67 protein-coding genes and 2 riboswitches (1 of these 69 only partly in view) are annotated in these 55,847 nt (G+C 46.7%); of the genes, 20 read left to right on the top strand and 47 right to left on the bottom strand.

Annotated features, from left to right (window positions below; genetic code table 11):
- Positions 1-84, bottom strand: a riboswitch (FMN riboswitch) (it extends 64 nt beyond the left edge of the window).
- Between the two features lie 57 nt (positions 85-141).
- The gene (locus tag CHH53_RS09910) at positions 142-1,200 is read right to left on the bottom strand and encodes a M20/M25/M40 family metallo-hydrolase (RefSeq protein ID WP_095215958.1); all 1,059 of its coding nucleotides are present in this window, start codon (positions 1,198-1,200) and stop codon (positions 142-144) included.
- 111 nt (positions 1,201-1,311) lie between these two features.
- On the opposite strand from CHH53_RS09910, the gene CHH53_RS09905 reads away from it, so the two are divergent.
- A complete protein-coding gene (locus CHH53_RS09905) occupies positions 1,312-1,869 on the top strand; it encodes a thioredoxin family protein (RefSeq protein WP_095215957.1) in 558 nt (185 codons plus the stop codon).
- Between the two features lie 45 nt (positions 1,870-1,914).
- On the opposite strand, the gene CHH53_RS09900 is transcribed toward CHH53_RS09905, so the two are convergent.
- Positions 1,915-2,718, bottom strand: a complete 804-nt coding sequence (locus tag CHH53_RS09900) for a phosphotransferase family protein (protein WP_095215956.1) — start codon at positions 2,716-2,718, stop codon at positions 1,915-1,917.
- A 67-nt stretch (positions 2,719-2,785) separates the two neighbouring features.
- On the opposite strand from CHH53_RS09900, the gene CHH53_RS09895 reads away from it, so the two are divergent.
- Entirely contained in the window at positions 2,786-3,787 is a 1,002-nt protein-coding gene (locus CHH53_RS09895) for a potassium channel family protein (RefSeq protein WP_095215955.1), read from the top strand.
- A gap of 44 nt (positions 3,788-3,831) precedes the next feature.
- Here the strand turns inward: CHH53_RS09895 and CHH53_RS09890 are convergent, their stop codons facing one another.
- Positions 3,832-5,178 (bottom strand): glucose-6-phosphate isomerase, encoded by a 1,347-nt coding sequence (locus CHH53_RS09890; protein WP_095215954.1) that lies wholly within the window; start codon positions 5,176-5,178, stop codon positions 3,832-3,834.
- A 145-nt stretch (positions 5,179-5,323) separates the two neighbouring features.
- Between CHH53_RS09890 and CHH53_RS09885 the strand changes: the two genes are divergently transcribed.
- Positions 5,324-5,557: a DUF378 domain-containing protein gene (locus tag CHH53_RS09885; protein WP_095215953.1), complete on the top strand. Its 234-nt coding sequence runs from the start codon at positions 5,324-5,326 to the stop codon at positions 5,555-5,557.
- 44 nt (positions 5,558-5,601) lie between these two features.
- On the opposite strand, the gene yugI is transcribed toward CHH53_RS09885, so the two are convergent.
- Positions 5,602-5,967, bottom strand: a complete 366-nt coding sequence (gene yugI, locus CHH53_RS09880; RefSeq protein WP_095215952.1) for a S1 domain-containing post-transcriptional regulator GSP13 — start codon at positions 5,965-5,967, stop codon at positions 5,602-5,604.
- Between the two features lie 265 nt (positions 5,968-6,232).
- Between yugI and CHH53_RS09875 the strand changes: the two genes are divergently transcribed.
- The 3 genes from CHH53_RS09875 to kapB all read left to right on the top strand — a co-directional run bounded on the left by CHH53_RS09875 (position 6,233) and on the right by kapB (position 8,673).
- On the top strand, positions 6,233-7,045 hold the full coding sequence (locus CHH53_RS09875; protein ID WP_095215951.1) for an alpha/beta fold hydrolase: 813 nt from the start codon (positions 6,233-6,235) through the stop codon (positions 7,043-7,045).
- A 69-nt stretch (positions 7,046-7,114) separates the two neighbouring features.
- Positions 7,115-8,293: a MalY/PatB family protein gene (locus CHH53_RS09870; protein WP_095215950.1), complete on the top strand. Its 1,179-nt coding sequence runs from the start codon at positions 7,115-7,117 to the stop codon at positions 8,291-8,293.
- Positions 8,290-8,673, top strand: coding sequence for a kinase-associated lipoprotein KapB (gene kapB, locus CHH53_RS09865; protein ID WP_095215949.1), 384 nt, complete (start codon positions 8,290-8,292; stop codon positions 8,671-8,673). The genes CHH53_RS09870 and kapB overlap by 4 nt, the downstream gene beginning before the upstream one ends.
- A gap of 69 nt (positions 8,674-8,742) precedes the next feature.
- On the opposite strand, the gene CHH53_RS09860 is transcribed toward kapB, so the two are convergent.
- Complete coding sequence (locus CHH53_RS09860; RefSeq protein WP_095215948.1) at positions 8,743-9,003, bottom strand: phosphocarrier protein HPr; 261 nt, start codon at positions 9,001-9,003, stop codon at positions 8,743-8,745.
- Between the two features lie 194 nt (positions 9,004-9,197).
- On the opposite strand from CHH53_RS09860, the gene deoD reads away from it, so the two are divergent.
- The 3 genes from deoD (at position 9,198) to CHH53_RS09845 (ending at position 11,155) form a co-directional block, all read left to right on the top strand.
- Positions 9,198-9,908, top strand: coding sequence for a purine-nucleoside phosphorylase (gene deoD, locus CHH53_RS09855; RefSeq protein WP_095215947.1), 711 nt, complete (start codon positions 9,198-9,200; stop codon positions 9,906-9,908).
- A gap of 108 nt (positions 9,909-10,016) precedes the next feature.
- Positions 10,017-10,607 carry a biotin transporter BioY gene (locus CHH53_RS09850; protein WP_095215946.1) on the top strand — a complete coding sequence of 197 codons (591 nt, stop codon included), beginning with the start codon at positions 10,017-10,019 and terminating at the stop codon, positions 10,605-10,607.
- Between the two features lie 74 nt (positions 10,608-10,681).
- Positions 10,682-11,155 carry a divergent PAP2 family protein gene (locus CHH53_RS09845; protein ID WP_095215945.1) on the top strand — a complete coding sequence of 158 codons (474 nt, stop codon included), beginning with the start codon at positions 10,682-10,684 and terminating at the stop codon, positions 11,153-11,155.
- Here the strand turns inward: CHH53_RS09845 and CHH53_RS09840 are convergent.
- Positions 11,111-11,350, bottom strand: a complete 240-nt coding sequence (locus CHH53_RS09840) for a hypothetical protein (protein WP_095215944.1) — start codon at positions 11,348-11,350, stop codon at positions 11,111-11,113. The genes CHH53_RS09845 and CHH53_RS09840 overlap by 45 nt on opposite strands.
- Before the next feature lie 46 nt (positions 11,351-11,396).
- Positions 11,397-12,614, bottom strand: a complete 1,218-nt coding sequence (locus CHH53_RS09835; RefSeq protein ID WP_095215943.1) for an NAD(P)/FAD-dependent oxidoreductase — start codon at positions 12,612-12,614, stop codon at positions 11,397-11,399.
- A 300-nt stretch (positions 12,615-12,914) separates the two neighbouring features.
- Here CHH53_RS09835 and CHH53_RS09830 point away from each other — a divergent pair, with 300 nt between their 5' ends.
- From CHH53_RS09830 to CHH53_RS09820, 3 genes are all read left to right on the top strand, one after another.
- Positions 12,915-13,898, top strand: coding sequence for an NAD(P)/FAD-dependent oxidoreductase (locus tag CHH53_RS09830; RefSeq protein WP_095215942.1), 984 nt, complete (start codon positions 12,915-12,917; stop codon positions 13,896-13,898).
- Between the two features lie 101 nt (positions 13,899-13,999).
- Positions 14,000-14,797, top strand: a complete 798-nt coding sequence (locus CHH53_RS09825) for an MBL fold metallo-hydrolase (protein ID WP_095215941.1) — start codon at positions 14,000-14,002, stop codon at positions 14,795-14,797.
- Between the two features lie 124 nt (positions 14,798-14,921).
- The gene (locus CHH53_RS09820) at positions 14,922-15,374 is read left to right on the top strand and encodes an ASCH domain-containing protein (RefSeq protein WP_095215940.1); all 453 of its coding nucleotides are present in this window, start codon (positions 14,922-14,924) and stop codon (positions 15,372-15,374) included.
- 73 nt (positions 15,375-15,447) lie between these two features.
- On the opposite strand, the gene CHH53_RS09815 is transcribed toward CHH53_RS09820, so the two are convergent.
- A complete protein-coding gene (locus CHH53_RS09815; RefSeq protein ID WP_095215939.1) occupies positions 15,448-16,923 on the bottom strand; it encodes a sugar porter family MFS transporter in 1,476 nt (491 codons plus the stop codon).
- Positions 16,924-17,505: 582 nt separating this feature from the next.
- Between CHH53_RS09815 and CHH53_RS09810 the strand changes: the two genes are divergently transcribed.
- Positions 17,506-18,108, top strand: a complete 603-nt coding sequence (locus CHH53_RS09810; RefSeq protein WP_095215938.1) for an esterase/lipase family protein — start codon at positions 17,506-17,508, stop codon at positions 18,106-18,108.
- Positions 18,109-18,169: 61 nt separating this feature from the next.
- Here CHH53_RS09810 and CHH53_RS09805 read toward each other — a convergent pair whose 3' ends face one another.
- The 4 genes from CHH53_RS09805 to CHH53_RS09790 all read right to left on the bottom strand — a co-directional run bounded on the left by CHH53_RS09805 (position 18,170) and on the right by CHH53_RS09790 (position 20,126).
- Positions 18,170-18,529, bottom strand: coding sequence for a HesB/IscA family protein (locus tag CHH53_RS09805; RefSeq protein WP_095215937.1), 360 nt, complete (start codon positions 18,527-18,529; stop codon positions 18,170-18,172).
- 58 nt (positions 18,530-18,587) lie between these two features.
- Positions 18,588-19,451: a diaminopimelate epimerase gene (gene dapF / locus CHH53_RS09800; protein WP_095215936.1), complete on the bottom strand. Its 864-nt coding sequence runs from the start codon at positions 19,449-19,451 to the stop codon at positions 18,588-18,590.
- A gap of 60 nt (positions 19,452-19,511) precedes the next feature.
- Positions 19,512-19,748: a YuzB family protein gene (locus CHH53_RS09795; RefSeq protein ID WP_095215935.1), complete on the bottom strand. Its 237-nt coding sequence runs from the start codon at positions 19,746-19,748 to the stop codon at positions 19,512-19,514.
- A 72-nt stretch (positions 19,749-19,820) separates the two neighbouring features.
- Positions 19,821-20,126, bottom strand: a complete 306-nt coding sequence (locus tag CHH53_RS09790) for a YuzD family protein (RefSeq protein ID WP_095215934.1) — start codon at positions 20,124-20,126, stop codon at positions 19,821-19,823.
- A gap of 156 nt (positions 20,127-20,282) precedes the next feature.
- Between CHH53_RS09790 and CHH53_RS09785 the strand changes: the two genes are divergently transcribed.
- Positions 20,283-20,507: a NifU family protein gene (locus tag CHH53_RS09785; protein ID WP_038564952.1), complete on the top strand. Its 225-nt coding sequence runs from the start codon at positions 20,283-20,285 to the stop codon at positions 20,505-20,507.
- A gap of 90 nt (positions 20,508-20,597) precedes the next feature.
- Here CHH53_RS09785 and thrB read toward each other — a convergent pair whose 3' ends face one another.
- The 4 genes from thrB to CHH53_RS09765 form a co-directional block, all read right to left on the bottom strand.
- On the bottom strand, positions 20,598-21,500 hold the full coding sequence (gene thrB, locus CHH53_RS09780; protein WP_095215933.1) for a homoserine kinase: 903 nt from the start codon (positions 21,498-21,500) through the stop codon (positions 20,598-20,600).
- Entirely contained in the window at positions 21,501-22,556 is a 1,056-nt protein-coding gene (gene thrC, locus CHH53_RS09775; RefSeq protein ID WP_095215932.1) for a threonine synthase, read from the bottom strand. It lies immediately after the preceding gene.
- Between the two features lie 5 nt (positions 22,557-22,561).
- Positions 22,562-23,857 carry a homoserine dehydrogenase gene (locus CHH53_RS09770; protein WP_095215931.1) on the bottom strand — a complete coding sequence of 432 codons (1,296 nt, stop codon included), beginning with the start codon at positions 23,855-23,857 and terminating at the stop codon, positions 22,562-22,564.
- A gap of 88 nt (positions 23,858-23,945) precedes the next feature.
- Positions 23,946-24,905, bottom strand: a complete 960-nt coding sequence (locus tag CHH53_RS09765) for a protein kinase family protein (protein ID WP_095215930.1) — start codon at positions 24,903-24,905, stop codon at positions 23,946-23,948.
- Between the two features lie 126 nt (positions 24,906-25,031).
- Between CHH53_RS09765 and CHH53_RS09760 the strand changes: the two genes are divergently transcribed.
- Positions 25,032-25,529 (top strand): phosphatidylglycerophosphatase A family protein, encoded by a 498-nt coding sequence (locus CHH53_RS09760; protein WP_095215929.1) that lies wholly within the window; start codon positions 25,032-25,034, stop codon positions 25,527-25,529.
- Between the two features lie 129 nt (positions 25,530-25,658).
- Here CHH53_RS09760 and CHH53_RS09755 read toward each other — a convergent pair whose 3' ends face one another.
- Genes CHH53_RS09755 through CHH53_RS09745 form a run of 3 tightly spaced genes read right to left on the bottom strand, consistent with a single transcriptional unit; the run spans position 25,659 to position 27,169 of the window.
- Positions 25,659-26,426 carry a TIGR01457 family HAD-type hydrolase gene (locus CHH53_RS09755; protein WP_095215928.1) on the bottom strand — a complete coding sequence of 256 codons (768 nt, stop codon included), beginning with the start codon at positions 26,424-26,426 and terminating at the stop codon, positions 25,659-25,661.
- Positions 26,413-26,865, bottom strand: a complete 453-nt coding sequence (locus tag CHH53_RS09750; protein WP_095215927.1) for a DUF86 domain-containing protein — start codon at positions 26,863-26,865, stop codon at positions 26,413-26,415. Before CHH53_RS09750 ends, CHH53_RS09755 begins: the two co-directional genes overlap by 14 nt.
- Before the next feature lie 22 nt (positions 26,866-26,887).
- Entirely contained in the window at positions 26,888-27,169 is a 282-nt protein-coding gene (locus tag CHH53_RS09745) for a YutD family protein (protein ID WP_095215993.1), read from the bottom strand.
- Between the two features lie 147 nt (positions 27,170-27,316).
- On the opposite strand from CHH53_RS09745, the gene CHH53_RS09740 reads away from it, so the two are divergent.
- On the top strand, positions 27,317-28,300 hold the full coding sequence (locus CHH53_RS09740) for a M23 family metallopeptidase (RefSeq protein ID WP_095215926.1): 984 nt from the start codon (positions 27,317-27,319) through the stop codon (positions 28,298-28,300).
- A 3-nt stretch (positions 28,301-28,303) separates the two neighbouring features.
- Here the strand turns inward: CHH53_RS09740 and yunB are convergent, their stop codons facing one another.
- From yunB to CHH53_RS09600, 28 genes are all read right to left on the bottom strand, one after another.
- Positions 28,304-29,089, bottom strand: coding sequence for a sporulation protein YunB (gene yunB, locus CHH53_RS09735; RefSeq protein WP_095215925.1), 786 nt, complete (start codon positions 29,087-29,089; stop codon positions 28,304-28,306).
- A 53-nt stretch (positions 29,090-29,142) separates the two neighbouring features.
- Positions 29,143-30,234 carry an HD-GYP domain-containing protein gene (locus CHH53_RS09730; protein ID WP_095215924.1) on the bottom strand — a complete coding sequence of 364 codons (1,092 nt, stop codon included), beginning with the start codon at positions 30,232-30,234 and terminating at the stop codon, positions 29,143-29,145.
- Positions 30,235-30,333: 99 nt separating this feature from the next.
- Positions 30,334-30,636, bottom strand: coding sequence for a YunC family protein (locus CHH53_RS09725; RefSeq protein ID WP_095215992.1), 303 nt, complete (start codon positions 30,634-30,636; stop codon positions 30,334-30,336).
- Positions 30,637-30,686: 50 nt separating this feature from the next.
- A complete protein-coding gene (locus tag CHH53_RS09720; RefSeq protein WP_095215923.1) occupies positions 30,687-32,078 on the bottom strand; it encodes a bifunctional metallophosphatase/5'-nucleotidase in 1,392 nt (463 codons plus the stop codon).
- A gap of 17 nt (positions 32,079-32,095) precedes the next feature.
- Positions 32,096-32,908, bottom strand: a complete 813-nt coding sequence (locus tag CHH53_RS09715; protein WP_095215922.1) for a sulfite exporter TauE/SafE family protein — start codon at positions 32,906-32,908, stop codon at positions 32,096-32,098.
- A gap of 77 nt (positions 32,909-32,985) precedes the next feature.
- Positions 32,986-33,774 (bottom strand): SDR family NAD(P)-dependent oxidoreductase, encoded by a 789-nt coding sequence (locus CHH53_RS09710; RefSeq protein ID WP_095215921.1) that lies wholly within the window; start codon positions 33,772-33,774, stop codon positions 32,986-32,988.
- Positions 33,775-33,867: 93 nt separating this feature from the next.
- Positions 33,868-34,836 carry a 2-hydroxyacid dehydrogenase gene (locus CHH53_RS09705; protein WP_095215920.1) on the bottom strand — a complete coding sequence of 323 codons (969 nt, stop codon included), beginning with the start codon at positions 34,834-34,836 and terminating at the stop codon, positions 33,868-33,870.
- A gap of 116 nt (positions 34,837-34,952) precedes the next feature.
- On the bottom strand, positions 34,953-35,819 hold the full coding sequence (locus tag CHH53_RS09700; protein WP_095215919.1) for a MurR/RpiR family transcriptional regulator: 867 nt from the start codon (positions 35,817-35,819) through the stop codon (positions 34,953-34,955).
- Between the two features lie 164 nt (positions 35,820-35,983).
- Complete coding sequence (locus CHH53_RS09695) at positions 35,984-37,309, bottom strand: MFS transporter (protein WP_095215918.1); 1,326 nt, start codon at positions 37,307-37,309, stop codon at positions 35,984-35,986.
- Between the two features lie 75 nt (positions 37,310-37,384).
- Positions 37,385-38,905, bottom strand: coding sequence for a xylulokinase (locus CHH53_RS09690; RefSeq protein WP_095215917.1), 1,521 nt, complete (start codon positions 38,903-38,905; stop codon positions 37,385-37,387).
- A 15-nt stretch (positions 38,906-38,920) separates the two neighbouring features.
- Positions 38,921-39,745, bottom strand: coding sequence for a class I fructose-bisphosphate aldolase (locus CHH53_RS09685; protein ID WP_095215916.1), 825 nt, complete (start codon positions 39,743-39,745; stop codon positions 38,921-38,923).
- A 28-nt stretch (positions 39,746-39,773) separates the two neighbouring features.
- Positions 39,774-40,811, bottom strand: coding sequence for a zinc-dependent dehydrogenase (locus CHH53_RS09680; protein ID WP_095215915.1), 1,038 nt, complete (start codon positions 40,809-40,811; stop codon positions 39,774-39,776).
- Positions 40,812-41,260: 449 nt separating this feature from the next.
- On the bottom strand, positions 41,261-42,037 hold the full coding sequence (locus CHH53_RS09675; RefSeq protein ID WP_095215991.1) for a DUF817 domain-containing protein: 777 nt from the start codon (positions 42,035-42,037) through the stop codon (positions 41,261-41,263).
- A 132-nt stretch (positions 42,038-42,169) separates the two neighbouring features.
- Entirely contained in the window at positions 42,170-42,382 is a 213-nt protein-coding gene (locus CHH53_RS09670; protein ID WP_095215914.1) for a helix-turn-helix domain-containing protein, read from the bottom strand.
- 10 nt (positions 42,383-42,392) lie between these two features.
- Positions 42,393-42,872 carry a DUF2975 domain-containing protein gene (locus tag CHH53_RS09665; protein WP_095215913.1) on the bottom strand — a complete coding sequence of 160 codons (480 nt, stop codon included), beginning with the start codon at positions 42,870-42,872 and terminating at the stop codon, positions 42,393-42,395.
- A gap of 243 nt (positions 42,873-43,115) precedes the next feature.
- On the bottom strand, positions 43,116-44,513 hold the full coding sequence (gene sufB / locus CHH53_RS09660; protein WP_095215912.1) for a Fe-S cluster assembly protein SufB: 1,398 nt from the start codon (positions 44,511-44,513) through the stop codon (positions 43,116-43,118).
- A gap of 54 nt (positions 44,514-44,567) precedes the next feature.
- Complete coding sequence (sufU, locus tag CHH53_RS09655) at positions 44,568-45,002, bottom strand: Fe-S cluster assembly sulfur transfer protein SufU (protein ID WP_095215911.1); 435 nt, start codon at positions 45,000-45,002, stop codon at positions 44,568-44,570.
- The gene (locus tag CHH53_RS09650) at positions 44,992-46,218 is read right to left on the bottom strand and encodes a cysteine desulfurase (protein ID WP_095215910.1); all 1,227 of its coding nucleotides are present in this window, start codon (positions 46,216-46,218) and stop codon (positions 44,992-44,994) included. The genes sufU and CHH53_RS09650 overlap by 11 nt, the downstream gene beginning before the upstream one ends.
- Complete coding sequence (gene sufD, locus CHH53_RS09645; RefSeq protein ID WP_095215909.1) at positions 46,218-47,522, bottom strand: Fe-S cluster assembly protein SufD; 1,305 nt, start codon at positions 47,520-47,522, stop codon at positions 46,218-46,220. Before sufD ends, CHH53_RS09650 begins: the two co-directional genes overlap by 1 nt.
- A 17-nt stretch (positions 47,523-47,539) precedes the next feature.
- On the bottom strand, positions 47,540-48,319 hold the full coding sequence (sufC, locus tag CHH53_RS09640; protein WP_095215908.1) for a Fe-S cluster assembly ATPase SufC: 780 nt from the start codon (positions 48,317-48,319) through the stop codon (positions 47,540-47,542).
- Positions 48,320-48,549: 230 nt separating this feature from the next.
- On the bottom strand, positions 48,550-49,374 hold the full coding sequence (locus CHH53_RS09635; RefSeq protein ID WP_198946043.1) for a MetQ/NlpA family ABC transporter substrate-binding protein: 825 nt from the start codon (positions 49,372-49,374) through the stop codon (positions 48,550-48,552).
- A gap of 15 nt (positions 49,375-49,389) precedes the next feature.
- Positions 49,390-50,058, bottom strand: coding sequence for a methionine ABC transporter permease (locus CHH53_RS09630; RefSeq protein ID WP_198946042.1), 669 nt, complete (start codon positions 50,056-50,058; stop codon positions 49,390-49,392).
- Entirely contained in the window at positions 50,051-51,073 is a 1,023-nt protein-coding gene (locus CHH53_RS09625) for a methionine ABC transporter ATP-binding protein (RefSeq protein WP_095215907.1), read from the bottom strand. The genes CHH53_RS09630 and CHH53_RS09625 overlap by 8 nt, the downstream gene beginning before the upstream one ends.
- Positions 51,074-51,176: 103 nt before the next feature.
- Positions 51,177-51,278, bottom strand: a riboswitch (SAM riboswitch).
- Positions 51,279-51,337: 59 nt separating this feature from the next.
- Positions 51,338-51,667: a hypothetical protein gene (locus CHH53_RS09620; protein ID WP_095215906.1), complete on the bottom strand. Its 330-nt coding sequence runs from the start codon at positions 51,665-51,667 to the stop codon at positions 51,338-51,340.
- Positions 51,668-51,750: 83 nt separating this feature from the next.
- Entirely contained in the window at positions 51,751-52,041 is a 291-nt protein-coding gene (locus CHH53_RS09615) for a thioredoxin family protein (RefSeq protein WP_304442497.1), read from the bottom strand.
- A gap of 27 nt (positions 52,042-52,068) precedes the next feature.
- The gene (locus tag CHH53_RS09610) at positions 52,069-52,419 is read right to left on the bottom strand and encodes a ribonuclease M5 (RefSeq protein WP_095215904.1); all 351 of its coding nucleotides are present in this window, start codon (positions 52,417-52,419) and stop codon (positions 52,069-52,071) included.
- A gap of 132 nt (positions 52,420-52,551) precedes the next feature.
- Entirely contained in the window at positions 52,552-52,941 is a 390-nt protein-coding gene (gcvH, locus tag CHH53_RS09605) for a glycine cleavage system protein GcvH (RefSeq protein WP_095215903.1), read from the bottom strand.
- Positions 52,942-53,024: 83 nt separating this feature from the next.
- Positions 53,025-53,384 (bottom strand): arsenate reductase family protein, encoded by a 360-nt coding sequence (locus CHH53_RS09600; protein WP_095215902.1) that lies wholly within the window; start codon positions 53,382-53,384, stop codon positions 53,025-53,027.
- A 108-nt stretch (positions 53,385-53,492) separates the two neighbouring features.
- Between CHH53_RS09600 and CHH53_RS09595 the strand changes: the two genes are divergently transcribed.
- The 4 genes from CHH53_RS09595 to CHH53_RS09580 all read left to right on the top strand — a co-directional run bounded on the left by CHH53_RS09595 (position 53,493) and on the right by CHH53_RS09580 (position 55,736).
- Complete coding sequence (locus CHH53_RS09595; protein WP_095215901.1) at positions 53,493-53,732, top strand: hypothetical protein; 240 nt, start codon at positions 53,493-53,495, stop codon at positions 53,730-53,732.
- A gap of 16 nt (positions 53,733-53,748) precedes the next feature.
- Complete coding sequence (locus tag CHH53_RS09590; protein ID WP_095215900.1) at positions 53,749-54,072, top strand: spore coat protein; 324 nt, start codon at positions 53,749-53,751, stop codon at positions 54,070-54,072.
- Between the two features lie 117 nt (positions 54,073-54,189).
- Positions 54,190-54,612, top strand: coding sequence for a MarR family winged helix-turn-helix transcriptional regulator (locus CHH53_RS09585; protein ID WP_095215899.1), 423 nt, complete (start codon positions 54,190-54,192; stop codon positions 54,610-54,612).
- Between the two features lie 53 nt (positions 54,613-54,665).
- Complete coding sequence (locus CHH53_RS09580; protein WP_233135014.1) at positions 54,666-55,736, top strand: YhgE/Pip domain-containing protein; 1,071 nt, start codon at positions 54,666-54,668, stop codon at positions 55,734-55,736.
- Positions 55,737-55,847 lie beyond the last annotated feature (111 nt).

The following is a 55,847-nucleotide window of genomic DNA, read 5'->3' as shown; positions in this document are numbered from 1 at the left end:
CAATCGTCCTGCGGGTCACGGACTTCAGCAGCTCCCGCTGCTGTCACCGTCGGTCGGGAATTGCACCCTGCCCCGAAGATAGAATCGATTTAGTTTGTCATTATATTATACCTGCTTTCCATACATTTGCAACCCTTATGCTCACAGGTCCAATGGATTCAGGCTTTCTTCACCAGATAGGTTTGTCAGGAATTTTACCAAGAGATCGATTTCCTGCTGGATGACCTGCAGGCTGACTGTTTCTACCGGGGAATGCATATAGCGAAGCGGCAAGGAGACAAGCGCCGTCGATACACCCCTGCCCGAATAACGCATCTTATCTGCGTCCGTGCCAGTGATGCGCGGCGTCAATTCGTATTGCAGCTGAATGCCGAGCTCTTTCGCTGCTTGCTCCAGCAGGAGATTCGCCTTGCGATTGATCGGAGCTCCCTTGGCCAATACAGGACCTCCATCCAAGCTGACTTCGACTACCTTCCGACGGTTCACTCCTGGATGGTCGGTAGCGAACGTCACATCACAGGCAATCGCCAAATCCGGCTGAATACCGGCTGCAGCGAAGTATGCACCCCCCATATTCGTTTCTTCATTCACGGTACTGGCTGCATATACACCGACATCCAGCTTCTCTTCCTTAAGCCGGCGGATGACTTCCCCGACAATGAAAGAACCAGTACGGTTATCCAGTCCCCGTCCTGTCAAATAACGATCCATCAATACAGACGGCTGACGCTGATACACGATCAAATCCCCGACCTGCACATATTGCTCGATTTCCTGCTTGGATTTGGCACCGCAATCTATATATAGATCCGGCAGCTCGAAATCGCCCTTCATTCCTCCAAGATGCATCGCATTCACGCCGACGACACCCGGTATCGTCTTACCATATCCAAGCACCTGTACAGTCATACCAAGTGCTGCTTTTGCATTAAAACGTCCCATTTCGTCAATACGGAGGAAGCCATTTTCATCGATTCCCGTTACCACCATCGCGATTTCATCACAATGCCCGGCAAGCAGCACTTTGAATTTCGCTTCCGGATTGATGACTGCGATAGCATTGCCTGACGCATCTGTTCGCATTTCATCCGCAAATGGTGCATATTCTTTGATCCATTTTTTCTGTATTTCCATCTCAAAGCTGGACGGTGAAGCTGTCCGCAGCAGCTCCATCAAAAAATCCTGATTATCTAGTTGCATATCCATTCCGCCTTTTTATGTAGTCTTATTACACTGTAGCATAAACAGAAGCTTATTTGTTTAGTTTGGACGATTGGTCGGGTAAACTAAACATCAGAAAGGATGAAACAAATGACGACATTGAATGAATGGTTTGATAAAGGGATCCATATCGATGCATATCTGGACTCCATGCAAACACATAAAGAAAATACAATGCATATTTACGATCACTATGAGCTTCCAGCTGATACGGAATTCTTCAGCACACTCCGTTCCCAAAAGCTTCGTGCCATCGTGCTGACAGAAGATTGGTGCGGAGATGCCATGCTGAATCTGCCGATCTTTTATCATATCGCTCAGGCAGGCGCAATCGATGTCCGCATCCTCCGACGCGATGAAAACCTCGAACTGATGGACCGATACTTGACGAATGGCAAAAGCCGTTCCATTCCGATCATCATCTTCATCAATCAAAATGGTGATGAAGTGGCAAAATGGGGTCCGCGTGCTCCCGAGCTCCAAGTATATATCGATGAATCATTCAACAGCCTGCCTGATAAGGATGCTCCTGAATATGAGGAAAAACGTGATCAAATGCTCACCTTCATCACAAAATCCTATCGGGACAATCATGATTTCTGGCAGTGCGTATATGCAAGCATGAAAAGAGGACTTGAGGAAGCATAAAAACATCCAATCTGGATGTTTTTTGCTTTTTACCAAAGGTATATGCTATTTGATCAACCTGCGCTCCATCTCTTCCAACAATGACTTGCTTGGTCCATTTTGAAGCAGACGATAATAAAAACCCAGCTGGCATAATTGACTTGCCCGCAAAGAAATGCCTTCTTTATCACCCTCATAATGAAGAAGCACTTGCTCCATGAACGTATCACCCACCTGGGAAATCCCAGCAAAATCAATAGCTGGGTCGCCGATATGCGCATCCGTGAAATCTATGATGCCGATTTTCCCGCTCGTTTGCTCCCATAAAATATGTGCCGCTCTTAAGTCTCCATGTACCGCTGCTCTTCGTTCGGTCTGCAGGACCGAAAATAATCTCTCCGTATAATTAGTGAGACGAGCCGGCATGCTCGGATAAAAACGTCTTATTTTTTCAAGCAGCAGTCCATAATAGGCTTTATCCCGTTCCGGTAATCCATGGCCGGAAGCATCGATATGATGAAGCTTGGTGAGAAAAGTACCCAATTGGATGGCAGCCTTTTTCAAGTCTGCAGGCGGAAGATCCCTCGAAATCGGACAGCCGGGAATATATCGATAAAGCATCACCTCTTTACCATCCGGAGCTGTACGGATTTGAAATGCGGGCAGCCTGATGTCAGCCTGTAGCTGTAATTCCGATAATAGCTTCTGCTCCGCCAATTTTAATACCCTTTTCCCTTTCGGTATCCGCAGCACCCAGCTATCATTCAGCACATGCACTTCATGATCCCAGCCTGTATCAATGACTTCCCATTCGTTGATCGGCTCCTGGATGAATGCTTCCAGCCATGCCAACGCAGTCAGATCCTTCATCTGCCTCCCCCTTTCCGTTTAAATCAGCTGAATATACATATACTAACAAAAAAAGAGGAGGGATAGGTTGGTCACCCAGTTTTTGCGACGCTTCTATTTTCGTCTGCCGATTTTCATTCGTCTCTTCTCCACCGTGCTTACCGTCATGCTGGTTTTTGGGATCTGTATGCATTATATCGAACCGAAGCAATTCCCCACTTATTTTGACGGCATTTGGTGGGCTTTCGTGACAGCATCCACTGTCGGCTACGGTGATATCATTCCGGAAACGTTACATGGTAAGATCCTTGCAATTATCCTTATCCTCTCAGGAGCAGGTCTGTTCACTTTTTATTTGGCCACCATCGCGGCAGGCACCGTAAAATATACCCAGGATCTCTCCAAAGGGCTGACCGAATTCAAAGGATCCAATCATATCATCATTGTTGGCTGGAATGAACGGGCCCGGACACTGCTTCGGCGGCTGACCGAAAAACATCCGGAACAGCCAGTCGTCTTGATCGATCAGACATTGACCCAGCTGCCCTACAGGGAGCATCCGCTGCACTTCATCCGCGGCGATGCTTCAGAGGATAAGACGCTTCAAAAAGCAAAGATCCAGCAAGCGACCACCGCCATCATCACAGCAAACTCGGGTAAAAACGAAAAACAAATCGATTACATGACAATCTTGACCACCATCGCTCTGCGCGGGAATAATCCTCATCTTCATATCGTGGCAGAAGTGCTGACTCATAATCAAAAAGAGAATCTCCGCCGTGCCGGAGCGGATGTCGTGATCAGGACGAACGATTTCGTCAGTACCTTGTTTTTCCATGAAGTGTATCATAAAGAAAAGAGAAGTCATCTGGAGCTGCTGATGCATTTCCTGAAAGAACAGGAAATCCGTGTCATCCCTTTGCCAAGTGAATTAGTCGGTAAAAGTTACTTTGAAGCAAGCCGTCATTTCGCCCGCAAAGACAAGACAACCATCGGATATATGCGAGGGGAAAACATGGATATGAGCCCGGATTTCCAAGAGCCGATGCACAGGGAAGACTGCATCATCACCCTGCAGCATATCGAATGAAAAATCCCTTCTGCCATGATGGCAAGAAGGGATTCATACGTTGTTTATAATCTTTTCTCCAAGGCTGCTTTTTCTTCCTCGTAGCCAGGCTTGCCAAGAAGCGCGAACATATTTTTCTTATATGCTTCCACTCCCGGCTGATCAAACGGATTCACACCAAGCAAGTATCCGCTGATCGCACAAGCCTTTTCGAAGAAGTACACAAGATAGCCGAAGCTGAATGGATCAAGCGCCGGGACTTCCACGACCAGGTTCGGGACATTTCCGTCCGTATGCGCAAGCAATGTTCCCTGGAACGCTTTGTGATTCACTTGATCGACTGTCTGTCCTGCAAGATAGTTCAGTCCATCCAGATCCTCTTCCTCGGCTTCGATCGTCACATCGGATACAGGCTGTTTGACATGCACGACTGTTTCGAACAGGTCGCGGCGTCCTTCCTGGACATATTGACCAAGGGAATGCAAATCTGTCGAGAAGTTGGCGGATGCCGGGAACAATCCTTTCAGGTCCTTCCCTTCACTCTCTCCGAACAACTGCTTCCACCATTCACTGAAATACTGCAGGGATGGCTCATAGTTCACGAGAAGCTCGATATTTTTACCTTTGTTATACAAAACATTCCGGACTGCTGCGTATTGATATGCTGGGTTTTCCTTCAGATCGGCTACAGCCAGTTCTTCCTGCGCCTTTTGCGCACCAGCCATGATGCTGTCGATGTCGACGCCAGCTGCCGCTATCGGCAATAATCCCACTGCTGTCAGGACAGAGAAACGGCCGCCCACATCATCAGGAATGACGAACGATTCGTAGCCTTCTTTGGAAGAGAGTGTTTTCAATGCCCCTCTTGCTTTATCCGTCGTCGCATAAATCCGTTTGCGTGCTTCTTCTGCCCCGTACTTTTCTTCCAGGTACTTTTTGAATATACGGAAGGCAATTGCCGGTTCCGTCGTCGTACCACTCTTGGAAATAACATTCACACTGACATCCTTGCCTTTGATTGCATCCATCAGCTGATTCAAATACGGCGCACTGATGCTATTGCCGACAAAGAAGACTTGGGGTGCTTTGCGGTCTTCCTTGGATAGCACGTTGAAAAAGCTGTGTGTCAAGGCTTCGATCGCCGCACGGGCACCAAGATAGGAACCGCCGATTCCGACAACGAGCAGGACATCCGAATCAGATTGAATCTTCTCTGCTGCCTGCTTGATACGGGCAAATTCATCTTTGTCGTAATCCGTCGGCAAATCTAGCCAGCCCAGGAAATCATTACCCGCACCTGTTTTATTATGTAATTGTTCATGCGCAGCCTGGACGAGCGGTGCCAGGTAATCCAGCTCCTGCTCCCCGATATATGGCATCGCTTTCTTAAAATCGAATCCGATGTGTGTCATATTCATCCTCCTTGAAACTGCTTACTACTGCAACTTTACCGAAACTGGACAAGTAAAGCAAGAATTGTTGCAGGAATAAAATCATCCAACAAACGCATGCTAAGAAAGATTTATCATCCCGCTTCATGAAATGGAGGTTATGCAGTTGAATTTAGTACAGCGTATCGCTCTTGTCCTAGTCATCATCGGTGCGATCAACTGGGGACTAGTCGGTTTATTCAACTACGACTTGGTTGCAGGTATCTTCGGAAACGGCAGTCAAGCCGCTGCTTTGCCGCGGATCATCTACAGCCTTGTCGGCTTGGCCGGTCTAGTGTCGATTTCCGCTCTTTTCCTGGAGCGTAAAGAAGTCGAAGAAGCGACAACAACCAAGGCATAAACGGATAAATCAAAAAAGACCCCCTGATGCAGGGGGTTTTTCCATTATTTGCGGTTGCCTTCTGTTTGCTTGATCCAGTCCTGCAGTTTATCTTTCAATGTGTTGAAGCCTGCCGGTGCATCTTCGGACACAGCTTGTTTCGGACTGTTTTGCGTTTTGGCAGGAGCCTCTTCCGTCGCACGGATAGAAAGAGAATACTTGCCGTTTTCTTCGTTGATATCAAGGATTTTGACTTTTACTTCATCGCCTACGGATAGGTGTTCATTGATATCTTTGACGAAACCATGCGTCACTTCGGAAATGTGAACCAAGCCTTGCACTTGCTCATCCAAAGCGACGAACGCGCCATAAGGCTGGATTCCTGTTACTTTTCCTGTCAATACTTGTCCTGTTTCAAACTTCTCTGCCATACTAAACAACTCCTGATTTTTTCTACTTTTATTCGCAATAAACAATTCTAACACAGTAAGTTGGATTCGGCAAAAAATTATAAAATAATGATTTTTTCTCCAGAATAGGTTTGCATCCTAAGTATTTTGGCAATACATGATACTGTAAGACTTTCTCGTATTCCCCCTGTAGGCAAAGCGATACACATCGCTTTGCCCTTTTTTTGCATATAAAGGGGAAAACGGCCGAAACTAAAGCTAATTGCAGGCAAAGGGGCAACGCCGGATGTCTTACTCGAACCACACCTTCCATCATGATGAAATAGCTATTGATTACCGTCTTTATCCATCCCGCAACGATCATACCTCGAGTACGATCCTTCTGCTGCATGGTTTCTTGGCTTCGGGATACTGTTTCCATCGCATGATCCCAAAGCTGCGCAAGCGATACCATGTGCTGACAATGGATTTCCCGCCTTTCGGCAATAGCGGCAAAAGTGCCAAAACGGCATTTTCTTATGAATACTATACTCGTCTTGCCGTCTCTCTTCTGGATCATTTGCATATCAAAAAACTGGATGTCGCCGGTCATTCCATGGGCGGTCAAATCGCGATGCGGCTTGCATTTGCATATCCTCACCGCATTAATAAATTATTCCTGTTTGCCCCCTCAAGCTATATGCTGCCAACCGATGCATTCAGCAGCCTGCTGGCCTCATCCAGTATGTTTCCTGCCATGATGCGGCTTATATTCGAAGCAAGCAGTGTCGTTGGATTCCTGCGCCATCTCGTTGCCGATCCCGATAAGGTCACACTGCGCATGGTAGTGGCATACAGCATTCCATTCATGGCAAAAGAGCTTTATCCTGCCCTGGCTGCCTTCATCCGGACAAGGGGAGGCGATCTGCCAAATGACAGCTTGCAGCAGATACAAGCAGAGACAATGATTTTCTGGGGGAATCGGGATCCATTGCTTCCGCCCTCCATCGGCTATCGCCTGGTTGCCGAGCTTCCCAATGCCACGCTTCATGTCCTTCCCGATGCTGGTCATCTCCTTCCGGAGGAGACACCTGAAACATTGGTCTCGTATATGGGATGAACAAGCCTTTCGCTTTTCGAAGCAATTATTTATATAATGGGAGAAAGAAATAATGGAAGGAATGGGACCATGCATAATTTCGAAATAGTTCATGACCGTCGGAATACCCGATCTGTAAAATGGGACAACCTGAAGGCTTTATATGGAGGGGAAGATGTGCTGCCGATGTGGGTTGCGGATATGGATTTCCAATCGCCGCAAGCTGTGGTGGATGCCTTGAAAAACAGGGCTGAACATGGCATATATGGCTATACAATCACGGATGCGAGCATCTCCAGAATCGTTTCCAGCTGGATCGAAAAACGACATGGCTGGCGCATAAAACCAAGCTGGCTCCTGTATAGCCCCGGAGTTGTGACCAGTCTGCATATGGCAATTCAGACATTCACCGAACCTGGAGATCAAGTCGTCATCCAAACACCTGTTTATGCTCCTTTCTATAATGTTGTCAAAGTACATGATCGCAAACTTGTGGAAAATCCATTAATCGCCGAGGGCAATACATACCGAATGGATTTCGAACAGTTGGAAGCCTGTTTCCGGGCAGGAGCAAAGGCGATGATCCTATGCAATCCGCATAATCCAGTCGGTCGTGTCTGGACAAAAGAGGAGCTGGGGCAGCTGGCAGAGCTATGCGGGACCTATGATGTGCTGCTGCTGTCGGATGAGATCCATGCTGATCTGATCCATGAAGGATATCGGCACATTCCGATCGCCTCTTTATCCGAAGACATGGCTAAACGGACGATCACCTTCCTATCGCCATCGAAAACATTCAATTTAGCAGGATTGCAAGTATCCTATGCAATCATTGAACAGGAAGAAAAGCGCAAGCAGCTGCAAGGGACATTCTCCAAGCAAGGGTTCCATATGCTGAATACGATGGCGGTTGCTGCAATGGAAGCTGCTTATACAGACGGTGAACAATGGCTGGATGGTCTGCTTGATATATTGGCAGTCAATAAAAAGCTGGCGGAAGAAGCATTGGCGGATAATCCGCTGATCCAGCTTGCACCGCTGGAAGGCACATATCTGATGTGGCTTGATTGCCGCAATATGAATCTGGAACAAAAAGAATTGATGGATTTCTTTGCTAAAAAGGCCAAGCTGGGATTCAATGACGGCGTTCAATTCGGCGAAGCCGGAACTGGTTTTGTCCGGATGAATATCGCTTGTCCGCCAGCAACGATGCGCGACGCCCTCACGCGGCTGAAGAATAGCCTGCAGGAATTCGAGGCAGCAAGATGAGCACAGTGGAAATCGGCAGTGTTGTGAAAGCACGATACAAAACCGGCGTCTATGTCGGTAAGATCAAGGAAGAACGCGGCAAGTTCTATTTAGTGGAAGTACTGGCTGTCCTGAAACATCCGCAGCAAGGCGACCTGCACAATCCGAAGGAAACGGAGGGTGTCTTCTTCCATGAAAGACGGGCGCTTGCCCACCATGAAAAAGCGAATATACCGAAGACGGCAGTGTCGGCATTCACGGATGACATCCCAGACTATCCCGCCTCTTTGCAGGCAGCATTGAAGGAGCTGAAGGACGATTTGAATGATCAGCCCGATTCCGCCTATCGTGAGCTTGTACTCTCAAATATAGACTCGCTGGAACAAGATTACTTCAAATGAACGAAAAAGGCAGGAGCTCAGCTCCTGCCTTTTATCAATTTCCTCAAGCTCCCTGGACCCAGAGATTTTTCAGCTCAAATGGTTTTCCAAAACTTCCTCGATAGCCTCCAGCGCAGCTTCCTCATCATTGCCATCTGCGGTGATGACCACTTGTGCCCCTTGAGGGACACCCAGCGACATCACCCCCATGATCGATTTCAAATTAACCTTCTTCTCTTTGTATGAAAGTTCAATTTCAGAATTGAACTGGCCGGCTTTATTGACGAGTAAGGTTGCCGGGCGCGCATGGATGCCCGTTTCGCTTGTGATTGTGAAAGTCTTTTCTTGCATGTTGATTCCCTCCAAAGCTTATGTACATCTAAGTTAAATGTGAATGTTATAACATCATTCATTATAGGAGATAAGAAAGCGGTTTTAAATGGATACGCCACTTTTTTAAGTTTAAAAACCGCTCCATGGCATAAGTTTGAGTTTATCTCATTTTTGTGGTAATTTTGACACATCTAGCAAAAAGGAGTGCTGTCATGAGTGTACATATTAATGCCGAAGCCGGCCAGATTGCGGACAAAATCCTGCTTCCTGGTGATCCGCTGCGCGCAAAATACATCGCTGAAACATTTTTGGAAGATGCAAAGCTTTATAACGAAGTAAGAGGAATGTATGGCTATACTGGTACATACAAAGGAGAAAGAATCTCCGTTCAAGGTACGGGTATGGGCGTCCCTTCCATCAGCATCTATGTAAATGAATTGATTCAGAGCTACGGTGTGAAAAAACTGATCCGTGTCGGTACTGCCGGCGCTATCCAAAAAGACGTAAATGTTCGTGATGTCATCCTAGCATCCACCTCCAGCTCCGATTCCCAAATCAACCGTCAGGAATTCGGCACAGTCGATTTTGCACCTACAGCTGACTTTGATTTGCTGCTGAAAGCATATCAGGCTGGACAAGCAAAAGGCTTGAATATCCGTGTCGGTAACGTCTTTACAAGCGATCGCTTTTACCGGGACAATACGTTGGAATTCTACGGGAAATTGGCAGATTATAACGTTTTGGCTGTTGAAATGGAGACAACCGCACTTTATACACTTGCAGCGAAGCATGATTGTCAGGCTCTGTCCGTCCTTACCGTCAGCGATCACATCCTGACAGGTGAAGAAACAACGGCCGAAGAGCGTCAGACTACATTCAGCGACATGATGGAAATCGCATTGGATGCAGCAATCCAGGCATAGAAGAAGGGCTTCTATGCCTTTTCTTCACCCAAATTGTAAACCCTAATAAAAATTAGGTTGACAATTAAACACTCCTCGTTTACTATTTCTGCAAGGAGTTGATGATTCATGAATCGTACTGGAAAATTGACGGCAAGTGCAATGTTTGTCGGCTTGATGACCGTCGGTGCAAATATTTCGGTCTGGCTGCCTTTTCTTGCTGTGCCGATCGGCGGACAAACAGTGCCGTTGTCCATGCAGCCATTCTTCGCATTATTGGCTGGTTTGCTGTTAGGCTATAAATGGGGATCCTACAGCATGATTTGTTATGTATTGCTTGGTTTGACTGGGCTGCCGATTTTCGCGGATCTCTCGGGCGGTTTTGCTGTCTTTGCCGGGCCTACTGGCGGTTTCTTGCTGTCTTTCATTCCTATTGCTTTCATTGCTGGATTCATCATGGAAAAAGCTAACTTTCGATTTCGTGTTTTTGTTGCGGTGATCGCTGGCGTGCTGGTGAATTATCTTATCGGGGTCACCTATATGTATGGCGCCATGCAGCTTTGGATGGGCGTGGATATAAGTTATTCGGCAGCCTGGATCAGCATGATTCCATTCCTGATCAAGGATTTCAGCCTCTCCATACTTGCAGCACTGTTTTACCCGAGATTGGCCCATGCTTTCGGGAAAGGTAAAGTAACATATAATACTTCGTTTAAATGACATTTCTCAGGGAAATTTAGTTATAATGATTACATTATATATTATAGCTTTTCCCCGAAAGGATGTCGCAGCACATGTCATTGTTCCACAATCTGCCCTTATGGAGTGCATTGATTGCCATTGTATTCGCACAAGTAATCAAAGTGCCGATCCGTGCGATTGCAGATAAGCGCCTTCAGCCTGATTTAGCATTCAGTACGGGAGGAATGCCGAGCAGCCATTCGGCCGCAGTTGCTGCCCTTACCACTTCGATTGGTTTTGAAAGCGGACTTGACTCCCCCTTATTCGCTGCTTCCTTCGTTTTTAGCATCATCATCATGTTTGATGCATCCGGAGTCAGAAGGCAAGCAGGCGAGCAAGCCATCCTGCTGAATTTGCTCCTGAAGGATTTCCAGCGCTTTGTCGAGGAAGCAAAAAACTGGGGCAGTAAACAAGAATTCGAAAAGAATCGTGAAATCAGGGAGATGCTCGGCCACCAGCCGATTGAAGTCTTTTTCGGGGCCTTAACCGGCATCGCCATTTCCCTTGTCATCTATTTGCTGTTTTGATGGCAGATGCAGCTGCTTGAGTCCTGAATCGTGAACAGGAAGCTGCCTTTGTTCATATTTCATGACATCTTCCACCGTCAAATTGGTCAGCTGGCTCCATGTCACATACATAGCTGCAAGCCAGAGGGTACCAAGCAGCATTCTTTTGCACCAACGCAGGATCATATCCTTCACCTCTGGTAACAGCATCGACAACTGGATGTCTACCTATACCAAAAAGCAGCCGCTTGGCTGCTTTTTTTCAGCTGAAAATATTGAATTTCCCTTTTTTCAAGACCAATCCCACACCGCCCAGCTGATAGAGATAACGATTATCCGACGCCTTCTTCATTACATCAGCCGGTTTTCCGAAAAGTTTCCTGCCCATCACGATTCCCATGGCATCCCCGCCTCCCAGGGAAGCAAGCGTACCTTTGATATCCGGAACGAACTTCTGCGTATTGCTTTCCTTGCGAATGAGTGCTTTTAGATTCTGTGCGCAGTTATATCCCATTTGAGTAGCCAATTGCGCTGTCGGAGGATAAGGTTTGCCTGTTTCTTCATTCATGACGGCAGCACAGTCGCCAACGATGAAAATATCGTCATGATTCGGATCACGTAGGTCCTCTGTCACCATCACCTTGCCGCGGTTCACTTCAAAACCGGATTCCTCAAGGATGGAATTGCCTTTGACACCGGCTGCCCATACAGTCGTATTGGTTTTCACGGTATGTCTTTCGCCTGCTTTTTCATAGACGATGCTGTCGGGTTTCACTTCCTTGAGGAAGGCATTCGTCTGAAATTCGATGCCTCGGGATTCCAAGGAATTCAGGGCATACTCGACCAGCTGCGGGTCGAATCCCATCATGACGGATGCCCCGGCTTCGATAACGATGACTCTCACTTTGTCCCGGTCGATATCATATTCCCTGCACAGTTCGGGAACACGTTCCGCCAGCTCTCCGGCAAACTCGATGCCCGTGAAGCCGCCCCCGCCGATGACGATATTCAAACGCTCTTCTTTCTTTTCTTTTTCATTATTATATACAGCGAAATTATGCTCGATATGCTCCCGGATCAGACGGGAGGAATTGATGCTCCGGATGATGTACGCATGATCAAGAAGTCCCTCGATGCCGAAGTTCGCTGGCTCAAAGCCGAGTCCGACGACAAGATAATCATAGGAGAGCTCGCCATTCTCCATCACCAGCTTCTTTTCATCCGGTTTGATTTTCGTCACGGTATCCTGGACGAAATTGACTTTTTTCGCATCGATCACATCCTTGATCGCAATGCGCGTCTGGTCATGATGCCTTGTACCGGCTGCATTCTCATGGAGCCAAGTCGTTTGATAATGATAGTCATGCTTGTTGACGAGTGTGATACTCGCCTCGTCCGCTCCAATCAGTTTCTGAAGTTTCACAGTCGTGATCAAGCCGCCGTAGCCTGCTCCTGCGATCACAATTTTCGGTTTGTTCATCTTCGATCACATCCATTAACATAGTTTGGGTTTACAAAGCTTGCAACAACCTGACTGAACATTAATTTTTTGTTTGTGATACTATTCACTTTATAAAACAGATGAAAACATAAAACTGTCACAAAACCTTCATCAATATTATGGTAAACGTTTTCTTTCCTTTTATCAACCAAAAAAAGGGAAGGAGATCCTGTCACTGCGCAGACTGCCAAACAGATAAAAATCCTTCTTCTTACTCATATTTCGGCAACTATGATAAAATACCAGTTGTTACGTTTAAAAATACTAGGAGGAACCGGTATGTCAGATCAAGTATATGATGTGACCATCATCGGTGCAGGTCCAGTCGGACTTTTCACCGCATTCTATGGTGGGATGCGTCAGCAAAGTGTCAAAATCATCGAAAGCCTTCCCCAAGTCGGCGGACAGCTTTCTGCCCTATACCCGGAAAAATACATCTATGATATAGCAGGCTTCCCACAGATTCGTGCACAGGAATTGGTGGACAACCTTATGGAACAGCTGAAACGCTTCGATCCGACGATCGCACTCGGTGAGTCAGTCGAGAGGGTCGAGCGTTTGGAAGATGATACATTCCGCATCGAAACGGACAAGGGTGTACATTTCTCCAAGACCATCATCATCACCGCAGGAAATGGCGCCTTCCAGCCGCGCCGCTTGACGGTTGAACGATGTGATGAGTTCGAGGGTGTCAACTTGAACTATTATGTGGATAATATGCAGAAATACGCCGGCAAACGTGTATTGCTGGCAGGGGGCGGCGATTCCGCTGTCGACTGGGCCCTGATGCTCGAACCGATTGCAAAAGAGGTGATCCTCGTCCATCGCCGTAATGAATTCCGGGCTCATGAGCACAGCGTGGAACGACTTATGCAGTCCAATGTAAGAATCATGACCCCTTATACGCCAGTCGAGATGCTGGGTACCGACCGTATCGAGCAAGTCGTCCTGCAAAAAGTGAAAAGCGAAGAAAAAGAAACGATCGATGTCGACGAAGTGCTCGTAAACTATGGCTTTGTCTCTTCCCTTGGCCCGATCAAGCAATGGGATCTGGAAATAGAGAAAAACAGCATCGTCGTCAATACAAAACAAGAAACGAATATCCCTGGTATCTATGCAGCAGGAGATATTTGCACATATCCCGGCAAGGTCAACCTGATCGCCTCTGGTTTCGGCGAAGGTCCGACAGCCATCAATAATGCCAAAACATATATCGATCCAGATGCTCGTGTGCAACCGAAGCATTCCACAAGCATGTTTTAATCACCGCACCGGTTTCCTATAAGGAAACCGGTGTTTTTTTATGGCTTCTTGTATAAGGAAGCCCTTCTTTCACAGACTAGTAGCGATAAAGGAGGAACTGTATGGAAAACGAATTCGAACATCGCTTGATCCCGCTTGCCTCGATCAAGAGCGGAAAGGAAACGACGGTCTCCCCGACTGTCCATGGTTATCTTGACAGGATCGTCAATATCTTCTTCATCGAAAATCCAGATACAAAAGAATGGGTGCTTGTCGATGCCGGTGTACCCGATACGGCAGGCAATATCAAGCAGGCAGCTGCCGAGCTGTTTGGAGAAGGAGCAACACCAGCCTGTATCATCCTTACGCATGGTCACTTCGATCATGTCGGCAGTATAGTGGAGCTGGTGAAAGAATGGAATGTACCTGTATATGCACATGAATTGGAATTGCCTTATCTGACCGGCCAGCTGGATTATCCGGAAGGCAATACAAATGCTGGCGGCGGCCTGATCACCAAAATGTCCAAAACCTTCCCGAATGCGGGCATCGATTTGAGCCGGCACGTCCGGCTCATCCCGCTTGATCACCAAGTACCTCATCTGCCTGGATGGCAATGGATTCATACACCCGGACATACACCAGGTCACATCAGCTTATTTCAGCCGGAAGACAAAGTGTTGATTGCCGGCGACGCATTCACGACTGTCCAGCAGGAATCACTGCACAAGGTACTGACACAGCATAAGGAATTCAACGGTCCTCCCCGCTACTTCACCATGGATGAGCAGGAAGCTTACCGCTCGATCCGGAAACTGAAGGATCTGCACCCAAAAGCAGCCGGGACTGGCCATGGCATGCCTGCTTTCTTGGAAGAATTGGAGGAAGGACTTAAAAAGCTGACGGAAGCGAATGAATAAAATTCGATAAACACATGACGAATCCCATTCACAAGAATGGGATAATTTTTTTCTATAACAAAGGGGATAGGCTCAATGATATAATGATTTGGAATTGTCTAATTCTGGATAGGGAGAGAGAGAGATGAATGAAGCAGCACAGTCTTATTGGGACCAATTCTGGCAGTCCCGCAACAAACCAAAACCAGACAAAGTCAGTGCTTGGCAATTCGGTGCCGATCCCGATCACTTGGCTCAGCTGGTAATGGATGGTATCAAAACAGCTACATGTTCCGGACTGATTTTTTATGAACTCGAAAACGAGCCTTTGCCCTCCGTTGATGATTACAGCATCATCTTAAGCAGCAAGGATGAACCACTGGCTATCATCAGGACCTCTGATGTAAAAATAATGCCGATGAATGAGGTCCCGGAGGAGTTTGCCATTGCCGAAGGGGAAGGCGACAGAACATATCAATACTGGAAAGATGTCCATGTGGAATTCTTTACGGAAGAGCTTGGAAAATTAGGACTCGAATTTGCAGAAGATATGAAGCTGGTATGTGAGCGCTTTGAATTGGTGGATATAAAAGAATGATGAAAAGACGCTTGGAAAAGTTCCAAGCGTCTTTTCATTCGAGGATATTGGCTGTTTCCAGACTGGATTCATTTTATGCTCTTCCAGTGAATTCCGTTTTCTCTTTCAAATTAGGCACCGTCTTTCGAATCGTCTCTTGACGGAAATCTTGTTCCAAATCCTCCAATGAACGATTCTTTGTTTCTGGGAGGCATTTATGGATAAAGATAATCGCAGCGATACCCAGGACGACAAAGATGAGGAATGTGCTGGATAATCCGATTGCACTAAGCAGCACCGGGAATGTCAAACTTACAGTGAAGTTCGTCATCCAGTGGAAGAATACAGCGATTCCCATCCCCATTCCGCGAATGCGTGACGGGAAGATCTCGGACAGCATCAGCCATGTGACAGGAGACACCGCGCCTTGCTGGAAGGCCAGGAATGTTACAGTGAGCCCCAGCACCAAATACGGCAGTGCAGGAGTCCCCTCAAAGAAAGTCGTCACGATGGTAATCAAAAGCAGTGCGCTTGTCGTTCCGATGAAACCTGTTATCAGCATCGGCCTGCGGCGTACTCTGCCTAACAACCATATACCGAAGATGGCAGCTGCAACGGAAATGACACCATTGGCAATATTACCTATCAATGCTGCATCCCGGCCAAATCCTGCATCACTTAAAATCTGCGTACCATAATACATGATGGAGTTGACACCAGTTATTTGCTGGATGACCCCGATACCTAAACCGATAAGGACGATTCTTCTGATCCATGGAATGGCCAGGTCCTTAAAGGATGCTTTATCTATACTCCGCTCTTTTGCCACGGTTTTCTTGATTTGTTCCATTTCTTGCTTTGCCCGATTTTTGCGGCGGATCTTTAAGAGAATCTGAAATGCTGTTTTCAGCATACCCTGCTGAGCCAGCCATCTTGGACTCTCCGGCATGACGAGCATACCGAACCATAGTACAATCGCAGGCAATGTCGCAACCGCCAACATATAGCGCCAAATATGGGCGGTATCACCGAATAGGTTCCCAAGCAATGCGTTTGAAGAATAAGCAAGCAGCTGACCAGTGACGATCATCAAATCATTGATCGTCACCATTTTCCCGCGCGATTCAGATGGAGAAACCTCCGCAAGGTATGCAGGAACCGTTACCGATGCACCCCCGACAGCGAGTCCGAGCAATACGCGGAAGACAATCATCGTCTCCGTATTCGGCGCGAAAGAACAGCCTAAAGTTGCCACAAAGAATAAGACAGCTAAGTATAAAATGACACGGCGGCGTCCGACCTTATCCGCAAGCTTCCCTCCGGATACTGCACCGACTGCAGCTCCAAGAAGCAAGGAACTTGCCACCATCCCCTCTGTCAACGGCGTCAGATTCAACTGGTCTTCCTGTCCCATGAAAGGCAGGGCCCCATTGATGACACCCGTATCATATCCGAATAGTAAACCTCCGAAGGTAGAGATGAAAGCAATCAGTCTCAGCCTCCGCTTCGAACTTCGACCATCATCATCGATTTGAGGGACACGCCCTCTGCCATTAGCTTGTTTGTCCATCTTCTTCTCTCCTCCATTTTTCGCATGTAGTTTGTTGTACAAACAATGCTTTCACCCTCGGCTGTTTGTATGGGTGAATAGGAGATATATACCCGTTTTTTATTAAAATAATCATCTTTTTTTGTATAACATTTTCATCACCCGCGCAACAGTCTTACTGAAGAGCGTTTTTAGCTTGTTATACCTTTTTGGTCATAAAGACCGTTTCTATCTCTGCACCATCAGGTCTTAGGACTGTTTTCCTGTCAATGACAGAAACGGAGGCGCGGCTTATCTGTATTCCTCAAATGCATCGAGCGTGACGCGATGCATTGTTGACGCATTTTAAGATTTTACTGATGATATCATTCCATTCCCTCCTAAAAACTCCCTATCAACTATAATTACATACTAAGCCCCTCTCGCATCTTTCAACTGGGAAATACCATTAGTCCCCAACTAGATAGAAGGTTGATATATTGCCTCATCATTCATTTTCTGCATGCAAGAAAACGACAATTTCATGGACAAGTTTCCCAATACAGGTTTTTCTGAAATCATATTACAATCTAATAGAACAATAGATACTAGGAGGAAGCCTGAATGAAAAAGAAATTTCTTGCACTATTGATCATCATGTTTACAATCGCCTTCACATTGGGCGGCCAATTCCAGCCCTCGAAAGCATATGCTGCAACAGGGAACACACCTATTGTCTTCGTCCACGGTTTAACTGGATCGGACTCCAACTTCTATTTCATCGAAAGATATTTGGAGAGAAACGGCTACTCGAGCGATGAGCTATATGCAATTGATTTGCCAAGCAAACAGGGACATCAGGAATTGAATTCCACTGCCATCCAAAGATTCGTTGATGATGTACTGGAGGAAACAGGCAGTGACAAAGTAAATATCGTTGCCCATAGCATGGGCGGCGCAAACAGCCTTTATTATATCCTGAATAAAGGCGGCAAGGATAAAGTGGATAAGCTGATCACCTTAGGCGGCGCCAATCGACTTACAACGAGTGTCGCTCCAGAAGGCATCGATACCACATCCATCTACTCGACAAGTGATCGCATTGTAAGCTCCTATCTATCCACTCTATATGGCGCGAATAATATACGCATATACGGTGTGTCCCATATCGGACTGTTAAATAGTTACCAAGTAAACAACCATATCTTAGAAGCTCTCCAAGAATAGGACATAATGAAAAGACCTTCCCCGTCATCCGTGGATGATAAGGAAGGTCTACTATTTTATATCAGCAATTCTCCGGCGTACCAGCATTCGTCGCTGTCTTGAACGACGAACCGCAGCCGCAGCTGACGATGGCATTCGGGTTATCGATGGTGAACCCGCCGCCCATCATGTTCTGTTTGAAATCGATCGTGGTTCCGTCGATTACCGGGATATCCATGGAGCGGATGATGACCGGGATATCGTTGACCACTTCGAATGTGTCCAATTCTTCGTTCTTCTCGTATTCGAAACCGAGGCTGTAGGAAAGACCGCTGCAGCCGCCGCCTTTGACACCAAAGCGGAGAAAGACAGTCTCTGCGTCTTCTTCCTTCAGCATGTCCTTGATCTGAAGGCTGGCACTGTCTGTAATATTCAACACCATTCAGGTTACCTCCCCTTTTCTATCTTATCTTTCAGTATACGCTCCTAAATGAAGATGCTCAAGCACCGCGCTCCCAATGGAATGTCCCAGATACTGTCTTTTCGGCTGCACCGCGCATCCAGACAGATCCGTCTTCTTCCCAGCGGATGAACAGATCTCCGCCGCTCAGATGGACGGTCACTTCTTCCCCGAAAGATGCTTTGCCATTCAATATGGCGGCCACGACTGCTGCACAAGCACCCGTTCCGCATGCCTGTGTCACACCCGACCCGCGTTCCCAGACGCGGAAATGCATTTCTGTATCCGAAAGCATCTCGATGAACTCCACATTGACTCCTTCCGGGAACCGCGGGTCATTCGTAATGATGGGACCATGCGTATAAAGCGGCGCATCATCGATAGCATCGACGAAGAATACCGCGTGCGGATTCCCCATGCTCACTGCTGTTACCGAAAGCTGTTCTTCGCCTGCCTGGAAGTCTTCGGCTACTACCTTCTGTGCAGGTGCACCTTGCATCGGAATCAGTTCGCGCTGCAAGATCGGGGCGCCCATATCCACCGTCACTTCATGCACATGCGCTCTGGTTCCATGGACTTTCGCTTCTACCTGGCCTGCTTTTGTCTGAATCGTGAATGTATCGCTTTCCACCAGGTTATTCTCATAAGCATATTTCGCAACACAGCGCAAACCGTTGCCGCAATTCATGGCTTCAGATCCATCAAGGTTGAAAATGCGCATGCCGACATCGCATGTTTCACTAGGATGGATGAGGATCAAGCCGTCGGATCCGATGCCGGTATCCCTGTCTGCTGCAGCTATCGCAAGCGGCGCCAGGCTTTCTTCCTCCAGCTGGAATTGGAATAGATCCACGAAAATATAACTGTTTTTCAAGCCATGCATTTTTACAAAAGGTATATCCATTCTCTCTTCTCCTCTACTATGAAAAAAGCCATGGCCTGCCCAAAGCAGACGCACGGCCGATTAAAATAACGGGTTTTCTTCGATGAACTTGTAAACATTCTCCACAAGCTCATCCGCTGTCTCAGCTGTGACCGGCTCCCCGTTCACCAGCGCAAATAAATGCTGCGCACAAATGCCGCAAAAGCTTGTACAGCCGTATTCTATCACATCAAGACCCGGGTCGCTGTCGAGCTTATCGAAGGCTTCCTGCGAGCCAGAGGCCAGATTGTTCACACAAAATTCAATGATCGGATTCATCCCGCTCACTCCTATTCTAGGATGTAACACTATCAAGTGATAATCCTACCACAATGCAGGATGTGAGCACAACTAGGCTGACTTCTCGACTGCCTTGCAGACCGCTTTGAGCGAAATGATCCCCTCTCCGGCAATCTCGTCATCCACCAGTACAACTGGATAGAATAAATCCTCTTCGATCACCTTTGCCGCGAATTGTTTGTGTTTTTCATCCGCCGGCGGTTCATGGATGTCGATATAATCGAATTGAAACTGCTTGTTCCCGAACTTCCTTGCCAAGGCTGCCTGCAGCCATTCATACGTATCCTTTGAGCTTGGTGCATTGACGCAGCTGGCACAAATGATATCGGCGCCGTACACGGTGATCCTGGTTGTCATCCTCCCCCACCCTTTCGTAAGCTGTTACCTTCAGTTTACCGTAACTAACAGGATGTTGGAACATGTTTTTAATTGATAAAATTTCTCAGTTAGCCATCGTGGATTTTTTGACGGAAAGGATTTATAATGTATATATAATCGTAAGGGGGAAAATGGATGATGGAAAACCAAGTACAAGAAGTTCTGAATAAATTACGTCCATTCTTGCTTCGTGATGGCGGCGACGTCGAACTTGTCGATGTTGATGAAGGTATCGTGCGTCTTCGTCTCATGGGAGCATGCGGTAACTGCCCAAGCTCTACGATCACATTGAAAGCCGGAATCGAACGTGCCTTGATGGCTGAGGTTCCTGGTGTGCGTGAGATCGAGCAAGTATTTTAATACAATGCATAAAACAGCGGGTATGATCGATCCCCGCTGTTTTCTATTTTCAATCTGAAAACCCACAGAAATCGCTTCTGTGGGTTTTTCTCACGCTTCGATGGCCAGCTCTTCTGCACAGCTGCCTTTTGCAGCGCAGGAAAGCAGCAGCCATTCAAAGTCCGGATATTTGTTCTGATAATCCGCGTGAATGGCATCTGCTCCTGCTTCATCCAGGACAGCAATCATCGTCGGGCCGGCTCCGCTCAAGTAGACACCATATGCCGCCTCCTGCAAGGAATCAGCTATTTCCCCATAATGCGGGATCATCAGCTGTCTGTAGGGCTGGTGGAAAAGATCTTTATCCATCATTTCCCCAAGCAGCTGCCAATCCTGCTGCAGCAAGGCAGCCACCGCTACATTGGCAATGCCGCTTGCCTTCACCGCTTCTTTATATGGAAGCTGCTCCGGCAGGATCGCTCTGGCATCCGCTGTTGCCAGCTTGAAAGGCGGGATCACAGCCAGGAAGCGCACATCCTTGATGGGAGCCTGAACATAATGGACCTTGTCATCATAATATCCAATCACGCAGCCTCCCAAAATAGACGGGGCTGCATTGTCTGGATGGCCTTCCAAACCAACAGCGATCTCCAGCTTTTCTTCATTGCTAAGCTGCAGCGATAAAAGGCTGTCCGCCAGCTCTATCCCGGCCACCAGGGCAGTCGCACTGCTGCCAAGCCCCCTTGCCAACGGGATATTGCTGCTCATGCGGACCGTACAGGGTGGCAGCTCTTCATATCCATAGCGTTTGGCAGCGAACATCGCTGTTTCATAAATCATATTGTCCTTGCCGGACGGCAGACCTTGAACTGCATCTGACATCGGGATGAATTCCCACTCATCTCCCGGCTGCACTTCCAATTCCAGATACAGATTCAAGGCGATTCCGACAGAATCGAAGCCAGGTCCGATATTGGCCGTGCTTGCCGGGACGCTTATTTGCCAGCGCTTCATTTACATCCGCTCCTTGATGGCGTCCGCAATCACTTTTTCTTCATTCGGGAGGACAAGCGGCTGGATCGTGCTGTATTCGATCGCTGTATTCGGATCCTTCAATCCATTCCCGGTGAGCACGCAGACCACTCTCGAACCTTTTTCCACCTCATCCTGTTCCAGTGCCTTCAAAAGTCCTGCGAATGATGCGCATGATCCCGGTTCCGCAAATATGCCTTCCTCGCGGGCGATTTTCTGATAAGCAGCGATGATTTGCCCATCTGTCACCTCATCGATCGTCCCGCCTGATTCATCCCTGGCAGCAGTCGCCTTTTGCCAGCTTGCCGGATTCCCGATACGGATGGCTGTACCGACGGTCTCGGGATTCTCGAACACGCGGTCATGCACGATCGGTGCAGCCCCGCTTGCTTGATAGCCTTTCAGTACGGGCAGGTGGAATCCTTTTTCTTGCCCATATTCTTTGAAGCCTTTCCAGTAAGCACTGATATTGCCTGCATTGCCGACTGGAATGAACAGATAATCAGGAGCTTGTCCCAATTGTTCGCAAAGCTCGAAGGCTGCTGTCTTCTGCCCCTCGAGACGATATGGATTGACGGAATTGACAAGCGCGACTGGCTCCGTCTCACTCAAGTTCCGTACCACGCGCAGTGCATCATCGAAGTTGCCTTCTATCGAGAAGATTTCCGCTCCGTACATGACAGCCTGTGCAAGCTTGCCTTGGGCTATTTTGCCTTCCGGAATGACGACAAAGCAGCGCATCCCGGCACGTGCTGCATACGCAGCTGCCGAAGCCGAAGTATTCCCTGTGGAGGCACAGATGACTGCTTTTGCCCCTGCTTCTTTTGCCTTGGCAATTGCCATCACCATGCCGCGGTCCTTGAAGCTTCCCGTAGGGTTCGCACCTTCGATTTTGGCATATGCTTCAATCCCATACGCTGCTGATATTTTCTCCAGCTTCACAAGAGGTGTGTTGCCCTCCCCAAGACTGACAGCTGGTGTTTCATCCGAAATCGGCAAATGCTCCTTATAAGCTTCCAATAATCCATTCCATACCATCCTGCTCAATCCTCTCCATCTACACGATAGCAGCTGATGACTCGTTTCACGACGTCCAATTGCTCCAGCTGCTGTATGCTGTTTTCGATTTGCTGCTTACTGTGTTTGTGTGTCACCATGACGACCTCAGCTGTCTTCGAGCTAGTATGCGGCAGCTGCAGGATCTTCGCAAATGAGACATCCTGTCCGGCAAACACATTGGTGACTGCGTGGAATGCACCCGTCTGGTCCTCTGCTTCCACCCTGATGAAGTACTTTGCATGTTTTTCGGTATCATCTTTTAAAGCAGTCTTGTACTGCGGCTGCACATAAGCCTTTCCGTTTACGCCAAGCCGGATATTTTTGACCACTTCCATCAAATCCGATACGACTGCCGTCGCTGTCGGCAGTCCGCCTGCTCCCGGCCCGTAGAACATCGTCTCCCCGACTGCCTGCCCATATACATAGACAGCATTGAATTCATTCTTCACCTGTGCGAGTGGATGTGCTTCCGGCAGCAGTGTCGGCTCCACACTCACCTCTACTTTCCCATCATCCGCGGCTGCAATCCCAATCAGCTTGACGATATAACCGAGCCTCCCCGCAAACTCGATATCTTCCTGAGAGATGGAAGTGATGCCGGCCACTTCGACATCCCCATATGCCACAGGCATCTTGAAAGCCAGGTTAGCCAGCAGGGTCATCTTGCGGGCAGCATCCAGGCCTTCCACGTCCGAAGTCGGATCAGCTTCTGCGAATCCGAGCTCCTGCGCCTCCGCCAGTACTGCTTCAAAGGATAGTTTTTCATCTGTCATCTTCGTCAGGATGAAATTCGTCGTTCCATTGACGATCCCCATCACTTTCTGGATCTTATCTGAAGCAAGGCCATCACTCAGCGATCGCAGGATCGGGATACCGCCGGCAACACTGGCCTCGTAGTAAATATCGGTATCAAATTCCTGGGACAGCGCAAACAGCTTATCACCGTGCTCTGCCATCAGGTCTTTATTGGCTGTCACAATCTGTTTACGATTACGGATGCTGCGCTCCAGCAGCTGATACGTATCTTCCAGCCCGCCCATCACTTCGACGACAATATCGATCGCCGGATTATCCGTGATATCGGCAGGCTCTATCGTCAAAATGCCGGGATCCTCTATATATTCCCTCTTCTTGTCTTTGTTTTTGACGAGAATCTTGGCCACTTCCACTTCACAGCCAAGCTTATAGCGTATTTGTTCTTGATGCTCCTGCAAAATCTGAACAACGCCGCTTCCGACTGTCCCAAGGCCGCATAAGCCGATTTGAATCTTTTGCTTCATCCCATCCAGCCTCCTGTCCATCTGAAATAAACAATTGTTTTTATATAAAGGACATTATAACTCTATCAATCTGCCATCGCAACCAACTTTACAAAAAATTTTCCAACAAAGGTATCTCGAGTACCCGCGGATCCACCTGCATATACTGAAATAGCCCGGCCAAGCGCTGTTCATATACACTTTGCTGCATGATAAGTTTTTCATATTCTTTCCCCGCGGTCCCTGCCAGTCCCTTTTCCATTTGATCGAACAGATGAAGCGGCATGATCAGCCTGGCATACAGCAGCCTCATTCCGAAAACCGAGAGAGGACGCACCTGCATATAAGACCGCAGGAATTCGGCAGCTTCATTCATTTCCTCGTTGAAGAAGGAATTCCTTGTATATTCCGCCAGATCACGTGCTGGATGATCATAAACGATTGTATGGGGCAGTACATATGTGTCTGCCAGCTCGGATCGGTATTTCATGAATACAGTCGTTGGCTGATCGGATTCCGTAAAACGGAATTCATCATTCGTTTCATTCAGATATTGTATCGCGAGTTCGGTCCTCCCGATCACATAATAAAATGTATCGAGGAATACTCTCTCCTCATGGACAAGGGGACGTTTTTGATACATTTCTGCATAGAGCTTTTCGGCCTGTGACAAACGCGCCGTCCATAAATCCCCCCATTTTCCATAGCTGGATAGCGTATCGGGCGCAAACGGACAGCTGGCACCAAGCTGATGGAAGGAAGCCAATTCAGCACCATGGGCTTGGAGATCCCTCGTATAGGGCGGCGGCATTTCCACGACCAGGTAGGCTGTATTTTCATATACCGTCAAAATCTGTCCTTCTGTCGTTAGCATCGGCTGCGCAAGACGCGGAAAGCCCGCCTCCTGCAAATAAGCAGTGATAGCAGCCAATTCATAATAGCTGTCTTGGTCCGTCCTGGCTGGTATGATGACATATAATCGATCCGCCGTCCGATAGGCATGATAATTGCGATAGGAAACCGGTTTCCCGCTGAATCCGGGCATATATTTCTGCATCAGCTGCAACACGGGCAAACACCTCCTGCTTTATGTTATGAAGCAGCGGCGAGATTCATGTTCAGACCTGATGATTGGCGCATAAGCTAAAAGGGTATACTGCTAACAGAATCATACATAGGAAAGCGAAGTGATCTCATGACAACAGAATTAGAGAAAAAGGCACGGGAATGGCTAATCGAGCGTGGTGTACAAATCGAAGACATTGCAGAGCTTGTCCATTTCCTGCAGAATAAATATTATCCTGGCCTGACTATGGATCGCTGCATTTATAATGTGGAACGTGTCTTGTCCAAAAGAGAGGTCCAGAACGCCATCCTGACAGGTATCCAGCTTGATGTACTTACCGAACAGGGGAAACTGGAACAGCCGCTGCAGGATAACCTGGCGCGGGATGAGAGTTTATATGGTATCGATGAGGTGATCGCACTCTCCATCATCAACCTATATGGCTCCATCGGATTCACGAATTACGGCTACATCGACAAGCAGAAGCCAGGCATCCTGGCAAAGCTCAATGATAAGAGCACCGGGGAATGCCATACGTTCCTGGATGATATTGTCGGGGCTATTGCTGCTGCAGCAGCCAGCAGGCTTGCACACAGTCAGAATGAAGAACAAAATATCGATGGTTAAAAAGAAGCAGCAGCTTGGAAAGGCTGCTTTTTTAAAAAATGTAAGGAATCCTGCGGAGGGCATCAGGAACTGCTATCACTGGGGTTTTTCCAAGGAAAAAAGAGCAGCCCCCATTGACGGGGCTGCTCTTTATTTGAATTCCCATTCGTTCAGCGTATCGATTGTATAAGTCGGTTTTGGATCAAGGGATGGAAGCTCGTCCCGTTTTGTAAAACCGGTGCATACCATCAGTGTGTCTATTCCCGCCCTGATTCCGGCAGTGATGTCTGTCAGGTAATTGTCACCTACCATGAGGACTTGTTCCCTGTCCAGATCCAATAGCTTCCTGGCCTGTTCCATCATGATGCTTTCTGGTTTCCCGATGAATGTCGGTTCGATGCCAGTGCTTACGGAAATGACAGCCGTCAGCGACCCGTTGCCGGGCATCAAGCCTGCTTCGGTCGGCAGTGCCCGGTCACTGTTCGTCGAAAGGAACTTTGCACCTGCCCGGACAAGCAAGCATGCCTTTGCCAGCTTTTCGTATGTAATGTTGGTATCTAGGCCGATTACGACATAATCGCAGTCCTCTTCTGCCAACGTGAGTTCCTCTTTTGCCAGGGCATCGAAAAGCCCCTCTTCCCCAATGGCATATACCCGCGCTTTCGGATCATGCTCGCGAATATAGGCAGCTGTTGCCATACTCGTCGTGAATACATCTTCTGGATCGGCTTCAATATCCATGTGACGAAGCTTTGCCGCCACCTGCTCCTGTGTACGCGTGGAGTTATTCGTCACGAAAAGATGCTTTTTACCCGCATCCTTCAAGCTGCGGATGAATCCTGGGGCCGCTTCGATCCGTTCATTCCCAAGATACATGGTTCCATCTAAATCAATCAGATACCCTTCATATGCTTTCATTGTCACCGCTCCTTGCAAAAGCGGAAGCTGTCCGCGTCTCATTCACCAGATATGCCCTTACCCATTCCACATAATGCCCCAGCAATCCCTTATATTCCTCCATCGTTTCAGCAAGCTTTTTGTGATCCACATGCAGATAATCGCCAGTAAGCATTTTGCGCAATGCAATGATTTCCTTGAAGGCCGGTGCCGTATCTTCCTCTATCACCTGTTCGTCGGCAAGGATGTCGATAATATCATCATAGCTGCCCGGATCACGCATGATGAATCCGTCGATCACACTATTTCCCGTATCAAGGATACCCTCGATCAAGAGCTGCGCCCGGCGTTCGGCAGCAAGCTTTTCGGAAATCCCTTCCCCGGAAGGAATCTCTGCAGCCAGCAGTTCTTCCATATATGTAAGGACTTCTTCTATTTTTCGTTTATCCACAAAGTACATTGTCATTGCCCCTCTCTTGCACTTACTTTGCCGGAAGCTTTTTCAGGACAAAGTAGGCACACCCAAAATTGCAATACTCATACAAATAATCTTCCAATGTGCTGATTTTCGTGTCGAAGGTGGCCTTCGGATTATCGTCGTCAAAGAAACCTTTCAGACGAAGCTGTTCATATCCCCAGTCACCTACAATATAATCATATTTCGTCAAGATTTCGCTGTAGCGGTTTTGGAATGCCTGTTCCTGAAAGGCTCCCTTTATATCCTGCACAACTTCATAATGTTTGCCTTGTACTGTTGTTTTCACCACTATCGACTCCCCTATCCTGCCTCTAGTTTAGCATATTTCCATTATAATTTCGCTTCCCTTCCTTCGGGACTCGTGATTATGACTCATGAAATTCCGATCTCTGTACAAACTAACAGCAAACGTACAAGGAAAGGTGAGCAGCACATGAAAAAGATATACATTGCCATGCTGCTGATCCTCCTGTTCTCAAGCTTTCCATTCCCGGCTTCTGTCAAAGGAGCGGAAAAAAGCGATGAGGCCAAGCAGGAGCGCATGGCACTTTACAAAAAGACGGCAGCTGCCACAGGACTTCCTTGGTATTATCTGGCTGCAATCGATCAGTATGAGCATAATCTCCCGACAGAATCCAAAGAAGAGAAATTGATTGCAATCGAAATTCCGGAGGAGAAATGGTTTGGCGCTGCCAAACATGGGGACGATGCAGATGAATCCTCCATTATATGGTTCCATGGTTTAGGACGGGATGGCGATGGGGACAAGAAGGCCGATCCCGACAATCCAGAGGATGTCCTTTACACGGTAGCTTCTTTCATCCAGAGGACCGGGACGACGAAGAACGACATCAAGATTGCCCTCTGGCATTATTATGAACGTGACCTTACCGTCCAGACCATCATGAATACGGCCAAGCTCTATGAAAAGTTCGATACGATCGAACTGGACGAGCGCTCTTTTCCGCTGCCGCTCCGCCATAACTACAGCTATCGGAACACATGGGGAGATGCCAGGGGCTTTGGCGGAAGAAGGATTCATGAAGGCACGGATATCTTCGCCAATTATGGTGTGCCTGTGTACGCAACCACATACGGTGTCATTGAACTAAAGGGCTGGAATCTGTACGGCGGCTGGCGCATCGGTCTTCGGGACAGCAATAATATTTATCACTACTATGCCCATTTGAACGGGTTTGAAAAAGGGGTATCCGTCGGGGATGTCGTCAAACCCGGTGATGTCATCGGCTATGTAGGCGCAAGCGGTTACGGCCCGCCTGGAACATCAGGGAAATTCCCGCCGCATTTGCATTATGGTATGTATAAAGACAATGGAAGATCGGAATTTTCCTTCGATCCATACCCTTACCTAAGAATTTGGGAACAAAAATCAAAACAGCAAAAAAGGGAAGGCTGAAAGTCATTCGCCTTCCTTTTGCATTGGTATGGAGAACGATGGTGATGAACCAGATCCCCCTCCATTATTATAAAATTCCGGTACTTGCCCCTGGATGACCGTGCTGCCAAGCAGCACATCCTGTTTCACTGTCGTCGTCTTGGTTGAGAATGGGATGATGATCCGGACATTTGCTTTGATTTCGACCATGAAGACGAACATTGCATTGTTGATGCCATATTCCTCCACCTTTACATCGACACCAGACTCCACATAACCGATCATTTCGAATTTCACCGGGATCCGCGGACCAAGATTGGCAAGCAAAGCATTATTGGTTGCTTGACCAAGCGGTATATCGACCAGAGTCGGATCTTCCTCCAATTTCTCCTGGATGACATCGGCCGCAGCCTCCTCTGCCAGCTGCTCCTGACTGATGGCAGGCATTTCCCCATCCTCCATCAGCCGCAAATAATTCTGTACGCGAAAAGTCACCTTCCGCAGCACTTCATTCACGGTTGCAGCATCCCAGCTGGCATGTGTGACATTCCCATTCGCATCTTTCTCTACTTGCACGAATGCATTCAAGTCCAAATCCGCTTCCTTCTCCGCCTGCACTGCCTGGTTGATCGCCTGTTTGGCAAACTGCTCTGTCTTCGTCTCGGCAATTGCCATAAGCGTCGGCTCCAATCCCCTATTCACCAGCCATAGACTCAAGGACGTCAACAGCAGGAAAAGCAATATGCTCATCAGGAGCACATGGCGAAAGGAAGGTGGTGCTTTAGAAGCTCTGCGCTGCCATGGACGCATGAAAAAACCCCCTTGAAACAAGCTTATGCTTGACCAAGGGAGCTTAGAATAGGCTAGTCGCTCTCAGCTGATGTCGAACAAGCGACTACCGTGATATTCAAATGCTCATACAGATCCACTTCATATGGCTCCGGATCCGTCCCATCGGCCTCCTGCAAAATCCGGACAATCGGCCGGGTATTGATATCCTCATTCTGCCGGATGACGATGCCCATGCGGCCATCACTCAGCCGTACAGTCAGCCCTGTTGGATAAATGGCCACACTTCTTTTGAAGGCCTCGACCATCTCCATATCGAACTGATCGCCTGCTCCGGCAAATAATATTTCCAAGCCTTCATGCGGCAGCATGGCATCCCGGTATACACGGTTGCTCGTCACAGCGTCGAATACATCAGCGATGCCGATAATCTTGGCATAGAAATGAATATCCGGACCGCTTATGCCGCGGGGGTAACCAGAACCATTTATCCGTTCGTGATGCTGGTAAGCGCAATGTGCTATGACAAGCGGGATATTCTTCATCTGGCGTAAATAATGAAAGCCTTTCGTCGTATGCTCCTTGATCTGCTCGAATTCTGCGTCCGTCAGTTTTCCGGTCTTCTGCAGAATTTCCTGGGGGACAAACATTTTTCCTACATCATGCAAAATGGCTCCGAATCCGATTTCCTCGACAACGGAAATCGGAAGCCGCATTTCGTTGGCAATCGCCATCGCATACAGCGCGACATTGACTGAATGAGAAAAGATATAATCGTCGTATATGAGCATATCGGATAGGATCGTCAATGTTTGGCGCTTCGGCCGAAGATTGCTTACCATCTCCTGGATGGAACTCGTGATTTTTTCAGTCATTTTGTCTGTCAAATATCGTCCGTTTTCACTTCGCTTGATTTCCTGAAAGGACTTATGGATGACCTGCATCGCTTTTAGGCGCTCTTCATTGGAAGTGGAGAATGCAAGCTCGATGTCCTGCAGCCTGTCATCCCGGATATAGACATAGGTATACCTTAGCTCCTTTAAACGATCGATAATACCAGCCGTCAATTCCACATCCCGCTGGATAAGTATACTGCCTTTATCATTATATACGGGCTGGGCGAGCCGGCTTCCGGGCTTTACCGATTTTGTCGAAACTAATCTCATTGTCGTACCCCTTATCTTCTCCAACATTCCATTCTGATAAAATAGTACCAGAAAAACGCCAAACAATCTAGAATGATGATACAGGCTTCGACAATTTTTTCAAGGCAGGAGGAGCAGCGCTTCTTTACCTGTGATACCAGGTTTCCAGCCGTACGCCAAAGAAGCATCCGTTACTTTTTCAAGCGGTGCAGCCAGCAGCTGCTCTATCGTCTTGACACCGACCGCCCTCCCGGAAATGATGTTTCGATCGGCTAATCTGTCATTGAGCAAATCAACATCCAGCGCTCCGCACATGATATAACCGACATCATTCGACACGACCAGCAGGGTTGTTTTCGGCAGTTTGACTGTTACGGCGGTAAAAGGCTTCCCTTCCAAAAACATGGGTTCTACAGTCATCAATTTAAATACACCTCCGTTATATCCTATGTAGGAAAAACGGAGGTGTTTGCTCATTTTTCAATTTCCTTCAATGCTTCCAGGAGCAGATCCCGAAGCATTTCCGGCATATAATATTTCTTTCCTTCCGCCTGCTTGATACACGGGAGCAAACTGCCGAAAGTGAATGTGTCAGCCATGGCAGTGATATAGCGTCGTTCCGGTTCAAGCGGCTTGCCGTTGATCCGCAAATTCACCGCTTTCGGTTTTGCTGTCGTACCAGCTATATCAAACGATAATCCGCTGTACACCATCTTTCCGATGACCTTGCCGCGGAAGCCGAAACCTTTGAGCGGGAAAGTGACGAAATCGGGCTGCAGGGCAGCGTCGACAATCTGTTGCAGCTCTTCGCCCGTCAATGGTACCGTTGCGGGATTGATCGGATGCGGGCAGATTCGGTGGATATCCATATAGGATACAGCTCCTGCCGGAAAACTATCCAGCAGCACGCCGGCATTCAGAAAAGCAAGATCTGCACCCGTCCATCGATGCAGATAATCTGTCAAAAGATCCATCACATGGGAATCTTCATATGGAGCAGATGGCATTGGATCCGGCAGCACAACGGCAGGACGATGCATGGCTTTCACTGCGTTATCCGAATAGACCGCAACCTGCTCTGCCATGTCGGCATCCTCTTCCAAGTCTGCCACGGGTATGGCCTTGGCTTTCTTTTCGATGATGACTTGCTGTTCTGCGTCCCAGATGATTTCCACTTCACCGAAATAAAAGCCCTGCTTGCCTGCAGTCGTGATCAGGCATTGATTTACATATTCGCCTTCATGAAGCAGATGATGGGTATGCCCGCCAATGATTATGTCTATTTCCGGAAAGGCAGCCGCTATATCACGATCCGCATAAATACCTAAGTGGGAAAGCAATACAACCACATCACAGGAAGGCCCAAGCTTGCCGATCTCACGCTTCAGCACTTGCATTGGATCCTCGATATCCCAGCCGATCAGATTATAGAAATCCGGAAAAGGCGCCGTCAGCCCGATCATGCCGACTTTCATCCCGCCGGCAGTTTCGACAATCCAGGAAGACTCCATCCAGCCAGGATCCTCATCCTTTTGTGAATGGAGATTCGCTACGGCTACACGGAATTCCGCTTCATCATATAAATGATAAAGATCATCATAATCCAGTGTGATCCCTTCATTGTTCCCGATCGTGGCGAAATCATAACCCGCTTCATTCAGCAAGCTTATGTTCGCTTTGCCGCGGAATGCCTCTGCAATCGGCCGGGATCGATCGACATGATCACCAATATCAATCAGCCAGCATGTTTCCCCAGCATCCGTAAGCTTCTGCTTATTCCGCTTCAAATAACCGGTGATCTTCGGCCAGTTTTCAAAATAGCTATGCAAATCATTTGTGTAGTTGATAGTCAGCTTTTCCTGCATCCTTCTCTACTCCTTTATTACGACAACCCATCCCAGATCAGACGGACAGCAACTAATACGAGCATGATACGCAATATCCAGACAACCGTATTCCCCTTGAGCAGCTGGTTGATTTTCGCTCCGAGTATACCGCCAAGAATCGCCCCTGGAATAAAGGCCCATACAACGTTCCATTCCACATGCCCGAGGGAAATATGCATGACAGTACTAACGATACTCAGGAAAAATACCATCAGCATACTTGTGGCGACAGCGACATGTGCCGGGAATCCGAACATCAGGATCATGGCAGGCACCATGAAGCTGCCTCCGCCAATGCCGAACATACCGGAAAGCAATCCCACAAACAACGACAGTACAAATGCTGCTATGAAACGGAAGCTATATGTATATGTGGTTCCGTCGATCTCTTTTGTAACGATGATACCTTTCGGGTTGATCACTTCTCGTTCCTTGCGTTTTACGAAGAACATAAAGAAAACAAGCAGCACCAGTATGCCAAAGTATAGCGAAAAACCATCACCCGAGATAAAACGATTCAGGAATGAACCAAGAATAGCTCCCGGCATCCCGCCTGCCAAGAAAATGAGTCCGCTTTTGTAATCAACCCGCCCGCTTTTCATATATGTAAGCGTAGAAGACAAGCCTGTAAAAATCATAAAGATGACAGATACACCAACGATTGCTTGTGGTGTAGCCCAACTGAATCCCTCCCAAAAGCTGCTCAAAATCAGCAGTGCCGGCACAAGGATGATTCCTCCTCCCAAACCTACCAGACTGCCGAGCGCTGCTGCAAGGAGTCCTATTACTAAACTTACGGCAAAAACCATAGGTATCCCTTCCATCTTTTATGTAGAATATAAAAATAGCATGACTGCATACCGCAGTCATACCATTATAACAGAATTCATTTATATTTGACCGATCCGCCGTTCACCGGAATTTCCGCGCCATTGACATATGCTGCTTTATCGGAAGCCAAGAAGGCAATCACATTGGCGATCTCCTCCGGCTTGCCGATTTCCCCGCGAGGTATCTGACGGACTTCCTTCGCGAAGTAGCTGACAGCCTCCTCGCCTTCTTTATCGAACATATCGCTGAGCATATCGACCATGCCGCCGGGTTCATTCCACATCGTCGTCCGCGTCGGACCTGGTGAAACGACATTCACTCGGATATCCCCGCCGAATTCATCAGCCAAAGCCTGCGTGAGATTGAGAATGGCTGCTTTGCTTGCGCTATAATCTATCGCGAACGAATCCGGCACATGCCCGCTTTCGGATGCCACATTCACGATGCTTGCACCCGGCTGTTTCTTCAGTTCCGGAATGGCAGCCTTCGTCAGGGCTACCACTGCAAACAAGTTCGTCTCGAAAGTCTCACGCCAAATATCAAGTGTCACATCCATGAAGCTATCTTTATAGATGGCAATTCCAGCAATATTAGCTAACATATCCAGCTTCCCGAAATGGGAGACGGCAGCCTCCACTACTTTATCCGCTGCACCTTCATCTGTCAGATCCAGTGCCAGCGGCAGGAACGAAGAACGATCCGCCATGTCCTTCACATCATCTGTTTTCAAGCTGACTCCGACGACTTTGGCTCCTTCATCCAGAAATGCTTTTGCTGTTTCCAGACCAATACCATCATTGGCCCCGGTAACGATTGCTACTTTTCCTTCCAGATTGTAGTGCATGGGCTTCATCTCCTTTGTTAAAGGAAATGTTCCCGGCACTGGTCATCCTCAAACGCACCGTGCATACTGGCTCTCAACTTATATGGAAATCACTCAGTGTTCACGGACAGGAGTAATAGGAATACCTCTAGTCAGGGCACTTACCAAATTATCAGCAGCTAAATGAGCCATCTGCATTCTGGTTCTTACACTGGCACTTCCTATATGTGGCAGCGCGACCACGTTTGGCAAGGAAAGTAATGGATGCTCAAGGCGTACCGGCTCTTGTTCGAAAACATCCAGCCCTGCCGCCCATATGTCCCCTCGGCTCAAGGCATTATATAGAGCATCCTCATCGACAATTCCGCCTCTTGATGAATTTACTAATATCGCAGTGTTTTTCATGAGTGATAATTCTTCTTCCCCAATCATGTGGTGGGATTCATCGTTATACGGAATCATGATACATACATAATCAGACTGTCGTAATAAGTCAGGCAGATTTGCATATGAGATATCCAGTTCCTGTTCCTTGTTAATCTTTCTGGTTCGACTATAATAAAGTACGTTCATATCAAAGCCTTTCGCCCGTTTCACAAGTGCTTCTCCAATTCGGCCCAATCCAATGATGCCTATGGTAGCGCCGTGAATATCCTGTCCCGTCAACTGCATTAGGGACCACGCTCCCCAGCCCCCACTGCGCAATGTATCTGATGCTTCCACAACTCTCCGTCCAGCTGCCATTAACAATGCAAAAGTCAAATCGGCTGTAGTTTCGGTCAAAACTCCCGGCGTATTTGTAATGATGATACCTTTCTTTGCCGCTGCTTCCATATCGATATTGTCATAGCCGACAGCCAGGTTACAAATAACCTTTAGCTGAGCAGCTCTATTTACCATTTCTTCATCAATGGCATCTGTTAACAAACATAATAAGCCATCTGTATCTTCTATTTCTTTCAGCAAAACATCTCTCGGTACAGGTATGTTTTCTTCCTCCCACATTTTCAATTGAAAATAGCCAGATAGCTTATCAAGAACTTCTCTTGGCAGCTTCCTAGTCAGATAAACCTTGCTCTTCAAGTTTTTCTCCTCCTTTTTGGGATGGAAATCAAACTATTAAGGAATTCGTTTTCAATTTCCGATACATTAAACAGGTGGAAGTTTCCTTCAAATATATCTCCAAAGAAGAAATCTCCCTACAGTTTTTTTCCAGTGGTCGAGGTGCGAGTCTTCTGTAAATTAGATAGATAATATTCGTATCTCTGGTTAGCTACAGCTGCCACTAACACATCGACAATCGTCAACTGAGCAATCCTGGAGGATATTGCATCTGTGCGGAATAATGTTTCATTCGACGCTGTTTGAAGGACGATATCAGATATTTTTGTAATCGGTGACTTAGTTGAATTGGTAATGCAAATCCGTGTTGCTCCTGCCTCTTTAGCCAATTCCATGGCTGCCAGAACTTCTCTATTCGATCCAGTATGGGAAATCCCTATCACAACATCCTGTTCTGTAAGCACGCTGGCGGACATTGCCTGGAGTACAGCATCATTATAGGCAAACGATTTTATCCCTAGTTTTAATAGCTTATGGTGAGCATCCAGCGCAACTGTTCCTGAACCACCGGTACCATAAAATTCAATCAACCTTGCTTTAGATATCGCTTTTACAGCTTCCTGGATTTCCTCGTCGCTGCATACTTCAATGGAATCATACAGAGCTTGGATATTTGATTGGAAAACCTTCTTTTTTATTGTAATGAAATCATCACCTTTTTCGATCACTTCCGAAATCTGCTTGTCTGGGGCAACAACCTCTTTGGCCAGATGAATTTTAAAGTCCTGAAATCCTTTATACCCGAGCCGCTTACATAAACGGACAACAGAGGATTCACTTGTTTCACTTCTTTCTGCAACTTCCGTAATAGACAGATGAATGATTTCTTCTTGATGATTTTCAATGAACTCAACTATCTTTTTCTCAGAATCCCTCAGCTTTGTCTTCGCTGCATTAATTCTGGTAAAAAAACCGGGAGTGGTATTGATATTTAAACCGTTCATTGATAATTCCTACCTTCTCTTCTTATTTCTTGTAATTACTATTTTATTATAATGGTGCCTTCTTTTCTAATTGAAAAAAGAAAGGCAATGGAATTTTCCATGCCCCCGACATAAAAAACACATTATTCATTTAACATGAATTGCGGATTCAGCTAAAGTCCATGTCATGCTACCTTAGGTTCTTTCAATGTGAGAATGATGAGGAACCCGAGAACAAGCAATATCCCAAAGAAACCGAAGGCAATATCATAATTCCCTGTCGCATCCAGAATTGCTCCTACTATCATTGGAGCAAAAAATCCCCCTAGGTTTCCACCACTATTTACCGTAGCAATCGCCACTGGAAAGGTTTCCCTGGTTGTAAGTCCCATAGGATAGGCAGTAAATGCCGGCCACCCGATATTGAGGAAGAATCCAGCCAGAGCTAGACTTATTGCTACAACCGCTCCATTGTCTGGAATATTTATCACAACAAGCATCATGATCGCTGTAGCGATTGCTGTAATCAACATGGTTGGTTTACGCCTATTGAGAAAAACTTTATCTGATATGATCCCTCCTAAAATAGCACCAACCAATCCGCCAACTGCAGGAGTGGCCGCAACAAACCCCATTTGCATAAAGGAATAGCCCTTGGCATTAACCAGATACATCGGGACCCAAGTTAACATGCCATACAAAACACTATTCATTAAGAAGTAAGTAAATGTATTACCCATGATATTCCAAGAGGTGAAAATGCTTTTGTAGGTACTTAATGGCTCCACCTTCTTGTAACGAATCACTTTATCAATCCATCCAAGTGATTTTTCTTCCTGTACTACCGATTCCATTATGGGAGCCTCTTCATGGCGGATATATTCCAATTCGGCTTTGGATACTTTGGTACTTTCTTCCGGTTTTGTCCTAACCAAAAAGTACCAAATGATGGCTATGATGATACCTGGAACCGCAAACCAGAAAAACACATAACGCCAGCCTAATGAAACAGCGATTGCCGTGGTCACGATTGGTACAAATATCGGAGCAAGCTGTGTAGAAGCAATATAAACACCAGTTGCAGTCGCTTTTTCTTTAGCTGGGAACCAGTTATTTATCGTTGTAGACATACTGACAGGAACTGGTCCTTCAGCCAGACCCAGAGCTAAACGGAGCAAAATCAGCATTGCCGCACCTGAGACAGTCCCCAGAAGGAAAGTGACTATGGAAAATGCAATAGCTGCGATGGCTACAATGCTGCGAGTCCCTCTTTTACTGAGTAAAAAACCAGCTGGAATTTGTGATACAGCATAGCCTAAGAAAAAGAAACTTGAGATTGCACCTGCCTGAAAGTTACTAAGAACAAAGTCTTCTTGAATAAACGGCAGCAGCACACCTATATTTGCGCGATCCGCATAACAGACAATATACAGAATGAATATGATCAAGAGGACTATCCAACGGTAGTTGGATTTATTCTTCGTGCGAAATTCAGATTCAGGTAAAGCCATTGTCTTGCCTCCCCCAAATTTCATTTATTAAAATACACAGCAGATGCGCAACCTGATGTAAGGGCTTACAAAATTCTACACTATTTCTTCAAGAGAGTTTTTCTCTCGTCTGGATTTGGAACTTAGAGCAAAGAACATCTGCAACGATGGATATAATTGCTTGAATACCTCATATAGTTCCTCATATTGGCTTAATACAGCAGTATTTGGTTCTATAGTGCAAACAGTGCGATTTCTGACTGCCTTTGCTGCTTCTTCCAAAGATGAATAGTAACCGATTGATGAACCAGCAATTAAACATGTTCCTAAGACTGCCGTTTCGGATATATCCTTCAGATGGATTTTTTTATTCAGGATGTTTGATTTAATACCAGCCCATTCCTTATTTTTTGCTCCCCCACCGATAGATGGGAAGCTTTCCACATGAAGCTGATAGTTTGTTTCGATAATTTCATAAATCTGTTTGAGCCCGAAAGCACATCCTTCTAATATAGCTCTGAACATATCAGCTTTGGAAGTATTTAAATTGATTCCCGCAAATACTCCTCTTGCGTCGAAATTCCAGATAGGCGATCGTTCTCCCTGCATGTACGGCAGAAAGAATACTCCGCCTGCACCAATATGAGATTGCTTGCATAAGTTTTCAAGAATATCCTTGGAATACCCTTCCGGCTTTAAGAATTGTTCATAAAACCACTGAATGCATGCACCTGGAAATGACATCGCGCCGTGGGAGAGCCAGCGGTGTTTCATTACATGGCATCTGTTTAAAAAACGATTATCCAAGTTGTCAGGATTATCGGTACAAACAGTCAGCACATTCGAAGTCCCTACCGATTCAAACATGTCATTGATCCCGACACCGAGTGCAACAGTGGAGCAAGCAGTGTCCGCAGCTCCGGCAAATACTGGTATGCCCTCTATACCAATCTCTTCAAGAGCCAAATTGCCGACAATGGAAGCTGGATCAACCACTGATGGAAGTTTTTCCCTATCTATGCCTACTTTCATTATAATGTCCAAAGACCACTCATAATTTTTCAAATCGTACATTCCTGTAAAAGAGCTTTGAGTCCAATCCATGACAAAACTGCCGGTCAGCTTATTCAAGATAAACGTGGATAGGTTTCCCCATTTATACATCTGATCATAGAGATCTGGATGATTATTCTTAAACCAAAGAAGAGTCGTAATTGTAAACATTCCTGGCTCCATTCGGTTTTTCGACACTTCGAATATCCGGTCCTCACCGATAACATCTTTCACCCAGCTGGATTCAAACTTGCTACGCTGGTCAAAGTACATTATCCCTTGTGATAAAGGCTCTCCTTCTTCATTCAAAAAAACAGAACAATTACAAAAAGTAGAAAGAGAGATTGCATCTACGGCACCTAACCGCTCTACCTGACTCCAGACCTTTAAAAATAACGACTTTGTCTTCCGCCAAACATCCTCTAAATCTATTTCGGCCAAACCATGGGCAGGGAAAAGAAGGGAGTAAGGCTGATATTCCAAGCAGCCTAATATTCCTTCCCTATCCATTGCCCCAACTTTGATTCCACTGGTCCCTATATCAATACCAATAATATGAGACATTTTTGTCACCGTCCATTATACATTTAATGGTGAATTAACTAATTCCTCATAAAGCTCCACTGTTTCTTTCACTGTACCCTTATTATGGATGATATGTTTGAACGCCCGGACTACAGCCGTGGGATTAGGGTTATTCCAGACTATCCTGCCAAATGTTATACCAGTACCGCCGGCATCCATTACATCATAAACCATCTGGAAATAATCCTCTATATTGCTGCCATTATCTCCGCCAGCCACTACAACCTTCCCAGGAGTGGAAGCAACGACCTTATGGAATGTTTCCGGGTTGCCAGTATACTTTGTTTTTACAATATCCACACCTAGCTCTGCGCCTGCACGAACTGCATAGGCAACATGTTTCCAATCATTCTTCTCGCTGTCTGGAATTTGGTTTCCTCTCGGATAGATATGCGCTATCATCGGAAGACCATGCTTGGCTGCCTGCCCAGCGATAATACCCAGATTACGGAGCTGTTCTGGCTGATCACCGCCTCCAACAATGCATCCCATAGAAACAGCATCTGCTCCTAAACGAACCACTTCTTCCACTTCCGTTACCCATGTATCATAGTTCGGCTGCCATGGCGAAAAAGTAGAGCATTTTAAGATCATACCTGTTTTTCCTGCATGTGATCGGAAACACATATCCGCAATTCCTTTATGCATAGTCATTGCATCCGGTCCACCTGCTACAATTTCATCTATCTTTCGCTGGATTGGCATAAGCTCCTCGAATATTCCACGTGCCAAAGCCTGATCGACAGCTACAGCCAATAGTTTCCCAGACTCGCGGTTAATAAGGCGGTTCATCCGGATTTCCTTACCTAACAATGTCATAATAAGCACTCCTCTTTCTTATAATTTGTTATTGGGTAATAACCGTTTTCATGCCAGATCCATTCCGCACATCCAAGATAGCCTGTTCTATATTCTCCAATTTATAGCCGGTTGTTGTTATCACTGCTGTGTTAATGCTTCCAGATGAAATGAGGGATAGCGCCTCATGGTAATCAGCTCTAGTCAAAGCGGATGTTCCGTTAATTGTAATTTCATTATAATGAATTACATTCGGATCTACTTCGGATAGTACACCTTTTGTAAATCCTGCAAAAAGGTTTAAAGTACCGCCTTTTTTCAATAAACCTATACCCGTGTTCACTAGTGCAGGTACCCCTATAGCCATGATGACCACATCTGCACCTAAAGTATCTGTCTCCCTTGATACAACATCTTTCAATGATTCCTGATTGGGATCTATTGCATATTTAGCCCCGGCAGCCAATCCTTTTTCCCTGCGATGTTCAATAGGTTCACTCAGTATCACTGATTTGGCACCTGATAATTTTGCCAGCTGTACATGCATCAGACCGATGGGACCGCCCCCCATGACAACCACGACATCCCCCATTTTCACTTTCGCTTTTTTTTGGCCATTGATGCAACAAGCAAGAGGCTCCGTAACAACTGCTTCTTCAAATGTTATATGATCAGGGATTTTTACCAGATTGCCCGCACTTAAAGCTGCGTTTGGAATTTTTACATACTCTGCAAAACCGCCATCATACTCATAACCGATAGCCGTACGATTCGCACAAACATTTTCCCGCTTATTCAAGCAATAGTAACATCTTCTGCAGGGAATTACCGGCATAACACCAACCCGATCGCCTTTGGAAAATCCGGCTACAGAGGCCCCGACCTCTTCAATCGTACCGACGAGTTCGTGACCAATTACAGATGGGGTTCTCACACCCTTCGTTTTCTTCCCTTCGAAGATCCTGACATCTGTCCCACATACAGCGCTTGCATTGACCCTAAGAAGAACTTCATTCTCTTCTATGTCTGGCTTGATGACGTCTTCCACTTTCAACCTTCCTGGTCCATGAAAAATCGCAGCCTTCATTGTGCCAGTCTCCTTCAATTTGAAAAGTTTTAAGCGATGAAGATTATTTTCTCCATAAAATATTATAAAATAAAGAAAAAAATATTCATGATGACGTTATTTTCCCCATTGAACAAGTATATTCAAGCTTTACGTATCATACATCTCCTTCCTATTATTCTGATAACGCTTTCTTTTTTCTGTAATTTATTCAATGTCTTATCAATCTGACTTGAGTTCATAATATCATGGGTGGTAATTTCCTTCAAGTTACTTTCTGAAAAAATAAAATATTTTTTCATGAATATTATATTCCCTGGTATGAATGCTCATCCTATAACAGTATCTGTTTCACGTATATAGAAAAAAGCTGTTAATTCCGAATCAACAGCTTTTTCTTATAGTCCTTTCATATCAGTGATTTGCATGCAACGTAAGCGTGACAGAAAGATAATGTTCTATCGGACTCCTTAACCATTGACCGAGTCATTTTTCCCCTTGACCAGCTTCAACGTTGCCACAATCATAAAACTCACTATCACTAATAAAAGCCATGAACTCACCTTCCCCAGATGGACGAGACTCCATGCATCAGCTTGGTTCGGATATTCCCAAGCGCCAAAGAAGGTGGCGATATTCTCGGCAATCCAGATGAAAAAACCGATGAGTACAAAGGAAAGCGCGAGTGGCATTCGATAACGGGTTCCTCCGATTTCATAGGTTACCCATGATTGCCAAAAAACAACGAGCACCAATCCGGATAATATCCAGCGAATGTCCATCCAATAATGATGGGTGAAGAAATTCAAGTAAATCGCAGATGCCAGCGGTACAACGGCCAGAAACGGCGGCCAATCAACAAGATCAACCCTAAGCCTTCTCCATGCCTGGCAAAGATAACTCGCGACACTGGCGTACATGAATCCGCTATACAATGGAACGCCGAAGAATTTGGAATAGCCTTCTTCAGGATAAGACCAGGAACCCATATGTACCTTGAATAATTCAAGCGCAAGACCGATTAGGTGGAATACCGTAATTACCTTTAGTTCATCCCTTGTTTCAAGACCGGAACGTAACATCAGCATTTGCATCAGAAGACAGATGATAAGCAGCCAGTCATAACGCGGCAGAAAGGGCAGCGAAATAACTTGAGTCAGAGCCAAAGAAGCAAAAATCACGACCGGAAACAAACAGGATAATGCCTGCTCCCAGCCAAAACGGACGAGCTGTGTTAATGCTTCCAGCATTCTGGGAGCTAACTTTCGCTTTTGGAATGCAGGTAATCCCTGTCCAGCATAGTAAGTCAGGTTGCGTTTTTTATCCATAGCCCTATCCCTCCGATATTTTCTTCTGCTTCCTTCTATTTCACTATTACCTTACACTTCATCAGTTCGGTATTCGAGGATATCCCCAGGCTGACAATCCAGAGCCTTACAAATGGCATCCAACGTTGATACTCGAATTGCCTTTGCCTTTCCGTTTTTCAATATGGACAGATTCGCCATGGTTATGCCGACCTTTTCCGAAAGCTCTGTTACACTCATTTTTCTTTTAGCCAGCATTACATCGATATTGATTATAATAGCCATATTGTTCACCTCAGATCGTCAAGTCATTTTCAGATTTTATATCGATGGCATTTTTCAGAAGCTTTTGCAGGACAGCAGCAAAAATCGCTACTACTAACGGTGCAAAGATAAGCGCCATTCCTACCAAAATAAGACCTGGGGCATCGTCTCTCTCGGCCACGATATAAATTAGCGGAAGAAGGATGACGTAAACGATACTTATGGTTGCAGCGCAGAGCTTAATATTCTTTAATGCCTTCACAGACAAATCAGAGAAAGCTACATTCTTATCGATATAACCAAGCAGGCGGAAAGACTGATAAAGGGCTAGAAAGTATGCCAATGCCGTTATATACAATCCAACCAAAGCAAAATATTTTAAAAATGCTACTTCCGGATAATAATCGGCTGAACCAAGAGCAATCGGCGGAATCACAAAAATACATAATGCAATCACCGGCAATGCCATCAGAAAAACAGCTGCCTTTAAAAAAAGTGTTTCTTTTTTCATATTAAGCACCTCATTTCATTTCTAAAAATCATTTTAATACATCATTTATCGTTTTACAATAAATAATTATTAAATAAGGATATTTTTTTACTGATTCACTCAAATAAAAAAGCATCCCACCAGGAATGCTTGAACTGTTCATCACTTTCTGATTATCATTTGGGTTAGGTAACGAAACGTTTTCCACTTTAGTAGTATAAAAAAACGGAGTCCGTCTTTTCAGACATGACTCCGTTCGTTGCATTAACCGATGGAACCTTCCATTTCGAACTTGATCAGGCGGTTCATTTCAACGGCATATTCCATTGGAAGTTCTTTCGTGAATGGCTCGATGAAGCCCATTACGATCATTTCTGTTGCTTCTTCTTCAGAGATACCACGGCTCATCAAGTAGAACAATTGCTCTTCGGATACTTTGGAAACTTTCGCTTCGTGTTCCAAGGAGATGTTCTCGTTGAAGATCTCGTTGTAAGGAATCGTATCGGAAGTGGATTTGTTATCCAGGATCAGCGTATCACACTCGATGTTGGAGCGTGCCCCGTCCGCTTTCTTACCGAAGTGGACGATTCCGCGATACGTTACTTTACCACCTTGTTTGGAGATGGATTTGGAAACGATCGTTGAAGAAGTGTTTGGTGCCAAGTGGTGCATTTTTGCACCGGCATCCTGATGCTGGCCTTTACCAGCCAAGGCGATGGACAATGTCATACCGCGGGCGCCTTCACCTTTCAGGATCACAGCAGGGTATTTCATTGTAAGCTTGGAACCGATGTTGCCATCGACCCATTCCATCGTACCGTTCGCATCGACTGTCGCACGTTTTGTAACCAGGTTGTAAACGTTGTTAGCCCAGTTCTGGATTGTTGTGTAACGGCAGTAAGCATCTTTTGCAACAAAGATCTCAACAACCGCACTGTGCAAGGAATTCGTTGTATACACCGGAGCTGTACATCCCTCGACATAGTGAATGGATGCGCCCTCATCAACGATGATAAGTGTACGCTCGAACTGCCCCATATTCTCGGAGTTGATCCGGAAATATGCTTGCAATGGAATATCTGTCTTGACGCCCTTCGGCACATAGATGAAGGAGCCCCCGGACCATACCGCAGAGTTCAATGCAGCGAATTTGTTATCCGATGCCGGAATCAATTTACCGAAATACTCACGGAAAAGATCCTCATTCTCTTTAAGTGCAGTATCCGTATCCTTGAATACGATACCCATTTCTTCCAATTCCTCTTTGAGGTTGTGATAAACAACTTCTGATTCGTATTGTGCGGAAACACCGGCAAGGTATTTCTGCTCGGCTTCCGGAATACCGAGTTTATCAAATGTGTTTTTGATTTCTTCCGGTACCTCATCCCATGAACGCTCGGATCGCTCGGATGGTTTCACGTAATAAGTGATTTCATCGAAGTCAAGCTCAGCAAGATCTCCGCCCCACTGCGGCATCGGCTTCTTATAGAATTGCTCCAAGGATTTAAGACGGAAGTCAAGCATCCATTGTGGTTCTTCTTTCATCTTAGAGATTTCTTCAACGATTCTAGGTGTAAGGCCTTTTTCCGTACGGAAAATGGAAACATCACGATCACTGAAGCCATACCGGTAATCTCCAATTTCAGGCGCTTTTTTAGCCATGGTAAAACCTCCTTATGGAATTACATCTATTTCACACGTGACAGTGTTCAAGTATTATTTCTTTTCGACGCCTTGCTCCATCGCCTTCCAAGCGAGTGTCGCACATTTGATGCGTGCCGGGAACTTTGCGACTCCCTGCAGTGCTTCCACATCGCCAAGCTCCAGATCACCTGGGTCGATTTCTTTCCCCAGCATCATATCGGAGAATAGCTGCGACATACGGAGCGCCTCTTCGATGGACTTGCCTTTGATGGCCTGGGTCATCATGGAAGCAGAGGACATGCTGATGGAACAGCCCTCCCCTTCGAATCTCGCATCCTTCACCTTGCCATCCTCCACCTGAAGCTGCAGCTGGATACGGTCTCCGCAAGTCGGGTTATTCATGTCGACCACTAATGCGTCCCCTTCCAGCTTACCACGATTCCGCGGATGTTTATAGTGATCCATGATCACTTGCCGGTAGAGTGTATCAAGGTTATCAAAAGACATTTCCGAAAAACTCCTTCGTTTTTGTCAGTCCGCTGACAAGTTTGTCGATATCGTCCTCGGTATTGTATACATACATGCTTGCCCGGGCAGTGGCTGTTACATCCAGCCAGCGCATGAGCGGCTGGGCACAATGATGCCCGGCACGCACAGCGATACCTTCCGTATCGAGTGCAGTCGCCGTATCATGCGGGTGGACCCCATCGATATTGAATGTGACGACCGCGGAGCGTTTATCGGCGGATGGACCATAGATGGTCAGTCCCTCGATTTCGCTCATGCGCTCCATCGCATATGCTGTCAGCTTCCGATCATGGGCAACAATCTGATCCATCCCTATTTCATCGAGAAAATCGATTGCCGCTCCAAGACCGATTGCACCGGCAATGATCGGGGTACCGCCCTCGAATTTCCAAGGGAGCTCCTTCCACGTTGAATCATAAAGGTGGACAAAGTCGATCATTTCGCCGCCGAATTCAACTGGTTCCATATTGTCCAGCAGTTCCTGCTTGCCGTAAAGGACTCCGATCCCTGTCGGTCCGCACATCTTATGGCCGCTGAAGCAATAGAAATCGCAATCGATGTCCTGCACATCCACCTTCAAGTGCGGTGCACCCTGGGCACCGTCCACGAGGACGACAGCATTCTGCCGATGGGCAAGTCCGACGATTTCTTTTATCGGATTGATGGTTCCCAGTACATTGGAGACATGTGTCAAAGCAACGATCTTCGTCTGCGGGCCGATCGATTTTTTCACATCTTCCATATTCAAGGTACCATCTTCGTTCAGTTCAAAATATTTCAATGTTGCTCCGGTCGCTTTGACCGCCTGCTGCCACGGGATGATATTACTATGGTGTTCCATTGGTGTGATGATCACTTCATCACCAGGCTCCAGATTCGCACGGGCATAACTATGGGCAACCGTATTGATCGCCGTCGTCGTACCGCGCGTGAAGATCACTTCCTTGGTGCTTCTGGCATGGATGAATTGCTGCACCTTTTCCCTGGCACCTTCATATTTATCCGTAGCCCGGGTTCCCAGCGTGTGCACACCGCGATGCACATTGCTGTTATCATTCCGGTAATAGGCATCCACAGCTTCCAATACCTTTATCGGTTTATGGGAAGTTGCAGAGGAATCCAAGTAGACCAGCGGATGTCCGTTGACTTCCTGATTCAGGATCGGGAACTGTTCACGGATAGAGCGGGCATCCATTAGTTTACTTTCCCTTCGATTACCTGTGTCAGCTGATTTTTGACTGTTTCGATAGGCAGCTGATTGACTACAGGTGCAAGGAATCCATGGATGATCAAACGTTCTGCTTCATGCTTGGTGATTCCGCGGCTCATCAAGTAATAAAGCTGAAGCGGATCGACACGGCCCACAGAAGCTGCGTGTCCGGCGATTACATCATCTTCATCAATCAAAAGGATCGGGTTTGCATCACCGCGCGCACCTTGGCTGAGCATCAAGACGCGAGTTTCTTGGTTGGCGTCTGCTTTGCTGGCACCATGTTCGATTTTTCCGATACCGTTGAATACCGAGCTGGCCTGATCCTTCATGACACCATGGGACAAGATGTTACCGACGGAGTTCTTGCCGAAGTGGATGATGTTTGTCGTGAAGTTCTGGATTTGTTTTCCGCGGCCGACAACTACGCTCTTCGCATCAGATGCAGAGTTATCACCGATCAAGTGTGTGATATGTTCACTGATTGTATTACCGTCGTTCATTTGGCCGATCGCCCAGTCGATGCGGGCATCGCGGTAAGCGACACCGCGGCGTTTCGCATATACAGTCGTACCTGCTGCATAGTTGTCCACCGCTCCATAGGAAACAACGGCATTGTCTGCTGCAATGACTTCCGTAACGACATTCGCAAATGTCGCCTGGTCGGCATTATGGGAAATGCTGTTTTCGACGTATGTCACGGAGCTGTTGGTTTCCGCAACAATCAGGATGTGATTGAAGGATGCCACTTTATCATCTTCCTGCCAGAAGATTGTCTGAAGCGGCTCATCCACTGTGACATTCTTCGGAACATAGATGAACACACCGCCATTCATCAGTGCTGCATGCAAAGCAGTCAGACGGTTTTCATCGATGCTCACAGCGTCCTTCATGTAATAACGCTTCACCAAGTCAGGATGCTGCTGCAGGGCAGTGAAGATATCCGTGAAGATGACTCCTTGCTCGCTCCATTTTTCGTTAAGGGCAAGATATGCAGCACTATTATTGCGCTGGATGTAAAGATTCGGGGCATTGTCTGCATCGATCAGTGCCGCAACGCTTGCAGGCAAGCTGCTCAATGAGCTGATTTTCTCCCCTTCCACTTCATGCACGTACGTGTCGAAATCCCAGTTCTTGATCCCAGTTTTATCGGGCTTTGGCATGTCCAAAGATTCCGATTGGGAAAGAGCTTGCTGACGAAGTTCCTTCATCCATTCAGGCTCATTGCGGGAACTGGAAAAACGGCTGATATATTCATCATTATATGGTTGCTTCGTTTCAACAGTCATAAGATCCCTCCTCCAGTTTACGCGTTAATAGTTTCGTCTTCGATGTTCAGCTCTTTTTTGATCCAATCGTAACCTTCCGCTTCCAGGCGCTGGGAAAGCTCGGATCCGCCGGATTTCACGACGCGGCCTTGCATCATGACGTGTACGAAGTCAGGCTCGATGTAGTTCAGCAAACGCTGATAGTGGGTAATGATCAAGCAACCGAAGTTCTCGTCACGCAATCTGTTGATACCTTTTGCAACCACTTTCAGTGCGTCGATATCAAGACCGGAATCGATCTCGTCAAGGATACCGATTTCAGCTTTCATCATAAGAAGCTGAAGGATTTCATTACGCTTTTTCTCACCGCCGGAGAAACCTTCGTTCAAGTAACGCTGTGCCATGTTCTTATCCATTTCAAGGAATTCCATCGCTTCATCCATTTCCTTGATGAATTTCATCAATGGGATCTCGTCGCCTTCTTCGCGGCGGGCATTGATGGAAGAACGAAGGAAGTCGGCATTTGTAACACCGCTGATTTCACTAGGATACTGCATAGCAAGGAATAGACCGGCACGGGCGCGCTCGTCCACTTCCATTTCCAGGACATCTTCACCGTTCAACGTGATGCTTCCGCTAGTCACTTCGTATTTCGGATGTCCCATGATTGCGGATGCCAATGTGGATTTACCTGTACCGTTAGGTCCCATTACCGCATGGAATTCCCCGCTCTTTATCGTAAGGTTCACACCTTTAAGAATTTCCTTATCTTCAATCGAAACATGTAGGTCTTTGATCTCTAGAACTGAACCTGCCATTTATTAACCCTCCGATAGCTGCTATTTTATAAATTTCGATAACGTTATTTAAACACATTATCAATTTATTCTCATTATAATCTTAAAGCATTATTCGACCATTATCAACTTTTTTACTAGATAAAAACACAGTTTTAACATGGCCTTCCCCTATTGTATCACACTTCGATTTCCAGCCAAAAACAATGCCTTTGCTGAGAATACCAGCAAAGGCATGAGAATGCTATTTCTTATTCATCTACAGGGAGGATGGAGCCATCGTATTTCTCTTCGATGAATTGTTTGATTTCATCGGAGTGAAGTACATCCATCAATTTTTGCAAAGCCTCATTGTCTTTGTCTTCCGCACGTGCGGCAATGATGTTCGCATACGGGGAATCCGTTCCTTCCAGGATCAAGGCGTCCTCGGAAGGTTTCAGTCCTGCCTGCAATGCGTAGTTTGTATTGATGACAACCAATGCATCTTCTTCGGATTCATACGTATCCGGCAGGAATGCAGGATCTACTTCCATGCTGAACTTCAAGTTTTTCGGGTTTTCTGCGATATCATCAAACGTTGCATCGACAGGATCGACACCATCTTTGATTTTGATGAGGCCTTCCTTCTGGAAGATGGAAAGGACACGTCCCTGCTCTGCTACGTTACGGCCCATGAGCACTTCTGTACCATCTTTGATATCGTCGACATTCTTGATGTTTTTGGAGTAGACACCCATTGGTTCCAAGTGAACGCCGCCAAGGCTGATCAAATCATATCCAGTATCCTTATTGGAAGTCTCCAAGTAAGGGATGTGCTGGAAGTAGTTGGCATCCAGGTCGCCACTTGCCAAATCATCGTTCGGAAGGACATAATCCTGATACTCTTCAATCTCGAGATTGATTCCCTCTTTTTCCAAGAGTGGTTTTGCTTCTTCAAGAATTTCTGCGTGCGGTGTGCTGGAAGCACCCACTTTTATTGTCGTTTCTTCATCGCCCGAACCGCTGCCGGAAGATCCGCAAGCTGCCAGGAACACCATGAATACAGCTGATAAAATGACTAATAATGCCTTTTTCAAATGAATCCCTCTCCTTTATCGTTTATCTAGTTTATTTGATATCAAATCTCCAATGAATTGGAAGACGAAAACCACGATGACAATCAATAGCGTACAGATGAATACGACATCGAATTGGCGGCGCTGGAAGCCGTAGAAGTAAGCGAAGTCGCCTAATCCGCCTGCACCGATGACGCCCGCCACTGCTGTGGATCCGATAAGGGCGATTGCCGTTACGGTAATACCCGAGACAAGTGCCGGCATGGACTCTTTCAGCAGAACTTTGAACATGATCGTACTATTCTTTGCCCCCATTGCCTTGGCAGCCTCGACTACTCCATTGTCCACTTCTTTCAATGCGATCTCGACTAACCTTGCATAGAATGGTGCAGATCCGATGATCAGCGCCGGCAATGCTGCCTCCGGACCGCGGATCGTACCGACGATGAAATCGGTGAATGGGAACAGCAGCAAGATTAGGATGATGAACGGGATCGCACGGAATATATTGACGACCGCTGCCACAATCCAATAAACGACTTTATTCTCCCACAGTTTTCCCTTACTGGTCAGATAAAGCAAAAGACCAAGGATGATTCCGATGATGAAAGTACCGATCAAGGAAAGAATCGTCATATAGAATGTCTCATAGATGGCGGTATTCAAATCTGCTATATCTACATTCGGAAACCATTTCTCAAACAAGTTCCTGCACCTCCACTTTCACATTCGCCCCGCGGATGAAGTCAAGTGCCTTCTCCACTTCCGCTTCACTGCCCACAAGCTGCAGGAACAGGCTGCCGACTGCGCCGGTTTGTGTCTGCAGTACATTCCCCTGCAGGATATTGATGTCCACATCAAATTGCTTCGCGGTCTGGCTGACAACTGTCTGATTGACATTGTCCCCTGAGAAGGAAAGCTTCACGATCGTGCCTGAACCTTCTTTCATCGCAGCCGCCGATAAGGATTCATATTGCTCGCTTCCATCCAATTGCTGGACGAAACGCTTCGTGATCGCTTGCTGCGGATTTTGGAACACTTCCGCTGCATCACCCTTCTCCACGATCCTGCCGGTATCCATTACGGCAACACGATGGCAGATTTTACGGATGACATTCATTTCATGCGTGATCATGACGATCGTCAAACCGAGACGTTTGTTGATGTCCACCAGCAGATCGAGGATGCTGTCTGTCGTTTCCGGATCCAATGCAGATGTCGCTTCATCACACAGCAGTACTTTCGGATCGTTCGCCAGTGCTCTCGCAATGCCGACACGCTGCTTCTGACCGCCGCTTAATTGGGATGGGTAAGCATTTTCGCGTCCTTTCAGACCGACAAGCTCAATCAATCGATCAACCTTCGCTTTTCTTTCTTTTTTCGGTACGCCCGCTATTTCCAGTGGAAAAGCGATGTTTTGGTGCACCGTACGGGACCATAGCAGATTGAAGTGCTGGAAGATCATCCCGATTTCCTGTCTGGCAAGCCGGAGTTCGTTTTTCCGCTGTTTTACAATATCCTTGCCATTGATGATTATTTCACCGGCTGTCGGTTCTTCCAGACGGTTCAGCAAGCGCACGAAGGTACTTTTACCAGCACCGCTGTACCCGATCACACCAAAGATTTCACCCGACTCGATCGTCAAGTCAAGCTGATCAACCGCTGTAATATTCTGTTTTTTCGTACGATATATTTTGGAGAGGTTCTTGATGGTAATCAATATCCGCTCCTCCTTCCCCATGTTGCTCTGCAAACATAAAAAACATAAAAAAGCGTCTTTTTGTCATGAGAACAAAAAGACGCTTTTGGTTGCGAAAATTGTTCTCTCATCTGTACAGGTTTCCCTGCAGGAATTGGCACCATACAGGAAAACCTGTGGTTGCCGGGCTTCATCGGGCCAGTCCCTCCGCCACTCTTGATAAGAGTTTTATATATGATTGCTAAAAAGGAGTTTAGCACTAGTACAAAGTTCTGTCAACATATATTACAAACTGCCACGGGCTCCAAGGAACAAAAGCGCTTCCATAAGAAGGATATGCTGATAATCCCCTTCCACTACCTGCCTGTCGCATAAACTGCGAAGCTGCACTTGGCCCGCAAGAAGCTGATGAAGTGTGCGCTCATCCGTACGGATATACAGAAATCCATAAGGCTTCGTGGCCGGCGTCGTCAGACTGCTCCTATCAATATGCAAATCGAAATGATCATCTTCCCATTCTATAAAGACCTTCAGCCGTTTGTCATTGCATAAAGGCAGCAGATCCTCCCTTGCCTCGATTTGCCGTTTGAGCTTTTCCAGTTCTTCCATGATCATCCTTCATCCCCCCTGCTTTGTATTTGGCTCCGTGCCCTCCGAATTCCTGCAAGAAAAAACAGCTTTCCAATTGGAAAGCTGTTTTATTCACCCAGCGTTTTTGCCAGCATATGCTGGACAGAATGAAACGCATATATTTTCTCCTGAACTTCCCCTTGTTCAAAGACAATCAGACAAGGTACGCTCTCAATCCGATATTCCTGCATGAAAACCGGAAATAGGGAGGCGTTCAGTTTATGATAATATTCCTGGCCCGTCAAAGTCTCCACTGTCAGGAGCATTTTCTCGGCAAGCTGGCATGTGCCGCAGAACGGTGTATGCACAAATATCCTTGCCTGTTCCTGCCGAATGACTTCCCGGACCTCTTTTTCGATGACGTTGATAATTCATCCCTTCTTTCATCAGGCGAGGAAGAATGGATGCACCATGATACTTCGGCTAAGCAGGGCCGTGGCCAATTCAGGTGCCGGGGTCGCCGCTACCTCTCGATAGGTTCTGTCTACGTAAATATGCTGGGCATGCGGAAGCTCTCTGGCAAGCTGTTTCCTCAGCTTATGTCCGGCGCTGTCCTCATCCACCATGATATATACTTGCTTGTGATCCAAGTCATAGTCATACAAAAGCTGTTCCAGCCGCTCGATGCCCAATGTTCCATTGGTGCAGATGATCGTCACTTCCTCATCGATGATCTTCTTTATCTGCTCTTTATCCGAGCGTCCTTCCACAATAATGACCTTTTCTTCATCACCCATACTGGCATCACCTATTCTGATCGATATTTGATTGCTTCCTTGCCCGTGCTCCGAATAAAGGCAGCTTAGCAATGACGCTTGCCATAGTATATGAAAAGAAACCGCTGCCCTTGCCAACAAGGGCAGCAAAAATTAATCCTCTTTGATTCTTCCTTCGTAATCCTCTACCGAAAGCAGGCTTTCATAAGCTGCTTCATCGTCTGCTTCCACCACGATCATCCATGCCTTCTCGTATGGGGATTCATTTACAAATTCGGGGCTGTCGTCCAAGTCTTCGTTCACAGCCACGACTTTACCGCTGATCGGAGCATACAGCTCGGATACTGTCTTGACAGATTCGACGCTGCCGAATGGCTCGTCCGCTTTCAATTCATCACCAACGGATGGCAGTTCCACGAATACGATATCCCCGAGTTCATCCTGGGCGAAGTCGGTTATGCCGATCCGGTACTGATTGCTTTCTTCTTTTTTGATCCATTCATGTTCTTCCGTGTAACGTAGATCTTTCGGTAAGTTGCTCATTTTTATTCCTCCACCTATTTTCTACAAGAATAGCTAACATATTTACTATAAGAGGTAATAGATAAAATTACCACCGATTCAGCTTAATTCGCGGCAGTCACACTCTCGTACATTTCCGGCTTGAAACCGACAGCAGCCGCATCCTCCCCTATCAAAAGCGGACGCTTGATCAGCATACCGTTTTCAGACAGCCATGCCTTGAGCTGGGCGTCATCGGCACCTTTGATTTTCTCCTTATAGCCGCCCTCGCGATAGACTTTCCCGCTCGTATTGAACAGTTTGGTAAGCGGCAGGCCGCTTTTGTCCGCTGCTTCCTGCAGCACTTCAGGACTTGGCGGAGTCTCGACGATATGTATTGCTTCATGCGATATCCCATTCGCATCCAGCCATTTTTTTGCGTTTTTGCATGTGCTGCAATTCGGGTACCAATAAAATCGGAACATGTAATCCCCTTCCTTTCATACTGTTATTTTAGCATAGTCCTATGCAACATTTGCACAGAATAAACGAATGGATCCCGGGCACGATAGAAAGGAAAAAGGAGGGATCCCATGCCAGCAGGAAATACACACGATGTCATGCTGCAGCCGCCGGAGATGATTTCCGAAAAGGACTTGCTGTACTTGGCCGATATGCTCAATTGGAATCTGAATGCCGCCAAGAAAGCACAGCATGCTGCCAGGGAAGTACAGCTTACAGATGCCCAGGAAGCCTTGCATACTGTCGGCCAGATGCACCAGCGCCATTATGACATGCTACTGGAGCATTTGAAGACGAAACCGCTCAATTAAGGAAGGAGGGAGCACCATGCCAGAGAACCAGAAGATACAGAATCCGCAAACGACTGTACCGACGACGCAGGATATGAATGACCGGGATCATGTGACTGATTTGCTTGCAACCGAAAAGTATATGACAGCTTCGTATAGTACTGCACTTAATGAAATGAGCAATCAATCGCTTTATGAAACAGCGGCTCGCATTTTCAAGGAAACACAGGATGCCCAGCGCAATCTGTATAACTTGATGTTCCAGCACGGCTGGTACAGCCTGGAACAAGCCGCGCAGCAAAAGGTGGATCAAGCCTATCAGCAATTCAGCAAGACACGCCAGGAACTTCCTTATACATGAGACAGATGGACAATCAGCTGCTGGTTGTCCTCTTTCATTGAACCTAAAAAATTATTGACGGACGGAGTTCCATCCTGTAATATACTTGCATGTGCAACTATTTGAAGGGAGCAAATCATGAGCAGGACACAGGACGAGTTGGGATTGATTTTATCCAGGACTTACCTATCCTTGAAACGGGAGACCTCCCGCATGCTCCAGCAGTTCGAACTGACACCCGAGCAATTCTCCCTGATAGCGGAATTGGACAAGCAGGATGATATCACACAAAAAGAGCTTGCCGAACTGACAGAGAGAGAACAGACGACGGTGACGAAGATCATTGATAAGCTCGCCAAGAAGAACCTGGTGATACGAGGTCATGATCCGCATGATCGCAGGGCGATCCGCTTGCAGATCACGGGTGAAGGCCGGGAGCTGGTCCAGCTTATCAAACCAAGGATAGAAGAAGTCGAAAAACATGCATACAATGGTTTCCAACAAAGTGAAATTGAATTGCTGCATACTCTGATTCACAGACTGCATCAGAATTTGCAGTGATTTTTTTAACTAAATACATGCACATGCAACTAGTATAGATTGGAGTTTTTAATTTGCGTTTACAACCTTTACGGGAAATGTTCAAGATCCCGAATACGAAAGTCGGCATCGCTTTTGCCATCATTGTCCCATTACTCTTTTCCATCATTTGGCTGACAGGCTATCATGATGCAACCAACCATCTGGATCGCCTGCAAGCTGCCATAGTCAATGAGGACGGCACCCAGGCCGATGCATTGGCCGATCGAATGATCGACAGCCTGCCATTCGATGCAGAGCTTGCTTCCTATGACGATGCGCAAGAACAGCTTGATCAAAATGATATTGCGATGCTGATTGTCATTCCAGAGGCGTTCACGGAAAGCTTGGCCAAGCAGGGTGATACATCCTTACAGTTTTACATGAATAGTTCCAATTCCCAAGTCGCGCTGTCGATAGCCGAAAATGCAGCCAGACAAATGACGGCTTCCATCGCAGGATCCAATGTACAAGCAGAAATCATCAAAGAAAATCCGATCGGTAACTTTGCCACTTCCATGGTTCCGATGATTCTCGGCTTCATTGTATTCATTGCTTTCATGACAATGAATATCCAAATGAACATCGTCACGCAAATCGTGAACCGCAAGTTCGGTAAATGGCAAGTCTTTTGGAACAAACAGCTTCTTTTACTGATCGTCGGTCTTGTCGTTACGACAATCATCGTTACGATTCACTACTTTGCAAATGATACCGCCGCTTCTTATATGCAGCTATGGGGCTACGAGCTGCTTGTCGTGTTTGCCTGCATCAGCTTCACCCAAATGAGCTTCGCTATTTTCGGCAATGCCGGCGCCCTGTTCAATGTTGCGATGATTCCGTTCCAGCTGATGGCAGCAGGGAATATCATCCCGACAGATCTATTGTCTCCTGTGTTCCGTGCGATAGGAGCAGCACTGCCAGCTTCCAATGGCGTACAGGGCTTCAGTCAGCTCATCTACGCAGGCCAAAGTGTACCTTCGACAATCCTTCATCTTGGATTGATATTGATCATCACCTTCCTGCTTTCATGCCTTGCATTGGCACTGAAGAAACAGCAGCCAGTTCAATTCGTCAAAAAAGACGAGCCAGCTTCAGCAGTATGAACGAAAACCTCCGCTAATTCGTGCGGAGGTTTTTTATCTGTTAGGACATTTTCTTTCATCACCACTCCAATGCATCTATCAGACAAGAAAAAAATCGCTCCATGTGGCATG

The sequence above is a fragment of the Terribacillus sp. 7520-G genome (assembly GCF_002271665.1).
Lineage (GTDB): Bacteria > Bacillota > Bacilli > Bacillales > Amphibacillaceae > Terribacillus.
Note: the sequence above shows the minus strand (reverse complement) of the source record. Positions and strands in the feature narration are given on the sequence as shown.

Excerpts from the sequence above, each read along its gene's own strand:
- CHH53_RS09810 (WP_095215938.1), top strand. The coding sequence starts at position 17,506 with ATGAAAAAGAAATTTCTTGCACTATTGATCATCATGTTTACAATCGCC.
- CHH53_RS09695 (WP_095215918.1), bottom strand. The coding sequence starts at position 37,309 with ATGGCTTTACCTGAATCTGAATTTCGCACGAAGAATAAATCCAACTAC.
- CHH53_RS09680 (WP_095215915.1), bottom strand. The coding sequence starts at position 40,811 with ATGAAGGCTGCGATTTTTCATGGACCAGGAAGGTTGAAAGTGGAAGAC.
- CHH53_RS09830 (WP_095215942.1), top strand. The coding sequence starts at position 12,915 with ATGTCAGATCAAGTATATGATGTGACCATCATCGGTGCAGGTCCAGTC.
- yunB (WP_095215925.1), bottom strand. The coding sequence starts at position 29,089 with ATGCGTCCATGGCAGCGCAGAGCTTCTAAAGCACCACCTTCCTTTCGC.
- CHH53_RS09770 (WP_095215931.1), bottom strand. The coding sequence starts at position 23,857 with ATGAAGCAAAAGATTCAAATCGGCTTATGCGGCCTTGGGACAGTCGGA.
- CHH53_RS09590 (WP_095215900.1), top strand. The coding sequence starts at position 53,749 with ATGCCAGAGAACCAGAAGATACAGAATCCGCAAACGACTGTACCGACG.
- CHH53_RS09860 (WP_095215948.1), bottom strand. The coding sequence starts at position 9,003 with ATGCAAGAAAAGACTTTCACAATCACAAGCGAAACGGGCATCCATGCG.
- CHH53_RS09610 (WP_095215904.1), bottom strand. The coding sequence starts at position 52,419 with ATGGGTGATGAAGAAAAGGTCATTATTGTGGAAGGACGCTCGGATAAA.
- CHH53_RS09620 (WP_095215906.1), bottom strand. The coding sequence starts at position 51,667 with ATGATCATGGAAGAACTGGAAAAGCTCAAACGGCAAATCGAGGCAAGG.
- CHH53_RS09805 (WP_095215937.1), bottom strand. The coding sequence starts at position 18,529 with ATGGTGTTGAATATTACAGACAGTGCCAGCCTTCAGATCAAGGACATG.
- CHH53_RS09755 (WP_095215928.1), bottom strand. The coding sequence starts at position 26,426 with ATGAAAGCATATGAAGGGTATCTGATTGATTTAGATGGAACCATGTAT.
- CHH53_RS09795 (WP_095215935.1), bottom strand. The coding sequence starts at position 19,748 with ATGAATCCGATCATTGAATTTTGTGTGAACAATCTGGCCTCTGGCTCG.
- CHH53_RS09700 (WP_095215919.1), bottom strand. The coding sequence starts at position 35,819 with ATGAACGGTTTAAATATCAATACCACTCCCGGTTTTTTTACCAGAATT.
- thrB (WP_095215933.1), bottom strand. The coding sequence starts at position 21,500 with ATGAAGCGCTGGCAAATAAGCGTCCCGGCAAGCACGGCCAATATCGGA.
- sufC (WP_095215908.1), bottom strand. The coding sequence starts at position 48,319 with ATGGCAGGTTCAGTTCTAGAGATCAAAGACCTACATGTTTCGATTGAA.
- CHH53_RS09730 (WP_095215924.1), bottom strand. The coding sequence starts at position 30,234 with ATGAGATTAGTTTCGACAAAATCGGTAAAGCCCGGAAGCCGGCTCGCC.
- CHH53_RS09715 (WP_095215922.1), bottom strand. The coding sequence starts at position 32,908 with ATGGTTTTTGCCGTAAGTTTAGTAATAGGACTCCTTGCAGCAGCGCTC.
- CHH53_RS09870 (WP_095215950.1), top strand. The coding sequence starts at position 7,115 with ATGCATAATTTCGAAATAGTTCATGACCGTCGGAATACCCGATCTGTA.
- CHH53_RS09910 (WP_095215958.1), bottom strand. The coding sequence starts at position 1,200 with ATGCAACTAGATAATCAGGATTTTTTGATGGAGCTGCTGCGGACAGCT.
- gcvH (WP_095215903.1), bottom strand. The coding sequence starts at position 52,941 with ATGAGCAACTTACCGAAAGATCTACGTTACACGGAAGAACATGAATGG.
- sufU (WP_095215911.1), bottom strand. The coding sequence starts at position 45,002 with ATGTCTTTTGATAACCTTGATACACTCTACCGGCAAGTGATCATGGAT.
- CHH53_RS09785 (WP_038564952.1), top strand. The coding sequence starts at position 20,283 with ATGATGGAAAACCAAGTACAAGAAGTTCTGAATAAATTACGTCCATTC.
- CHH53_RS09740 (WP_095215926.1), top strand. The coding sequence starts at position 27,317 with ATGAAAAAGATATACATTGCCATGCTGCTGATCCTCCTGTTCTCAAGC.
- CHH53_RS09710 (WP_095215921.1), bottom strand. The coding sequence starts at position 33,774 with ATGCACTACAATCTGGAAGGAAAAGTAGCAATCGTTACCGGGGCCAAT.
- CHH53_RS09665 (WP_095215913.1), bottom strand. The coding sequence starts at position 42,872 with ATGAAAAAAGAAACACTTTTTTTAAAGGCAGCTGTTTTTCTGATGGCA.
- sufB (WP_095215912.1), bottom strand. The coding sequence starts at position 44,513 with ATGGCTAAAAAAGCGCCTGAAATTGGAGATTACCGGTATGGCTTCAGT.
- CHH53_RS09650 (WP_095215910.1), bottom strand. The coding sequence starts at position 46,218 with ATGGATGCCCGCTCTATCCGTGAACAGTTCCCGATCCTGAATCAGGAA.
- CHH53_RS09905 (WP_095215957.1), top strand. The coding sequence starts at position 1,312 with ATGACGACATTGAATGAATGGTTTGATAAAGGGATCCATATCGATGCA.
- sufD (WP_095215909.1), bottom strand. The coding sequence starts at position 47,522 with ATGACTGTTGAAACGAAGCAACCATATAATGATGAATATATCAGCCGT.
- deoD (WP_095215947.1), top strand. The coding sequence starts at position 9,198 with ATGAGTGTACATATTAATGCCGAAGCCGGCCAGATTGCGGACAAAATC.
- CHH53_RS09900 (WP_095215956.1), bottom strand. The coding sequence starts at position 2,718 with ATGAAGGATCTGACTGCGTTGGCATGGCTGGAAGCATTCATCCAGGAG.
- CHH53_RS09595 (WP_095215901.1), top strand. The coding sequence starts at position 53,493 with ATGCCAGCAGGAAATACACACGATGTCATGCTGCAGCCGCCGGAGATG.
- kapB (WP_095215949.1), top strand. The coding sequence starts at position 8,290 with ATGAGCACAGTGGAAATCGGCAGTGTTGTGAAAGCACGATACAAAACC.
- CHH53_RS09875 (WP_095215951.1), top strand. The coding sequence starts at position 6,233 with ATGTCTTACTCGAACCACACCTTCCATCATGATGAAATAGCTATTGAT.
- CHH53_RS09815 (WP_095215939.1), bottom strand. The coding sequence starts at position 16,923 with ATGGACAAACAAGCTAATGGCAGAGGGCGTGTCCCTCAAATCGATGAT.
- CHH53_RS09790 (WP_095215934.1), bottom strand. The coding sequence starts at position 20,126 with ATGACAACCAGGATCACCGTGTACGGCGCCGATATCATTTGTGCCAGC.
- CHH53_RS09760 (WP_095215929.1), top strand. The coding sequence starts at position 25,032 with ATGACAACAGAATTAGAGAAAAAGGCACGGGAATGGCTAATCGAGCGT.
- thrC (WP_095215932.1), bottom strand. The coding sequence starts at position 22,556 with ATGGTATGGAATGGATTATTGGAAGCTTATAAGGAGCATTTGCCGATT.
- CHH53_RS09825 (WP_095215941.1), top strand. The coding sequence starts at position 14,000 with ATGGAAAACGAATTCGAACATCGCTTGATCCCGCTTGCCTCGATCAAG.
- CHH53_RS09670 (WP_095215914.1), bottom strand. The coding sequence starts at position 42,382 with ATGGCTATTATAATCAATATCGATGTAATGCTGGCTAAAAGAAAAATG.
- CHH53_RS09750 (WP_095215927.1), bottom strand. The coding sequence starts at position 26,865 with ATGTACTTTGTGGATAAACGAAAAATAGAAGAAGTCCTTACATATATG.
- CHH53_RS09690 (WP_095215917.1), bottom strand. The coding sequence starts at position 38,905 with ATGTCTCATATTATTGGTATTGATATAGGGACCAGTGGAATCAAAGTT.
- CHH53_RS09585 (WP_095215899.1), top strand. The coding sequence starts at position 54,190 with ATGAGCAGGACACAGGACGAGTTGGGATTGATTTTATCCAGGACTTAC.
- CHH53_RS09850 (WP_095215946.1), top strand. The coding sequence starts at position 10,017 with ATGAATCGTACTGGAAAATTGACGGCAAGTGCAATGTTTGTCGGCTTG.
- CHH53_RS09820 (WP_095215940.1), top strand. The coding sequence starts at position 14,922 with ATGAATGAAGCAGCACAGTCTTATTGGGACCAATTCTGGCAGTCCCGC.
- CHH53_RS09685 (WP_095215916.1), bottom strand. The coding sequence starts at position 39,745 with ATGACATTGTTAGGTAAGGAAATCCGGATGAACCGCCTTATTAACCGC.
- yugI (WP_095215952.1), bottom strand. The coding sequence starts at position 5,967 with ATGGCAGAGAAGTTTGAAACAGGACAAGTATTGACAGGAAAAGTAACA.
- CHH53_RS09890 (WP_095215954.1), bottom strand. The coding sequence starts at position 5,178 with ATGACACACATCGGATTCGATTTTAAGAAAGCGATGCCATATATCGGG.
- dapF (WP_095215936.1), bottom strand. The coding sequence starts at position 19,451 with ATGGATATACCTTTTGTAAAAATGCATGGCTTGAAAAACAGTTATATT.
- CHH53_RS09835 (WP_095215943.1), bottom strand. The coding sequence starts at position 12,614 with ATGAACAAACCGAAAATTGTGATCGCAGGAGCAGGCTACGGCGGCTTG.
- CHH53_RS09600 (WP_095215902.1), bottom strand. The coding sequence starts at position 53,384 with ATGTTCCGATTTTATTGGTACCCGAATTGCAGCACATGCAAAAACGCA.
- CHH53_RS09845 (WP_095215945.1), top strand. The coding sequence starts at position 10,682 with ATGTCATTGTTCCACAATCTGCCCTTATGGAGTGCATTGATTGCCATT.
- CHH53_RS09720 (WP_095215923.1), bottom strand. The coding sequence starts at position 32,078 with ATGCAGGAAAAGCTGACTATCAACTACACAAATGATTTGCATAGCTAT.